The 42,146-nt window shown below is 72.5% G+C and carries 36 protein-coding genes and 2 pseudogenes; 30 read left to right on the forward strand and 8 right to left on the reverse strand.

All coding sequences use genetic code 11. The annotated features are described in order from the left end of the window. Both BU198_RS24725 and BU198_RS24730 read right to left on the reverse strand, forming a co-directional pair. On the reverse strand, positions 1–2,068 hold a 2,068-nt coding region (locus tag BU198_RS24725; protein ID WP_188299064.1), incomplete at its 3' end, for a helix-hairpin-helix domain-containing protein. Positions 2,069–2,126: 58 nt separating this feature from the next. Further along, complete coding sequence (locus tag BU198_RS24730; RefSeq protein WP_188299065.1) at positions 2,127–3,107, reverse strand: aldo/keto reductase; 981 nt, start codon at positions 3,105–3,107, stop codon at positions 2,127–2,129. A gap of 250 nt (positions 3,108–3,357) precedes the next feature. Here BU198_RS24730 and BU198_RS24735 point away from each other — a divergent pair, with 250 nt between their 5' ends. Then, entirely contained in the window at positions 3,358–4,404 is a 1,047-nt protein-coding gene (locus tag BU198_RS24735) for an LLM class F420-dependent oxidoreductase (RefSeq protein WP_188299066.1), read from the forward strand. A 30-nt stretch (positions 4,405–4,434) separates the two neighbouring features. Here the strand turns inward: BU198_RS24735 and BU198_RS24740 are convergent, their stop codons facing one another. After that, entirely contained in the window at positions 4,435–5,415 is a 981-nt protein-coding gene (locus tag BU198_RS24740) for a magnesium and cobalt transport protein CorA (protein WP_188299067.1), read from the reverse strand. Between the two features lie 161 nt (positions 5,416–5,576). On the opposite strand from BU198_RS24740, the gene BU198_RS24745 reads away from it, so the two are divergent. The 6 genes from BU198_RS24745 (at position 5,577) to mshC (ending at position 11,321) form a co-directional block, all read left to right on the forward strand. Then, positions 5,577–6,269: an MSMEG_4193 family putative phosphomutase gene (locus tag BU198_RS24745; RefSeq protein ID WP_188299068.1), complete on the forward strand. Its 693-nt coding sequence runs from the start codon at positions 5,577–5,579 to the stop codon at positions 6,267–6,269. 197 nt (positions 6,270–6,466) lie between these two features. Continuing rightward, positions 6,467–7,036 carry a DUF3090 domain-containing protein gene (locus BU198_RS24750; RefSeq protein ID WP_188299069.1) on the forward strand — a complete coding sequence of 190 codons (570 nt, stop codon included), beginning with the start codon at positions 6,467–6,469 and terminating at the stop codon, positions 7,034–7,036. Positions 7,037–7,080: 44 nt separating this feature from the next. Then, complete coding sequence (locus tag BU198_RS24755; RefSeq protein ID WP_223244894.1) at positions 7,081–7,878, forward strand: SCO1664 family protein; 798 nt, start codon at positions 7,081–7,083, stop codon at positions 7,876–7,878. Between the two features lie 119 nt (positions 7,879–7,997). Next, entirely contained in the window at positions 7,998–8,927 is a 930-nt protein-coding gene (locus BU198_RS24760) for a helix-turn-helix transcriptional regulator (RefSeq protein WP_188299071.1), read from the forward strand. A 123-nt stretch (positions 8,928–9,050) separates the two neighbouring features. Next, positions 9,051–9,896, forward strand: coding sequence for a carbohydrate-binding protein (locus BU198_RS24765; protein ID WP_188299072.1), 846 nt, complete (start codon positions 9,051–9,053; stop codon positions 9,894–9,896). A 195-nt stretch (positions 9,897–10,091) separates the two neighbouring features. Next, positions 10,092–11,321 (forward strand): cysteine--1-D-myo-inosityl 2-amino-2-deoxy-alpha-D-glucopyranoside ligase, encoded by a 1,230-nt coding sequence (gene mshC, locus BU198_RS24770; protein ID WP_188299073.1) that lies wholly within the window; start codon positions 10,092–10,094, stop codon positions 11,319–11,321. Positions 11,322–11,408: 87 nt separating this feature from the next. On the opposite strand, the gene BU198_RS24775 is transcribed toward mshC, so the two are convergent. Both BU198_RS24775 and BU198_RS24780 read right to left on the reverse strand, forming a co-directional pair. Further along, the gene (locus BU198_RS24775; protein WP_188299074.1) at positions 11,409–12,362 is read right to left on the reverse strand and encodes a PAC2 family protein; all 954 of its coding nucleotides are present in this window, start codon (positions 12,360–12,362) and stop codon (positions 11,409–11,411) included. A gap of 333 nt (positions 12,363–12,695) precedes the next feature. Further along, the gene (locus tag BU198_RS24780) at positions 12,696–13,790 is read right to left on the reverse strand and encodes a hypothetical protein (protein ID WP_317620309.1); all 1,095 of its coding nucleotides are present in this window, start codon (positions 13,788–13,790) and stop codon (positions 12,696–12,698) included. 142 nt (positions 13,791–13,932) lie between these two features. Between BU198_RS24780 and metH the strand changes: the two genes are divergently transcribed. From metH to BU198_RS24795, 3 genes are all read left to right on the forward strand, one after another. After that, positions 13,933–17,445 (forward strand): methionine synthase, encoded by a 3,513-nt coding sequence (metH, locus tag BU198_RS24785; RefSeq protein ID WP_188299075.1) that lies wholly within the window; start codon positions 13,933–13,935, stop codon positions 17,443–17,445. A gap of 139 nt (positions 17,446–17,584) precedes the next feature. Next, complete coding sequence (locus tag BU198_RS24790) at positions 17,585–18,289, forward strand: HAD family hydrolase (protein ID WP_188299076.1); 705 nt, start codon at positions 17,585–17,587, stop codon at positions 18,287–18,289. 221 nt (positions 18,290–18,510) lie between these two features. Continuing rightward, positions 18,511–20,115, forward strand: coding sequence for an ABC transporter substrate-binding protein (locus tag BU198_RS24795; protein WP_188299077.1), 1,605 nt, complete (start codon positions 18,511–18,513; stop codon positions 20,113–20,115). 97 nt (positions 20,116–20,212) lie between these two features. Here the strand turns inward: BU198_RS24795 and BU198_RS24800 are convergent, their stop codons facing one another. Both BU198_RS24800 and BU198_RS24805 read right to left on the reverse strand, forming a co-directional pair. Next, positions 20,213–20,884, reverse strand: a complete 672-nt coding sequence (locus BU198_RS24800; protein WP_188299078.1) for a response regulator — start codon at positions 20,882–20,884, stop codon at positions 20,213–20,215. Next, entirely contained in the window at positions 20,885–21,784 is a 900-nt protein-coding gene (locus BU198_RS24805; protein WP_223244892.1) for a RecB family exonuclease, read from the reverse strand. A 161-nt stretch (positions 21,785–21,945) separates the two neighbouring features. Between BU198_RS24805 and BU198_RS24810 the strand changes: the two genes are divergently transcribed. The 3 genes from BU198_RS24810 to BU198_RS24820 all read left to right on the forward strand — a co-directional run bounded on the left by BU198_RS24810 (position 21,946) and on the right by BU198_RS24820 (position 24,912). Further along, complete coding sequence (locus BU198_RS24810; RefSeq protein ID WP_411293229.1) at positions 21,946–23,163, forward strand: site-2 protease family protein; 1,218 nt, start codon at positions 21,946–21,948, stop codon at positions 23,161–23,163. A gap of 46 nt (positions 23,164–23,209) precedes the next feature. Next, on the forward strand, positions 23,210–24,169 hold the full coding sequence (locus BU198_RS24815) for a tRNA (adenine-N1)-methyltransferase (RefSeq protein WP_188299080.1): 960 nt from the start codon (positions 23,210–23,212) through the stop codon (positions 24,167–24,169). An 80-nt stretch (positions 24,170–24,249) separates the two neighbouring features. Continuing rightward, the gene (locus BU198_RS24820; RefSeq protein WP_188299081.1) at positions 24,250–24,912 is read left to right on the forward strand and encodes a hypothetical protein; all 663 of its coding nucleotides are present in this window, start codon (positions 24,250–24,252) and stop codon (positions 24,910–24,912) included. A 25-nt stretch (positions 24,913–24,937) separates the two neighbouring features. Here BU198_RS24820 and BU198_RS24825 read toward each other — a convergent pair whose 3' ends face one another. Continuing rightward, positions 24,938–25,243 carry a ferredoxin gene (locus tag BU198_RS24825; RefSeq protein WP_188299082.1) on the reverse strand — a complete coding sequence of 102 codons (306 nt, stop codon included), beginning with the start codon at positions 25,241–25,243 and terminating at the stop codon, positions 24,938–24,940. Positions 25,244–25,528: 285 nt separating this feature from the next. Between BU198_RS24825 and arc the strand changes: the two genes are divergently transcribed. From arc to BU198_RS24905, 17 genes and pseudogenes are all read left to right on the forward strand, one after another. After that, positions 25,529–27,295, forward strand: coding sequence for a proteasome ATPase (gene arc, locus BU198_RS24830; RefSeq protein ID WP_188299083.1), 1,767 nt, complete (start codon positions 25,529–25,531; stop codon positions 27,293–27,295). A 229-nt stretch (positions 27,296–27,524) separates the two neighbouring features. Continuing rightward, on the forward strand, positions 27,525–29,036 hold the full coding sequence (gene dop / locus BU198_RS24835) for a depupylase/deamidase Dop (protein WP_188299084.1): 1,512 nt from the start codon (positions 27,525–27,527) through the stop codon (positions 29,034–29,036). Positions 29,037–29,209: 173 nt separating this feature from the next. Continuing rightward, entirely contained in the window at positions 29,210–29,428 is a 219-nt protein-coding gene (locus BU198_RS24840; RefSeq protein WP_188299085.1) for a ubiquitin-like protein Pup, read from the forward strand. A gap of 133 nt (positions 29,429–29,561) precedes the next feature. Further along, a pseudogene (locus BU198_RS44305) lies at positions 29,562–29,639 on the forward strand (recombination endonuclease VII); the annotation flags it as partial. Continuing rightward, a complete protein-coding gene (prcB, locus tag BU198_RS24845) occupies positions 29,636–30,436 on the forward strand; it encodes a proteasome subunit beta (RefSeq protein WP_223244900.1) in 801 nt (266 codons plus the stop codon). The pseudogene BU198_RS44305 and the gene prcB, both read left to right, overlap by 4 nt. Positions 30,437–30,467: 31 nt before the next feature. After that, a complete protein-coding gene (gene prcA / locus BU198_RS24850; RefSeq protein ID WP_188299087.1) occupies positions 30,468–31,223 on the forward strand; it encodes a proteasome subunit alpha in 756 nt (251 codons plus the stop codon). A 122-nt stretch (positions 31,224–31,345) separates the two neighbouring features. Further along, entirely contained in the window at positions 31,346–32,707 is a 1,362-nt protein-coding gene (pafA, locus tag BU198_RS24855; protein ID WP_188299088.1) for a Pup--protein ligase, read from the forward strand. Positions 32,708–32,885: 178 nt separating this feature from the next. After that, the gene (locus BU198_RS24860) at positions 32,886–33,875 is read left to right on the forward strand and encodes an FKBP-type peptidyl-prolyl cis-trans isomerase (RefSeq protein WP_188299089.1); all 990 of its coding nucleotides are present in this window, start codon (positions 32,886–32,888) and stop codon (positions 33,873–33,875) included. Positions 33,876–34,078: 203 nt separating this feature from the next. Then, positions 34,079–35,389, forward strand: a complete 1,311-nt coding sequence (locus BU198_RS24865; protein WP_188299090.1) for an FKBP-type peptidyl-prolyl cis-trans isomerase — start codon at positions 34,079–34,081, stop codon at positions 35,387–35,389. A 179-nt stretch (positions 35,390–35,568) separates the two neighbouring features. After that, a complete protein-coding gene (locus tag BU198_RS24870) occupies positions 35,569–35,940 on the forward strand; it encodes an FKBP-type peptidyl-prolyl cis-trans isomerase (protein WP_411293230.1) in 372 nt (123 codons plus the stop codon). 199 nt (positions 35,941–36,139) lie between these two features. Then, positions 36,140–37,114 carry a helix-turn-helix transcriptional regulator gene (locus BU198_RS24875; protein WP_188299092.1) on the forward strand — a complete coding sequence of 325 codons (975 nt, stop codon included), beginning with the start codon at positions 36,140–36,142 and terminating at the stop codon, positions 37,112–37,114. Between the two features lie 26 nt (positions 37,115–37,140). Beyond that, complete coding sequence (locus BU198_RS24880) at positions 37,141–38,067, forward strand: helix-turn-helix transcriptional regulator (protein ID WP_188299097.1); 927 nt, start codon at positions 37,141–37,143, stop codon at positions 38,065–38,067. Positions 38,068–38,070: 3 nt separating this feature from the next. After that, a complete protein-coding gene (locus BU198_RS24885; RefSeq protein WP_030055598.1) occupies positions 38,071–38,301 on the forward strand; it encodes a hypothetical protein in 231 nt (76 codons plus the stop codon). Between the two features lie 66 nt (positions 38,302–38,367). Further along, positions 38,368–38,580 carry a hypothetical protein gene (locus tag BU198_RS43425; protein ID WP_262987063.1) on the forward strand — a complete coding sequence of 71 codons (213 nt, stop codon included), beginning with the start codon at positions 38,368–38,370 and terminating at the stop codon, positions 38,578–38,580. 191 nt (positions 38,581–38,771) lie between these two features. Then, positions 38,772–39,071 (forward strand): Sec-independent protein translocase subunit TatA, encoded by a 300-nt coding sequence (gene tatA / locus BU198_RS24895; RefSeq protein WP_188299094.1) that lies wholly within the window; start codon positions 38,772–38,774, stop codon positions 39,069–39,071. Positions 39,072–39,183: 112 nt separating this feature from the next. Continuing rightward, complete coding sequence (tatC, locus tag BU198_RS24900) at positions 39,184–40,128, forward strand: twin-arginine translocase subunit TatC (protein WP_223244893.1); 945 nt, start codon at positions 39,184–39,186, stop codon at positions 40,126–40,128. Between the two features lie 201 nt (positions 40,129–40,329). Beyond that, positions 40,330–40,756, forward strand: a pseudogene (locus BU198_RS24905) (FAD-dependent oxidoreductase); the annotation flags it as partial. Positions 40,757–42,146: the final 1,390 nt, after the last annotated feature.

Raw genomic sequence — 42,146 nt, forward strand, 5'->3', positions numbered from 1 at the left:
CCACGGACAGGTGCCGCTCGCCGCGGCCGAAGGCGGTGTAGACCCACTGCCGGGTGAGCACCGGGGCGGCGTCCTCGGGGAGCACCACCACCGCGCCCGGCCAGCGCCGGCCGAGCGCCTGGTGGACGGTCAGCGCCCAGCCGTGCCGCAGCCTGGCGGCCTCGGCGGGCGGGACGGTCCGGCGCGAGCCGTCCGCGTACTCCAGGTGCAGTCCGGTGGCGTCGCCGTCCAGCACCCGCGCCGGGCGGGTGGTGCCGGGGGCGGGGGAGTCGACCACCCGGTCGCCCGGGTCGAAGCCGCCGAACCGGCCGGGGCCGGGGTTGAGCCTGGCCTTGGCGGCGGCGTTCAGCGCCCGGGTACCGGCCGGGCCGCCGTGGCCAGGGGTGAGCAGCACCACCTGCTCGACCGGGATGCCGAGCGCGCGCGGGATGGAGTCGGTGAGCAGCTGGACGGCGCGGTGGACGGCCTCGCCGCCGTCCTTGGCGGTCAGGATGACCACCTCCTTGTCCGGCGCCTCGACCGGCTGGAGCTCGCCGATGCCGATGCCGGAGACCAGTTCACCGATCGGGCCGAAGTCCGGGGTGCGGGAGGCGACCGCCGGGCAGACCTTGGCGGCGAGCAGGTCGGCGAAGAACCGGCCGGGGCCGGCCGACCAGAGCTGGCCGGGATCGCCGCTGAGCACCAGCCGGGTGCCGTCGGCGAGCGACTCCAGGACGATGGCGGCCAGGTCGACGTCCAGCAGCGGCGCGTCCAGGACGACCAGCAGGTCCAGGGCGAGGGTGCCGTCCGGGGCGCGGCCGGGGCCGGCGGCGCCGGAGAGCAGCTCGGCGAGGGTGACCACGGGGGTCTCGGTGCCGTTCGCGGCGCCGGCGAGCGCGGCGAGGGAGTCCCGGCCCTGGTCGGTCCAGGTGGCGGCCCAGGCCCGTAGCCCGAGGCCCCGGGCGGTGGCGACCAGGGTGGCCGGTTCGGCGCGGGACGCCTCGCCGCCGGTGTGGAGCACCAGGGCGCTGTCGGCGACGGCGCGGATCAGGGCGGTCGCGGAGGAGGACGGGGCGGCCTCGGCGGCGGCCGCCCAGGCGCTCGGACCGGGGGCGGCGGGGGACCGCTCCGCGGGGTCCCCGGCCTCCTCGGCCTCCTCGGCGCCCACGGTGTCCTCGGAGCCGTCGGTGTCCTCGGAGTCCGCGGTGTCCGGCGCGCCCTCGGTGTCCCCGCCCGGGACGAAGGTGGCCATCAGCTGGACCAGCTTCTCGGCGAGGCTCTCCTCCGCCATCGCCAGCCCCGCCAGCCCGAGCAGCGTCTGGGTCGGTGCCTCGTCCTCCTCGTCGCCCCCCGTCGCCTGCGCCTCGGGGCCGGTCAGTTCCTCCTGGAAGGACAGCACCCGCCCGTCCTCGACGGCGGCCCGGATCGCGTCGGCCGGTTCCGGCATCCGGAGCCGCTCCAGGCCGGCCGCCACCTCGGAGAGCTCCAGGGCGGAGTGCCCGCGCAGAGCCGCCTGCTCCAGCAGCCACGGCACCAGCGCCCGGGCGCGGCGCTGGTCGTCCGGGCCGGCGCCGGCGCCGAGCAGTTCCCGGGCGAAGCCGTCCGCGTGCTCGGGCCGGACGCCGGGCAGGCTCAGCACCGCCCACGGGTCCTCGCGCAACCGCGCGGGGGCCTCCTCGCCGAACGCGGCCACGGCGGCCGCCGCCAGCTCGGCCGGGGCGCCGCCGGCGGTCAGCACCTCGGCGGTGGCGCGGAGCGCCTCATCGCGCTGCTCGTCGGAGACCACCGGTGCCGGAGCAGCGGGAGCGACCGGAGCGGCCGGGGCGGGTGGGGCAACCGGGGCAGCCGGCTCCGAAGCCCCGGGCGGCGGCGCGTCGGGCTCCGGAGCCTCGGCCGCCGAGGGCTCCGGGGGCTCCGCCATCGAGGCCTCCGCGCGGGCGGCACCCGCCCGCGCGGCGTTCGACCCGGCGTCCTCGGGCTGCATGCCGCGGATCCGCTGGGCCAGCTCCGCGAACGCCGCGGCCTTCGCCTCCGGGGTCAGCCGGGCCCCGGAGGTCACCTCCGGAGCGCCGTTCCCGGTGTCAGTCATCGTCGTCCGCTCCAAGGGTCACTCCACTGCACGTTCTGTTCGACGACCCGGGCCGGGGTCACAACTCGGTCCAGCCCTGGTCCGGGTAGCGGTGCACCGGCGACGAGATGTCGTCCAGCGCACCACGGATCTCATCCGGAAGCGTAAGCGCCTCCACCGACAGCGCCGCCTGGAGCTGGGTCACCGTCCGCGCTCCGACCAGCGCGCTCGCCACCCCCGGCCGGTCCCGGACCCAGGCCAGCGCGACGGCCAGCGGGCTGCTGGCGAGCCCGTCGGCGGCGGTGGCGAGGGCGTCCACGATCCGCCGCGAGCGGTCCCCGAGGTACGGCTGGACGAACCCGGTCAGGTACGGCGAGGCCCCGCGCGAGTCCTGCGGGATGCCGTGCCGGTACTTGCCGGTGAGCACCCCGCGCCCGAGCGGCGAGCCGGCCAGCACCCCGACCCCGGTGTCCAGCGCGGCGGGCAGGGCCTCGCGCTCGATGCCGCGCTGGAGCAGCGAGTACTCCAGCTGCGCACCGGCCAGCGGCACCCGCCCGTGGTGGGCGTGCTGCCAGGTGGCGGCCCGGGCGAGCTGCCAGCCGCTGAAGTCGCAGACCCCGACGTAGCGGGCGCGCCCGGAGGAGACGGCGATGTCGAGGGCGCTGAGCGTCTCCTCGACCGGCGTCGCGGAGTCGAAGGAGTGCAGCTGCCACAGGTCGACGTAGTCGGTGCCGAGCCGGTGCAGCGAGGCGTCCAGGGCGGCGAGCAGGTGGCCGCGCGAGCCGTCGAAGCGGCGGGCGGACTCGGGGACGCTGCCGGCCTTGGTGGCGATGACGAGCTCGGAGCGGGGGACCAGGTTGTCGGTGAGCCGGGAGATCAGGTACTCGGCGCCGCCGTCGGCGTACACGTCCGCGGTGTCGACCAGGTTGCCGCCGGCGTCGACGAACTCCTTGAGCTGCGCGGCGGCCTCGTGCTCGTCGCTGTCGCGGCCCCAGGTCATGGTGCCGAGGCCGAGCCGGGAGACCTGGAGACCGGTGCGGCCGAGGTGACGCTTTTCCATCGGACGGGTCCTCCACTGGCCGGTGGCCCCGGCAGCCCCGGCAGCCCTGTAAACGCGCAGGTGGAGAGAGTGCTCCCCACCCCGGCCGAGCGTAGCGGCCGGTGCCCGGACAGGGGTGAAGACCCGCAGACGACCATGCGCGGCGGAAACCGGGCGAATGTGACCCAGCCCACCACTACCCGTCAGTAGCATGACGGGTCGGGCGCGGCTACCCTCGCCACCAACCCCAACCCACTGGAAGGTGCGGCAGATGCGACTCGGGATCAACCTCGGATACTGGGGACTCGGCATGGACGCCGACAACGTCGCCGTGGCCCAGGAGGCGGACCGGCTCGGCTACTCGGTCTGCTGGGCGGCGGAGGCGTACGGCTCGGACGCCGCGACCGTGCTCAGCTTCGTCGCCGCGAGGACCGAGCGGATCGACGTGGGCTCGGCCATCTTCCAGATCCCGGCCCGCACCCCGGCCATGACCGCGATGACCGCCGCGACCCTGGACACCCTGTCCGGCGGCCGGTTCCGGCTCGGCCTCGGCGTCTCCGGGCCGCAGGTGTCCGAGGGCTGGTACGGCGTCAAGTTCGACAAGCCGCTCGCCCGCACCCGCGAGTACGTGGAGATCATCCGCAAGGCGATGTCCCGCGAGCGCCTGGTGCACGAGGGCGCCCACTGGACGCTGCCGCTGCCCGGCGGCCCCGGCAAGCCGATCAAGCTCACCGTGCACCCGGTGCGTGAGCACATCCCGGTGTACATCGCCGCGATCGGCCCGAAGAACCTGGAGCTGACCGGTGAGATCGCCGACGGCTGGCTCGGCATCTTCTTCTCGCCCGAGCACGCCGCGATGTCCCTCGACCCGCTGACGGCAGGCCGCGCCAGGGCCGGGAAGACGCTGGAGGGCTTCGACCTCTGCCCGACCGTCAACCTCGCGGTCGGCGAGGACGTCAAGGCCGGGGTGGACGCCCTGCGCTCGTACGCCGCGCTCTACATCGGCGGCATGGGCAGCAAGGAGAAGAACTTCTACAACCAGCTGACCCGGCGGATGGGCTACGAGCAGGCCGCCGACGAGATCCAGGAGAAGTACCTGGCCAGGGACTACGCGGGCGCCGCGGCCGCCGTCCCGCACGAGCTGATCGACGCCACCTCGCTGATCGGCGACACCGCGCGGATCGCCGACCGGATGCAGGCCTACGCCGACGCGGGCGTCAGCACGCTCACCCTGGCCCCGTCCGGGTTCACCCTGGACGAGCGGATCCACGCGCTGCGCACCGGCGTCGAGGCGCTGGAGCGCGCCGGGCTGGCCTGACCGGACGGCCGGCGGGCGGCACGGCGGGCGCTACAGCCAGTCGTGCCGCTTGAACACCCGGTGCAGCACCAGGCAGACCACCACCATCAGCACCAGCACCGCCGGGTACCCCCAGATCTGGTGCAGTTCGGGCATGTGCTCGAAGTTCATCCCGTAGACGCCCGCGATCATCGTCGGCACGGCGGCCAGCGCCGCCCAGGCCGAGATCTTCCGCATGTCGTTGTTCTGCTCCACGCTGACCTGCGCCAGGTTGGCGTTCAGGATGTCGGACAGCAGCCGGTCCATGCCGTCCACCTGGTCGCTCACCCGGGCCACGTGGTCGGCGACGTCCCGCAGGTAGGGCGCGGTCTCGGGGCGGACGAAGCGGGCGCCGCGCTCCAGGGCCAGCATCGGCTCCAGCAGCGGGCCGGTGGCCCGGCGCACCGACATCACCTGGCGCTTGTAGCCGTAGATCCGCCCGGCGGTGTCCCGGCCGACCCGGCCGGGGGAGAAGATGTCCGCCTCCAGTTCGTCCAGGTCGGTCTGGAGCCCGGCGGCCACCTCCATGTAGCCGTCCACGATGGTGTCGCAGACCGAGTGCAGCACCGAACTGGGCCCGTAGCGCAGCAGCTCGGGCTCCTGCTCCAGGGCGGTCCGCAGGCCGCTGAGCGGGCTGTCCTCGCCGTGCCGGACGGTCATCACGAAGTCGGGGCCGAGGAAGACCATCACCTCGCCGACCGTGACGACGTGTCCGCCGGGGTGGTAGCCGAGGGTCTTCAGGGCGACGAACAGCGAGCCCTGGTAGGCCTCGACCTTGGGGCGCTGGTGGGCGCTGACGGCGTCCTCGACGGCCAGCGGGTGCAGCGCGAACTCGGTGCCGACGTGGTCGAGTTCCTCGGTGGTGGGCTCGAACAGGCCTATCCAGACGAAACCGTCGGGACCGGCCGCGCGGGCGGCGGCGAGCGCGCCGGCCAGGTCCTCGGGGGCCTCGATCCGGCGGCCGTCGTGGTAGGCGGCGCAGTGGACGATCATGCGGGCCATTGTCACCCGGAAGGGGCCGGCGGGCACGGATACGGGTCCTACCGGTTCCGCCGACCCACCCCGCCCGGTCCCGCCGGCCGACCCCGCCCGGTCCCGGCACCGGGCGGGAGACCGGGGCCCACGGCCGGGCCCCGAGGCCGTAGGGTGGCCCCATGCCGACCCTGCTGCTCGTCCGTCACGGCCGCTCCACCGCGAACACCGCCGGGATCCTGGCCGGTTGGACCCCCGGCGTGGACCTCGACGACACCGGGCGCGCCCAGGCCGCCGCCCTGGCCGGCCGGCTGGCCGGCGTCCCGCTGGTGCAGGCGGTCAGCAGCCCGCTGGAGCGCTGCCGGCAGACGCTGGAGCCGCTGCTGGCGGCCAGGCCCGAGCTGGGCCCGCCGGCCGAGGACGAGCGGCTGGGGGAGTGCCACTACGGCGAGTGGACCGGTCGCCCGCTGGCCGAGCTGGCCAAGGAGCCGCTCTGGCGCACCGTGCAGGACCACGCCGCCGCGGCGGCCTTCCCCGGCGGGGAGTCGCTGCGCGAGCTGAGCCACCGCACGGTGGACGCGGTGCGCGAGTGGAACCGGAAGATCGCCGCCGAGCACGGCGAGGACGCGGTCTGGATCGCCTGCTCGCACGGGGACGTGATCAAGGCCGTGGTGGCCGACGCGCTCGGGCTGCACCTGGACCACTTCCAGCGGATCAGCGTCGAGCCCTGCTCGGTCACCGCGATCCGCTACACCCCGCAGCGCCCGTTCGTGCTGAGGATGGGCGACACCGGCGACCTCGCCCCGCTCGCGCCGCGGCCGGGACCGGCCGCGGCCACCCCGACCGGTGACGCGGTGGTCGGCGGCACCGCCTGAGCCGTTCCGCCGACGGGCCGTCCGGGGAGGCGCCGTCCTGGGCGGCACCGTCCGATTCCCCGGGTGCCACCCCGCCCGCGGCCGTCGGCTCGGCTCCCCGGCCGGAGCCCGAAGGTCGTAGGGTGACTGATGAGTCCATCCGGTCGCGATCCGCCCCCGGCGGAACCGCGCCGACCGACACGATCCGGAGCGAGAGCGTGCCCCGTCAGGTCTACTTCTACGACCAGCCCGAACGGTTCGTGGCCGGCACCGTCGGCCAGCCCGGCGCCCGGGCGTTCTACCTTCAGGCCAGTGCCCGGGGCCGGATCACCAGCGTGCTGCTGGAGAAGACCCAGGTCGCGGCGCTCGCCGAGCGCATCGAGGAGGTCCTGGACGAGGCGCTGCGGCGCAGCGGCGGCGACTCCGTCATCCCGGCCGCCGCCCCGAAGGACCTGCTCGACACGGCCCCGCTGGACCTCCCGCTGGAGCAGGAGTTCCGGGTCGGCACCATGGCGCTGGCCTGGGACAGCGCGGACGGCTGCCTGGTGGTCGAGGCGCAGGCGCTGATCGAGGACGAAGAGGAGGAGGAGGCCGCCGAGGCGGTCTTCACCGACGACGAGAACGGCCCGGACATGCTGCGGGTGCGGCTGTCCGGCGCGATGGCCCGGGTCTTCGCCAAGCGCGCGCTGGACCTGGTCGCGGCCGGCCGCAAGCCCTGCCCGTTCTGCAACCTGCCGCTCGACCCGGAGGGCCACCTGTGCCCGCGCGCGAACGGCTACCGGCGCTGAACACCGACACCCCGCCGCAGGCCGACCCGGCGGCGGCCGCCGCGCTGGCCGCCGACGTGCCCACCGCCCTCGCGCTGCTGCGCCAGGGCGAGCTGACCGCGCACGGCCGCCTCACCGAGGCCTCCAACGCCGCGCTGTACTGCACGGTGGCGCACGGTTCGCTGAGCGCCCAGGCCGTCTACAAGCCGGTGGCCGGCGAGCGCCCGCTGTGGGACTTCCCGGACGGCACGCTGGCCGGCCGGGAGGTCGCCGCGTACGAGCTGTCGGCCGCGACCGGCTGGGGGCTGATCCCGCCCACGGTGCTGCGCGAGGGCCCGCACGGGCCCGGCATGGTGCAGCTGTGGGTGGAGCCGGACCCGGGGGCCGAGCCGCTGCTCGCGCTCCAGGACCCGCGCGGCCCCGAGGAGGGCTGGCTGCCGATCGTCCGGGCCGAGGTCGAGGGCGGGCGGACGGCCCTGCTGGTGCACCACGACGACCGGCGGCTGCGCAGGCTCGCCGTCCTGGACGCGGTGCTCAACAACGCCGACCGCAAGGGCGGCCACCTGATCCCGTCCGCCGACGGCCGGGTGTACGGGATCGACCACGGCGTCACCTTCAACACCGAGGACAAGCTGCGCACCCTGCTCTGGGGCTGGGCCGGCGATCCGCTGCCCGACGAGGCGCTGGAGGTGCTGGCCCGGCTGGCCGGGCAGCTGGACGGCGAGCTGGCCGAGCGGCTCGCCCCGCACCTGACGGCGGCGGAACTGGACGCGACCCGGGCCAGGGTGGCCGGGCTGCGCGGGTCCGGCCGGCACCCGCTGCCCCCCGAGGACTGGCCCGCGATTCCCTGGCCCCCGGTGTAGCCCCGGGGCGCCGCCGGGGGCGGGACGCCGCCCCCGGAGCGCGGGCGGTCCCGACCGGTCCTCGAAATCGGCGGCAGATGGTCTGGACCTGTCCCCGGAATAGGTCGCACACTGCTCCGATGGATGTGCGACGGACCACCCCCACCCCCCGAGTCACGCCGGACCTGCCGTTGCACCGGTTACAGGTCCCGCTGCCCCATCTGCTGCCCTTCGCCGTCGGAAGTTTCGACGCGATCGGCCCGCTCTCGCGGGCCGGCTTCCCCCACCGCCACTCGTTCTACGAGATCGTCCACGTCACCGGCGGCCACGGCGCCCACGTCCTGGACCTCGTCCACCGGCCTTTGGCGCCACCGCAGTTGTGCGTGATCAACCCCGGCCAGGTGCACTACTGGGCGGATACCGAGGAACTGACGGGCCGGGTCGTCCTGTTCAACGAGGACTTCCTGCTCGGTCACCCCCAGGACCTCGCCGCCCTGCGGGCCCTGTCCACCCGTCCTGCCCTCGCGCTCGGTGAACAGGCCGACGCGGTCGGCGCGTTGCTCGACGACATGGAACACGAGTACCGGACCAGGGCGCCCGGCTACCAGGGTGTGCTGCGGGCCAGCCTGCACATCCTGATCGTCCGGGCGCTGCGCGCCTGCGCACCCGCCGACCGCCCGGCGGTGCCCAGCCGCCCGGCCGAAGTGGCCGCCGCCTTCACCCGGTTGATCGCCCGGCCGGGCGGGGTGCGGCACTCGGTGGCCTCCACCGCGCAGGAACTCGGCGTCTCGCCGGGGCACTTGCAGACCCTGGTGAAGCAGGCCACCGGCCGGACCCCGGGCGGACTGATCCGCCGTCAGCAGACCCTGGAGGCCAAACGGCTGCTCGCCTGCACTGATCTGACGATTCGTCAGGTGTCCAAGGAGGCCGGCTTCGTCGACCCCGCGTACTTCTGTCGCTTCTTCCGCCGGGAGACCGGGATGACGCCGGGGGAGTTCCGCTCCCGGGTCGACGGAAATCACCACGATCCCCGGATCATGTCCATCGCGGTAGCGCCGGACGGCCCGTAACTTTACTGCTGGCCACCGGTGGCCGGTCCGGCGCGCGTGGACGGGCGACCGGTCCGGCCCTTGTCATGCCCCCACCATGGCAAGGGCCGCCCCCACCCCCGCCTCACGAAAAGGAGACGGCGCATGCCCACGCCCGACGGCATGATCAGCCGCAAGTCCGTCCTGAAGGCCGCCGCCGCGCTAGGGGCTGCCCCGCTGCTGGTCGGCGGCGGAGTCGCACTGGCCCGGGACCAGATCGGCACCGGCGAACCGCTCAGCCTCACCCCCGAGTGCCACGACGGGGACGCCCCCACCATCGAGCAGACGGAGGGCCCGTACTTCAAGCCCAACTCCCCGCTGCGCAGCTCGATGGTCAACGACGGCCCCGGCACCCACCTGATCGTCAGCGGCTTCGTCTTCGGCCGCGCCTGCCGGCCCATCTCCGGCGTGCTGCTGGACTTCTGGCAGGCGGACAACAACGGCGACTACGACAACGTCACCTACACCTTCCGCGGCCACCAGTTCACCGACGCCAACGGCGCGTACAAGCTGGACACCATCGTGCCCGGCCTCTACCCGGGCCGCACCCGGCACATCCACGTCAAGCTCCAGGCCCCCGGCCGCCCGATCGTCACCACCCAGCTGTACTTCCCGGGTGAGCCGCGCAACAGCACGGACACCATCTACGACGCCCGGCTGCTGATGAACGTCCGGCAGAACGGCAACACCCGTGAAGGCAGCTTCGACTTCGTGCTGAACGTCGCGCAGACGCCCGGCACGCCGAGCCCGACGCCCACCACGCCCACGCCCACCGCCACCAACACGGGTGGTCCGACCACGCCGCCCGGCGGCACCTGGACCCCGGGCACCCTGTACAACGCGGGCGACCGCGTGACCTACTCCGGCGTCTCCTACACCTGCCTCCAGGGCCACACCGCCATGGCCGGCTGGGAGCCGCCGAACGTGCCGGCCCTCTGGAAGCGGTCGTAGCGGCTCCGGCCGCATCCCCAGGGGTGCCGGGCGCCCGGTCGGCGGCAGGGCCGACCGGGCGCTCACCCGCGCCCGGAGCCGGGCGGTTCCGTTCATTACCAGTCGGGAAACCGCCGGGCAACGCCAGGAAGCGAATCCAGTCGATCTTCCGCACTGGTTGGGCTTTCAAATGTTCGCAAGGTTAAAGTTGTTTCCATGCATGCCTGGCCCGCCTCCGAGGTTCCCGCCCTGCCTGGTCAGGGGCTCCCCCTCCGTATCCACGACACCGCAGCGGGAACGGTCCGCGAGGTGGTGCCGCAGGACGGCACCGCCCGGATCTACGTCTGCGGCATCACCCCCTACGACGCGACCCACATGGGCCACGCCGCCACCTACAACGCGTTCGACCTGGTGCAGCGCGTCTGGAAGGACGCCGGCCACGACGTCCTGTACATCCAGAACGTGACCGACGTCGACGACCCGCTGCTCGCCCGCGCGGTCGAGACCGGTCAGGACTGGACCGCCCTCGCCGAGCGCGAGACGGCCCTGTTCCGCGAGGACATGACCGCGCTGCGGATGCTCCCGCCGGCCCACTACATCGGCGCCGTCGAGTCGATCCCGTGGATCGTCCCGATCGTCCAGAAGCTCCTGGCCGCGGGCGCCGCCTACCAGGTGGACGGCGACATCTACTTCTCGGTCGACGCCGACCCGCACTTCGGCGAGGTCTCCGGCCTCACCGCCGAGGCCATGCGCCCGGTCTTCGCCGAGCGCGGCGGCGACCCGGACCGCCCGGGCAAGCGCAACCCGCTGGACGCCCTGCTCTGGCTGGCCGCCCGCCCGGGCGAGCCCGCCTGGGACACCGAGCTCGGCCACGGCCGGCCCGGCTGGCACATCGAGTGCGTCGCCATCGCCCTCCAGTACCTCGGGATGTCCTTCGACATCCAGGGCGGCGGCAGCGACCTCTCCTTCCCGCACCACGAGATGGGCGCCGCGCACGCCCAGGTCGCCACCGGCACCCACCCGTACGCCAAGGCGTACGTGCACGCCGGCATGGTCGGCCTGGACGGCCACAAGATGTCCAAGTCCCGCGGCAACCTGGTCTTCGTCTCGGCGCTGCGCCGCGAGGGCGTCGACCCGGCGGCGATCCGCCTGGCGCTGCTCGCGCACCACTACCGCGCGGACTGGGAGTGGACCAAGAGCACCCTGGACGATGCCGTCGAGCGCCTCGCCCGCTGGCGCGCCGCGGTCTCCCGGCCGGACGGCCCGGCCGGTGAGCAGCTGCTCACCGAGGTCAGGGCGGCGCTCGCGAACGACCTGGACGCGCCCGCCGCGCTGGCCGCGGTCGACCGCTGGGCGGCCCGGCAGGAGGCCGAGGGCGGCACCGACATCGGCGCGCCCGGTCTGGTGACCCGCACCGTGGACGCCCTGCTCGGCGTCGCGCTGTAGGCCAGGGCCCCGCACCACACGCCGAAGGGGCGTCAGGACACCTGGTCCTGACGCCCCTTCGGCGGTTCCGGCGCCCGTGGGCGGGGGCTACTCGTCCTCGGCGCCGTCCTGGCTCTCCCTGGCGGTGCCCGGCGTCTCCGGATCGGCCGGCCGCTCCGCGGTGGCGTGCCCGGCCACCGGCTTCTCGCCGGTCGGCCCGACGTTCTCCCGGCGGCGCAGGTAGCGCTCGAACTCGCGGGCGATGGCGTCCCCGGAGGCCTCCGGCAGCTCCGCGGTGTCCTGCGCCTCCTCCAGCTGCTGGACGTACTCGGCGACCTCGCTGTCCTCGGCGGCCAGCTGGTCCACGCCGAGCTGCCAGGCCCTGGCGTCCTCGCCCAGCTCGCCCGGCGGGATGCGCAGGTCGAGCAGGTCCTCCAGCTTGTTGACCAGGGCCAGCGTGGCCTTGGGGTTCGGCGGCTGGGAGACGTAGTGCGGCACGGCCGCCCAGAGCGTCACGGCCGGCACCCCGGCGTGGGTGCAGGCCTCCTGGAGCACCCCGACGATGCCGGTGGGCCCCTCGTAGCGGCTCTCCTCCAGGTCCAGCCGGCGGGCCAGCTCGGGATCGGAGGTGACCCCGCTGACCGGCACCGGGCGGCTGTGCGGGGTGTCCCCGAGCAGCGCGCCCAGGATCACCACCAGCTCGACGCCCAGCTCGTGCGCGAAGCCCAGCAGCTCGTTGCAGAACGAGCGCCAGCGCATGCTCGGCTCGATGCCGCGGACCAGCACGATGTCCCTGGTCGTCGGCTCCGTGACCCGGACCACCGAGAGCCGGGTGGTGGGCCAGGTGATCCGGCGGACGCCGCCGTCCAGCCAGATCGTGGGCCGGTTGACCTGGAAGTCGTAGTAGTCCTCCGCGTCCAGGGCGGCGAACACCTTGCCGCTCCAGGTCTCGTCCAGATGTGCCAGAGCCGCGGAGGCGGCGTCGCCCGCGTCGTTCCAGCCCTCGAACGCGCAGACCATCACCGGGTCGATCAACTCGGGAACATCTTCCAGCTCGATCACCCAGCGTCTCCCTCCGGTCGGCGGTCGGACCTGCGCCGCCCCGGCTGGCCTGCCGGGGCGCCGACGGGCCGGCTGCCGACTGTCGAACCTCTCGTCTCCCATGGAACGCCTCGCTCCATGGTCCCTACCTGCCCAGCCTACGGGCTTTGATGCGCACCGCGGCCGGGCACCGGGACAGTCTGGGGGAGCGGGCCGCCCCGATCCAGCGGATATCGGGGGCCCGGGGCTGACGGCCCGTCAGGTGATCGGCGAAGGCGGAGAGTGTCCGGGCCGTGCCACGGCGTGACGGTCGCCCCGTCGTGGCAGGGTCCCGCCGGTCCGCCGGCGGCGCCGCTACTCCGCGGCCACCCAGCCGCTGCGGTACGCGGCCCAGTGCTCGGGCCGCGAGGCGAAGTCCACGTACAGCGCGACGCCGAAGTTCGCCCGCCGCCGGTCCTCCCGGCCCAGGCCCAGCCGGACGCCCCGGACGGCCGCCCGGACGGTCTCGGCGTCACCCCAGTGGCCCCACTTGTCGTCCCAGAAGAACGGCAGGCCCATCAGCAGGTCCACGTCGGCCGGGGTGGCCCGCAGCGCCAGCTCGGTCTGCCGGGCGACGTAGCCGCCGTACAGCGGCTCGGTGGGCATCGAGGTGTCGTAGCTCATCACCGCGATCTGGTCGACCCGGCGGGCGGTCTCGGTGAAGTACGCCGCGTCCCACCACTTGCCGTGGCCGGTGAGCAGGATGCCGGCCGTGTGCAGGCCGGGGACCGGGTCGATCTGCGGGGCCGCCACCGACAGCTCGGCGCCGCGCGCCGCGGTGACCGGACGGACCTGGTCGAGCAGGGCCAGCCAGCCGGCCGAACCGGGGCGGATCGGCTCCATGTCGAAGTGCACGCCGTCGAAGCCGAGGTCCAGCACCTGGCGGGCGGAGGCGGTGACCCGGTCCCGGGTGGGGCCGTCCTCCAGGTCCAGGCCGTCCTTCTCCGGCCTGACCTCGTCCCCCAGCCAGCTCTGCAGGCGCACCCCGGGCAGGGCCCGGTGCACGGTGTCGGTGAACCAGCGGCCCCTGGGGTGCACGGCGGGCGGCAGCGAGCCGTCGTGCTCCAGCGGTCCGGTGTGCACGTACAGGTCCCTGATGCCGGTTCCGGCCAGTTGCCGGACCAGCGCGGCCACGTCCGCCTCGGTCCTGCGGCCGTCCACCCAGGCGTGGCCGAGCCAGAGCGCGTCCCGGCCCCTGGTGCGGGCCTCGGCGGCGGGCTCGCCGGTGTAGTGCAGCCGGAACACCACGAACACCGAGCCCAGCGCGGTGGCCGGTACGGCCGCCACCAGGGCCAGGACCAGCAGGGCCCGGCGCCACCGGGACCAGGTCCGCCAGCGGTCGCGCAGCGCGCGGAACGGGGCCCCCAGGGCCCGACCGGCACGCCGCGCGGAGGTCCGGAATCCGGCCACGCGCTTGCTCCCCCCTTGCGGTCGAGCGCTCAGGATACGGAATGGAACGGCGGGCGGAGCCGTGGGCCGGATACTCTGGCCACGTGCGTGCCCGAGCAAGCGGGTCGCAAAGCCGACAGCCGTCGCACCAGGGAGAAGCCCCATGGCCATTGCCGCCACCCCGTCCATCACTCAGCAGAGCCGCGCGAACGCGCTGCGCGAAGCGCTGGCCACCCGGGTGGTGGTCGCCGACGGTGCCATGGGCACCATGCTCCAGGCGCAGGATCCGACGCTGGAGGACTTCCAGAACCTCGAAGGCTGCAACGAGGTCCTCAACGTCACCCGCCCCGACATCGTCCGGTCCGTCCACGAGGCCTACTTCGGCGTGGGCGTGGACTGCGTGGAGACCAACACCTTCGGCGCCAACTTCAGCGCGCTGGGTGAGTACGAGATCGCGGGCCGGATCTTCGAGCTGTCCGAGTCCGGCGCCAGGATCGCCCGCGAGGTGGCCGACGCCCACACCGCCGCCGACGGCCGCACCCGCTGGGTACTCGGCTCGATCGGCCCCGGCACCAAGCTGCCGACGCTCGGCCACGCCCCGTACGAGACGCTGCGCGACGGGTTCAAGGAGAACGCGGCCGGTCTGATCGCCGGCGGCGCCGACGCGCTGCTGGTCGAGACCAGCCAGGACCTGCTCCAGACCAAGGCGGCCATCCTGGGCTCCAAGCGGGCGCTGGCCGAGGCGGGCCTCGACCTGCCGGTGCTGGTGCAGGTGACGGTGGAGACCACCGGCACCATGCTGCTCGGCTCCGAGATCGGCGCCGCGCTCACCGCGCTGGAGCCGCTGGGCGTGGACTACATCGGCCTCAACTGCGCCACCGGCCCGGCCGAGATGAGCGAGCACCTGCGCTACCTGGCGAAGAACGCCAGGATCGGCCTGTCCTGCATGCCGAACGCGGGCCTGCCGGTGCTCGGCAAGGACGGCGCCCACTACCCGCTCTCCCCGGTCGAACTGGCCGACGCCCACGACGTGTTCACCCGCGAGTACGGCCTCTCGCTGGTCGGCGGCTGCTGCGGCACCACCCCCGAGCACCTGCGCCAGGTGGTCGAGCGGGTCCAGGGCCGCCCGGTCACCCCGCGCGATCCGCAGCCCGAGTCCTCGGCGGCCTCGCTGTACCAGGCGGTGCCGTTCCGCCAGGACACCTCGTACCTGGCGATCGGCGAGCGCACCAACGCCAACGGCTCGAAGAAGTTCCGCGAGTCGATGCTGGCCGGCGACTGGCAGGCCTGCGTGGAGATCGCCCGCGACCAGATCAGGGACGGCTCCCACCTGCTGGACCTCTGCGTGGACTACGTCGGCCGCGACGGCGTCGCCGACATGAAGGAGATCGCGGGCCGGCTGGCCACCGCCTCCACCCTGCCGATCGTGCTGGACTCCACCGAGCCGGACGTGCTGCGGGCCGGCCTGGAGGCGCTCGGCGGCCGCGCGGTGCTCAACTCGGTCAACTACGAGGACGGCAACGCCCCGGACTCGCGCTTCGGGAGGATCGCCTCGCTGGCGCGTGAGCACGGCGCCGGCCTGATCGCGCTGACCATCGACGAGGAGGGCCAGGCCCGCACCGCCGGGCACAAGGTCGAGATCGCCGAGCGGCTGATCGCCGAACTCACCGCCGACTACGGCGTCGACGAGGGCTCGATCCTGGTCGACTGCCTCACCTTCACCCTGGCCACCGGCCAGGAGGAGTCCCGCAAGGACGGCGTCGAGACCATCGAGGCGATCCGCGAGCTCAAGCGCCGCCACCCGAAGGTGCAGACCACCCTGGGCCTGTCCAACATCTCCTTCGGCCTCAACCCGGCCGCCCGGGTGGTGCTCAACTCGGTCTTCCTGCACGAGTGCGTGGAGGCCGGCCTGGACTCGGCGATCGTGCACGCCTCCAAGATCCTGCCGATCTCCCGCATCCCCGAGGAGCAGCGCGAGACGGCGCTCGACCTGGTCTACGACCGCCGCCGGGACGGCTACGACCCGCTGCAGCGCCTGCTGGAGCTGTTCGCCAACGTCTCCGCCGCCTCGGTCAGGGCCTCCAAGGCCGAGGAGCTGGCCGCGCTCCCGCTGGACGAGCGGCTCCAGCGCCGGATCATCGACGGCGAGCGCAAGGGCCTGGAGGCCGACCTGGACGAGGCGCTGACCGTGCGCCCGGCGCTGGAGATCATCAACGAGACCCTGCTGGCCGGCATGAAGGTGGTCGGCGAGCTCTTCGGCTCCGGTCAGATGCAGCTGCCGTTCGTGCTCCAGTCCGCCGAGGTGATGAAGACCGCGGTGGCCCACCTGGAGCCGTACATGGAGAAGTCCGACAGCGAGGGCAAGGGCACCATCGTGCTGGCCACCGTCAAGGGCGACGTCCACGACATCGGCAAGAACCTGGTCGACATCATCCTGTCCAACAACGGCTACAACGTGGTCAACCTGGGCATCAAGCAGCCGGTCGCGGCGATCCTGGACGCGGCGCAGGAGCACAACGCGGACGTGATCGGGATGTCGGGACTGCTGGTCAAGTCCACGGTGATCATGAAGGAGAACCTGCAGGAGCTGAACCAGCGCAAGCTGGCCGCGAGCTACCCGGTGATCCTCGGCGGTGCCGCGCTCACCCGGGCCTACGTCGAGCAGGACCTGCACGAGATCTACGAGGGCGAGGTCCGCTACGCCAGGGACGCCTTCGAGGGCCTGCGGCTGATGGACGCGCTGATCGCGGTCAAGCGCGGCGTGCCCGGCGCGGCCCTGCCGGAGCTCAAGCAGCGCCGGCACGCCAGGGTCGAGGTGGAGGAGCCGGAGCCCGAGGTGAACCTCGGCCAGATCCGCTCCGACGTCACCGTCGAGAACACCGTGCCCACCCCGCCGTTCTGGGGCGACCGGATCGTCAAGGGCATCCCGTTCGCGGACTACGCCTCCTGGCTGGACGAGGACGCGCTGTTCAAGGGGCAGTGGGGGCTGAAGGCCTCCAGGGCCGGTGACGGCCCCTCGTACGAGGAGCTGGTGGAGACCGAGGGCCGGCCGCGGCTGCGCGCCTGGCTGGACCGGCTCCAGACCGAGGGCTGGCTGGAGGCGGCCGTGGTCTACGGCTACTACCCGGCCAACTCCAAGGGCGACGACCTGATCGTCTTCCACGAGGACGGCACCGAGCGGACCCGCTTCACCTTCCCGCGCCAGCGGCGCGGGCGGCGGCTCTGCCTGGCCGACTTCTTCCGCCCGGAGGAGTCCGGGGTGCGGGACGTCGTGGGCCTCCAGGTGGTCACCATGGGCAACCGGATCTCGGAGGCGGCCAACGAGCTGTTCGCCGGGAACTCCTACCGCGACTACCTGGAGCTGCACGGCCTCTCGGTGCAGCTGGCCGAGGCGCTGGCCGAGTTCTGGCACGCGCGGGTCCGCTTCGAGCTCGGCTTCTCCGGCGAGGACCCGCAGGACGTCAGGGACATGTTCGCGCTCAAGTACCGCGGCGCCCGCTTCTCGCTCGGCTACGGGGCCTGCCCCGAGCTGGAGGACCGGGCCAAGATCGCCGAGCTGCTGAAGCCGGAGCGGATCGGCGTGGTGCTCTCCGAGGAGTTCCAGCTCCACCCGGAGCAGTCGACGGACGCGATCGTGATCCACCACCCGGAGGCGAAGTACTTCAACGCCCGGTAACCCCCGGTTCGCCCCGCGTCCGCTCCTTCCGGACGGAGCGGGCGTATCCTGGATGATCCTGAACGGGCCGGTCCGCTCACCAGCGGGCCGGCCCGCGCCCTTCCCCGGAACGCCCCGGGCCTGCCGGAAGGACCCCACCATGACGACCAGTTCCACCGCCACGCGCCTCCTCGACCACGGGGACGACCGCGGGCTCCAGGCGGTGCTGCTGGACATGGACGGGACCCTGGTGGACACGGAGGACTTCTGGTGGCAGGCCGAGGCCTCGCTCTTCGCCGAGCTGGGCCACGAGCTGGACGAGGCGGACCGCGCCCACGTGGTCGGCGGCCCGATGACCAGGGTGATGGACTACCTGGTCGCGAGGACGGGCGTGGACATCGCGCCGGCCGAGCTCGGCGTGCTGGTCAACCAGCGCTTCGTCGACCTGCTGGCCGGCGGCGTGCCGCTCATGCCGGGTGCCGAACGGCTGCTCAACACCCTTGCCGCGCACGGCGTCCCGGCCGCCCTGGTGTCCGCCTCGCACCGGCACGTGATCGACATCGTGCTGCGCTCGCTGGGCGCCCACCACTTCGCCTTCACCATCGGCGGGGACGAGGTGCCGCGCACCAAGCCGTTCCCCGACCCGTACCTGGAGGCGGCCCGGCGACTGGGCGCGGAGCCGTCCCGCTGCGTGGTGGTCGAGGACACCCCGACCGGGGTGCAGGCGGGCGAGGCGGCCGGCTGCCCGGTCGTCGCGGTGCCCTCGGTGGCGGCGATCGAGCCGGCTCCCGGGCGGCTGGTGCTGCCCTCGCTGGAGCGGGTCGACCTCGACCTGTTGCGTTCGCTGGTCGCTTCCCGAGTGTGATAGTCATCTCATTGCGACCCGGACCTACTCGCCGGTACGCGACCTGACGGGGCTCCGGACCGGAGCTGCCGGGGGAGAAAACGGGCATTGGCTGACAACTCGTCGGGTGCGTCGTGATGCCCCGAACCACCGTGTCCCAAACGTCATCTGCACGGGTACCGGTCGTGCGTGTTCGATATGGCACGCTACTCCAGTTCGTGCCACCCAGAAGGACGCGCCTCGTGAAGACTTCAGCTGAACGCCTGGCAGCACTCGGATGCGCCGGCCTGGTCGCCGTTACGGTGGCGGGCTGCGGATCGGTGACCGACGTGGTCAAGGGGGACGGCGGCAAGTCGATCACCATGGGCACCAGTCAGCTGACCGGTGTCCTGGACCCGGCCGCCGCCTACGACTCCGGTTCCTGGCTGCTGCTGCGCAACACCTTCCAGTCGCTGCTCACCTTCCAGGCGGCCGCCAGCGCGCCGTCCCCGGATGCCGCGCAGTCCTGTGAGTTCACCGGTGGCGAGGCCACCGAGTACCACTGCGTCCTGAAGCCCGGTCTGAAGTTCTCCAACGGGCACCCGATGACCGCCCAGGACGTGGTCTTCTCGATCGAGCGCACCAAGAAGATCAACGACCCGAACGGTCCGGCCGAGCTGCTCGACTCGATCAAGTCCGTCGAGGCCAAGGGCGACAACGAGGTGCTGTTCCACCTCTCCACGCCCGACGCCACCCTGCCGGCCAAGCTGGCGAGCCCGGCCGGCGCCATCGTGGACCACCAGGCCTACCCCGCCGACAAGGTCGTCCCCAACGACAAGCTGATCGGCTCCGGCCCGTACCGCATCGACTCGGTCGAGAACATGAGCGGCGGCAAGCAGCTGGGCAAGGTCGTGCTGGCGGCCAACGACAAGTACGGCGGCGAGGCCAAGCGGCGCAACGGCAAGTTCACCGTGCGGTACTTCGACAAGCCGGACGACCTGAAGACGGCGCTGGACAAGGGCGAGGTCGACCTCACCGACAACAGCCTGGAGCCGAACACCGCCGCGCAGGTCCGCTCCGACCAGCAGGGCGGCAAGACCGACCTCCAGGTGACCGAGGGCGACAGCAACGACACCCGTTCGCTGGTCTTCAACACCAAGGACCAGCTGATGAGCAACGTCGCGGTCCGGCAGGCCGCGGCCCAGCTGATGGACCGCAAGGCGCTCGCCCGCGACGTCTTCGCCCGCACCGTCCAGGCGCTCTACTCGCTGGTCCCGGCCGGCCTCCCCGGCCACACCACGGCCTTCTTCGACCGCTACGGCGACCAGGACGTGGCCAAGGCCAAGAAGATACTCACCGACGCCAAGGTCCAGACCCCGGTCAAGTTCACCCTCACCTGGTCCCGTTCGCGGGCCGGCAGCAACGAGGCCGAGACCCTGAAGAAGCAGCTGGAGACCGGCGGCCTCTTCCAGGTGACGCTGGCCCAGGAGCCGGACTGGGACTCGTACCGCAAGGGCTGGACCGAGAGCAAGTACCAGGCGTACATCATCGGCTGGTTCGCCGACTACCCGGACCCGGACAACTACCTCGCCCCGCTGCTGGTCAACGGCGGTGCCTACCACCACGGTTGGGACGACCAGCGGATCAGCGGGAAGCTGGTGCCGGACGGCCTCAAGCAGACCGACCGCAGCGCCGCGGCCGGCACCTACGCGCAGATCCAGCAGATCGAGGCCGAGTCCGTGCCGCTGATCCCGCTGTACCAGAACAAGTCCTTCTTCGCGTCCCGCTCGTACGTCACCGGTGTCGAGTCCACCGTCGACACCACCGGCTACTTCCGCTTCTGGGAGATCGGCCGGACCAACAAGTAGCGCCCGCAGGACGGCGGCCCGCCCGCTTCCCCACCGGTACGGGGGAGCGGGCGGGCCGCCGTGACGTTTCCGCGCGCCCCGGGGGCCGCGGCGGGCCTCAGAGGGCGCCCGGGCGCACCAGCCCGCTCTCGTAGGCGTACACCGCCGCCTGCACCCGGTCGCGCAGCTGGAGCTTGGTCAGTACGTGGCCCACGTGGGTCTTCACGGTGGTCTCGCTGACGAACAGCTCGGCCGCGATCTCCGCGTTCGACAGCCCGCGCGCCACCAGCTTCAGCACCTCCAGCTCACGCTCGGTCAGCGCGCTCAGCGCCTGCGGCGGCGCCTCGTCGCCCGAGGGCAGCTTGGTGGCGTACATGTCCAGCAGCCGGCGGGTGATGCTCGGCGCCAGCATCGCCGCGCCGTCCGCGACCACCCGGATCGCCTGCACCAGCTCCTCGGCCGGGACGTCCTTCAGCAGGAAGCCGCTGGCGCCCGCGCGCAGCGCCTCCACCACGTACTCGTCCAGGTCGAAGGTGGTCAGCACCAGCACCTTGGCCGGGCCGTCCCGGCCGGGGCCGGCGATCCGGCGGGTCGCCTCGACGCCGTCCATCCTGGGCATCCGGATGTCCATCAGCACCACGTCGGGCTGGAGCGCCCGCACCTGGTCCAGCGCCTGCTGGCCGTCGCCGGCCTCGCCGACCACCACGAGGTCGGACTCGGCCTCCAGAATCATCCGGAAACCGGTGCGAAGCAGCGGCTGGTCGTCGACCAGCAGCACTCGGATCGTCACCTAGGACTCCTTGCTCATCGGATCCCCCGTGGGATCGCTTTCATCCGACGTACGAGCCACCGGCAGCGGGTACGGCGGCGGGGTGCCGCCGAACTCCGGGCAGCTGGCCTGGTGGTCACACCAGTCGCAGAGGCGGTTGCGGGTGGCCGGGAAGTCCCCGGTGGCCACCGCCTGGCCGATCCGCTCCCACAGTGCCTGGAGCTTGCGCTCCACCGCGAGCAGGTCCGCCTGGTCCGGGTCGTACGAGACCACGTCCCCGCCACCGCCGAGGTAGACCAGCTGGAGGCGCCTGGGGATCACGCCCTTCCAGCGCCACACCACCAGGGCGTAGAACTTCATCTGGAACATCGCCTTGCCCTCGAAGTCCCGCGAGGGCGCCCGGCCGGTCTTGTAGTCCACCAGCCGGACCTCACCGGTCGGGGCGACGTCCACCCGGTCGATGTAGCCGCGCAGCAGCAGCCCGGACTCCAGGGCCGTCTCCACGTAGAGCTCCCGCTCCGCCGGGTGCAGCCGGGTCGGGTCCTCCAGCCGGAACCACTGGCCGACCAGCTTCTCGGCGTCCGCCAGCCAGCGGGTGAGCGCGGCGCCGTCCGGGTCCTCGGGGAACAGCCCGCCCAGCTCGGGGCGCTCGCCCAGCAGCCGCTCCCACTGCGGGCGCAGCAGGCCCAGCGCCCGCTCCGGCGTCCGGTCGGCCGCCGGGCTGTCGAACAGCCGCTCCAGCACCGCGTGCACCAGGGTGCCCCTGGTCGCCGCCGCGCTCGGCGGCTCCGGCAGCCGGTCGATCACCCGCAGCCGGTACAGCAGGGGACAGGTGAGGAAGTCCCCCGCGCGGGACGGGGAGAGCCCGGTCGGAGGTGCCGCCGGACGCCCGGCGGCACTGCTGGTCTCGGTGTGCTGCATGGCCACGAGCCTATTGCCCTTTGCTGTCATCCCGCTGCCACGGTGCTGCCGCAGCGGCGGAGGAGTGGGTATGAAGCCAGAAGGAGGGGCCCGCAGCGCCCGCGGCCCGCGATCACGTAGCGTGGGCGCACCGGGGCACGACGGGGGAGACGACCGAAGGGATCACGGTGAGCGACAGCAGGGGGCAGCGACCCTCCGAACGGCCACCGCACGACGACGGCCGGCGCCCGGCCGGGCCGCCGCCCGAGCGCGGCGGCGGCATCCTGATGGGCCGGCCCTTCGGCGTGCCCGTCTACGTGACCCCCTCCTGGTTCCTCATCGCCGCGCTGATCACCTGGGTGTTCGGGGGGCAGCTGGGCGACGTGCTGCCCGACCTCGGCGGCGCCCGCTACCTGGTCGCGTTCTTCTTCGCGGTCGCCTTCTACGCCTCCGTCCTGGTGCACGAGCTGGCCCACACCCTGGTCGCCCTGCGCTACGACCTCGGGGTGCGGCGGATCCAGCTCCAGTTCTTCGGCGGCGTCTCGGAGATCGAGAACGAGGCCCAGAGCCCCTGGCGGGAGTTCTGGCTGGCCTTCGTCGGCCCGCTGCTCTCGCTGCTGCTCGGCGGCGTGTTCTACCTCGCGGTGCGGGCGGTGGAGCTGGCCACCGTGCCCGGGGTGCTGCTCACCGGCCTGATGGTCTCCAACCTGGTGGTCGCCGCCTTCAACCTGCTGCCCGGTCTGCCGCTGGACGGCGGCCGGATGCTGCGCGCGGTCGTCTGGGCGATCAGCGGCAAGCCGATGACCGGCACGGTGGCCGCCGCCTGGGTCGGCCGCGGGCTGGCCGTCGCGGTGCTGTTCGGCCTGCCGCTGGCGAGCGCCGCCCGCGGGGTCGAGCGGACCACCACCGACACCCTGGTGGACGTGGTGCTGGCCGCGGTGCTCGCCGCGATCATCTGGAACGGCGCCACCGGCAGCCTGCGCAACGCCCGGCTCAAGGAGGTGCTGCCCGGCCTGCGGGTGCGCGAGCTGGCCCGGCGGGCCGTCGAGGTCACCGCCGACACCCCGCTCGGCGAGGCGCTGCGCCGTGCCCGTGAGGCCGAGGCCGGCGCGGTGATCGTGGTGGACGGCCGGGGCGAGCCGATCGCCCTGGTGCGAGAGTCCGCGGTCCGGGCGGTGCCCGAGCACCGCCGCCCCTGGGTGGCCGTGGGCCCGCTCGCCCGCGACCTCGAACCCGGGATGCGGCTGGACGCCGACCTCGGCGGCGAGGACCTGCTGAGGGCCGTCCAGGCCACTCCGGCGGGGGAGTACCTGGTCGTGGAGCCGGACGGTCGGGTGTTCGGCGTCGCCACGCTCAGCGACATCGAACAGCGGCTGACCGCCGCCGTCACCGGCCGCTGATCACCCGCGTCCCGCGAGCCGGTCCGCTTCCCTTAGGATTGGGCACATGTCCGAACCGACCGGTGCCGCCCGCCGACGCGGGCCCTTCCAGGTCGGGGACCAGGTCCAGCTGACCGACCCCAAGGGTCGCCACTACACGTTCACGCTCCAGGCCGGGAACCAGTTCCACACCCACAAGGGTGCGTTCCCGCATGACGAGCTGATCGGCGCTCCCGAGGGCACGGTCGTGCGTACGACGGGGAACGTCCCGTACCTCGCGCTGCGTCCCCTGCTCCCCGACTACGTCCTGTCCATGCCGCGCGGCGCCGCCGTGATCTACCCCAAGGACGCGGGGCAGATCCTGGCGATGGCCGACATCTTCGCCGGTGCCCGCGTCGTCGAGGCCGGTGTCGGCTCGGGCGCGCTCAGCACGTACCTGCTGCGCGCCGTCGGAGAGCAGGGCTCGCTGGCCTCCTACGAGCGCCGGCAGGACTTCGCCGACATCGCCAAGGGGAACGTCGAGCGCTACTTCGGCGGTCCGCACCCGGCGTGGAAGCTCACCGTCGGCGACCTCCAGGACAACCTGGTCGAGACCGACGTCGACCGCGTCATCCTCGACATGCTCGCCCCCTGGGAGTGCCTGGACGTCGCCTCCAAGGCGCTCGTCCCCGGCGGCCTCATCTGCTGCTACGTGGCCACCACCACGCAGATGTCGAAGACCGTCGAGGCGCTGCGCGACCACGGCACCTTCACCGAGCCGCAGGCCTGGGAGACCATGGTCCGCACCTGGCACCTGGAGGGCCTGGCGGTCCGCCCGGACCACCGGATGATCGGCCACACCGGCTTCCTGCTCACCGCCCGCCGCCTGGCGGACGGCGTCGAGCCGCCGCTGCGCCGCCGCCGCCCGGCCAAGGGCGCGTACGGCGAGGACTACGACAGCGGGTCGACCGAGTCCACCCTCCGGGAGCGCGCCGCCGCCCGCAAGGCCGCCCTCGGCGCGGAGACGGAGCAGCCCGACCTGGGCTGATCCCGCAGACAGTCAAGGGGTGGTACGGGCTCTGCGCCCGTACCACCCCTTTCGCATTCCGCCGGCCACGGTGTGGGACGATGCTCGCTCACGCAGACCAGCTCCTGGAGCTCTGGAGGGGACGCCTGGTGGAGACCGCGGTCGGGACGACGGCGACGGCTGGACAGCAGACACCGCGGGGCCGCACCGGGCCCGGGCACGCGCGAACCGCCCCCTGGCACTGGGCCGTCGCCCTGGCCGGCTGCGGCGCGGTGGTGGGCGCCGCGCTCGCGGCCTCGCCGGCGACCGGCAGCCCGGTGCCCGTGCACGGCAGCACCGCCGGGCCCCTCGCCGCGAGCGCGGCCCCCGACCCGGCCCTGGCCCAACTTCCGCTGGACTGCGGCCCGTTCCCGGTCAAGACGGCGCTCAGAGTGCCCGCGAAGCTCGGCGACGGGCGCCCCGGCACGGTGGTCGCCGCGCACTGTGCCGCCGAGACCGGCACCCCGCCGGACGCGGTCTTCCTGCTCGGCTTCGGCAAGGGCGGGAGCCCCGAGGTGGTCGCCACCCTGCTGCCCGAGCGCGAGAACCTCACCGTGAGCCGCATCACGGTGCGCTCGGACGGCGCCATCACCGGCCACGCGCAGGGATATTCGAGCGAGGACGTGCCGCGCTTCAAGCCCGACATCTCACTCGACCTCACCTGGACGCACAGGGGCGGCGGCTGGGAACGCTCCCAGACCGCCGCCCCGGTCTCCGCCGTGTGACGACCGCCACCCGCCCGGACGCGGACTACTCCGCGTCCGGGCCGTAGACCTCGACCCGGTCGGCGACCCGGCGCACGTGGATGCAGTCGCCGGGGCACTCCTTCGCCGAGTCCACCACGTCCTGAAGGATCGTCAGCGGCACCGGGGCGCTGTCCCCGGGCTGCTGGCGCAGCTCGTCGTCCGGGCCCTTCACGTAGGCCAGCCCGTCGATGTCGAGCTCGAAGACCTCGGGTGCGTACTGCACGCAGATGCCGTCGCCGGTGCACAGATCCTGGTCGATCCACACCTCCAGCCCCTCGGCCGCTGCCGCTGTCTGCTCGGTCACCGACATGGTCCCCTGCCGTTTCTGTCCCGGGTCGCCCCTATTCCTGGAGCAATCCCGCCATTCGTACAACGATCGGACCTCTACTTGTGGTCGCGATCGGATATCACTTCGCTCGACGATACATCTGGCCCGCTTTGGGTGGTGCGCGGTGGGTATCCCCTTAGCAGAGGGGAAGCACGCTGGGGCGAAGATCGGACACGCCCGTTCCATCTTTCTTGATCTAGGGGTTTACGGACCCCTGGTCCCAGGTAGGGTCTGGAAGCGTCCAGCTCCCCGGAGGAGGTGAGGACCGTGGCAGCCCACGATGACGACTACACCCGCAGCACCGGCAGGCCCGCTCGTGGTTCCGACGAGGCCGCTCAGGTCTCGTACCTTGAGCAGGAAATCGCAGTGCTGCGCCGCAAGCTCGCCGACTCGCCGCGCAATTCGAGGATCCTCGAAGAGCGGATCGTCGAGCTCCAGACCAACCTGGCGGGCGTGACCGCCCAGAACGACCGGCTCGCCTCCACCCTGCGTGAGGCCCGCGACCAGATCGTGGCCCTCAAGGAGGAAGTGGACCGGCTGGCACAGCCCCCGGCCGGTTTCGGCACCTTCCTCGACGCGAACGAGGACGGCACCGCCGACATCTTCACCGGCGGGCGCAAGCTCCGCGTGAACGTCAGCCCCGACGTCGCCCTCGACGAGGTGCGGCGCGGCCAGGAAGTGATGCTCAACGAGGCCCTCAACATCGTGGACGCGATGGCCTTCGAGAACATCGGTGAGATCGTCACCCTCAAGGAGCTCCTGGAGGACGGCGAACGCGCCCTCGTCCTGGGGCACACCGACGAGGAGCGCGTGGTGCGGCTCGCCGAGCCGCTGCGCGGGCTGACCATCAGGCCCGGGGACGCCCTGCTGCTGGAGCCCCGCTCCGGCTACGTGTTCGAGGTCGTGCCGAAGTCCGAGGTCGAGGAACTGGTCCTCGAAGAGGTCCCGGACATCGACTACCGCCAGATCGGCGGCCTGAGCAACCAGATCGAGCTGATCCGCGACGCGGTCGAGCTGCCGTACCTGCACGCCGACCTCTTCAAGGAGTACGAGCTGCGCCCGCCCAAGGGCGTGCTGCTCTACGGCCCGCCCGGCTGCGGCAAGACGCTGATCGCCAAGGCGGTCGCCAACTCGCTGGCCAAGAAGGTCGCCGAGGTCACCGGCCGCCCCCAGGGCAAGAGCTACTTCCTCAACATCAAGGGCCCCGAGCTGCTCAACAAGTACGTGGGCGAGACCGAGCGGCAGATCCGCCTGGTCTTCCAGCGGGCCCGGGAGAAGGCGAGCGAGGGCACGCCCGTCATCGTCTTCTTCGACGAGATGGAGTCGCTGTTCCGCACCCGCGGTTCCGGCGTCAGCTCGGACGTGGAGAACACCATCGTCCCGCAGCTGCTCGCCGAGATCGACGGCGTGGAGGGCCTGGAGAACGTCATCGTCATCGGCGCCTCGAACCGCGAGGACATGATCGACCCGGCGATCCTGCGGCCCGGCCGGCTGGACGTCAAGATCAAGATCGAGCGCCCGGACGCCGAGGCCGCGAAGGACATCTTCTCCAAGTACCTCAAGGACTCGCTGCCGTTCCACCCGGACGACCTCAAGGAGCACGACGGCTCCGTCGACACCACGGTGGCCGCGATGATCCAGTCGGTGGTGGAGCGGATGTACTCCGAGACCGAGGAGAACCGCTTCCTGGAGGTCACCTACGCCAACGGTGACAAGGAGGTCCTGTACTTCAAGGACTTCAACTCCGGCGCGATGATCCAGAACATCGTCGACCGTGCGAAGAAGATGGCCATCAAGGACTTCCTCGACCACGGTCAGCGCGGTCTGCGCGTCTCCCACCTGCTCGCCGCCTGCGTGGACGAGTTCAAGGAGAACGAGGACCTCCCGAACACCACCAACCCGGACGACTGGGCCCGCATCTCCGGCAAGAAGGGCGAGCGGATCGTCTTCATCCGCACGCTGGTCACCGGCAAGCAGGGCGCCGAGTCCGGCCGCTCGATCGACACTGTCGCCAACACGGGGCAGTACCTGTAAGCACGCGGTCGACCGGGCCGGCAGCGGCCCCGGAGCCGTACGCACACCGTCCGGCTGTGGCGCCTCGCGGCCCCGCAGCCGGACGGCGCGTCTCCGGGCCCGCCGGTCGGCGCCCGGTCCTAGGCTCGACCCACCGTCCGCGGGCAGAGGAGTCCGGCGTCGGTGTTGTTCGGCGGTACGTCAGAGTGCTCCGCCCGTCGGGGGCGGCGCACCGGGCAAGGAGGGCCGCATGACCGTACGGCGCGTGATGGGCATCGAGACCGAGTACGGGATCTCCGTGCCCGGGCACCCCAACGCCAACGCCATGCTCACCTCGTCCCAGATCGTCAACGCGTACGCGGCGGCGATGCACCGGGCGCGGCGGGCCCGCTGGGACTTCGAGGAGGAGAACCCGCTGCGCGACGCACGGGGGTTCGACCTGGCCCGCGAGGTCGCGGACGCCAGCCAGCTGACCGACGAGGACATCGGCCTCGCCAACGTCATCCTCACCAACGGGGCCCGGTTCTACGTGGACCACGCGCACCCCGAGTACAGCTCGCCCGAGGTGACCAACCCGCGCGACGCCGTGCTCTGGGACAAGGCCGGCGAGCGGATCATGGCGGCGGCCGCGCAGCGCGCGCTGGAACTGCCCAACGGGCAGAACATCCACCTGTACAAGAACAACACCGACAACAAGGGCGCCTCCTACGGCACCCACGAGAACTACCTGATGAAGCGGGCGACACCGTTCGCCGACATCGTCCGCCATCTGACCCCGTTCTTCGTCTCCCGCCAGGTGGTCACCGGCGCCGGCCGGGTCGGCATCGGCCAGGACGGCTCGGTGCACGGCTTCCAGATCAGCCAGCGGGCGGACTACTTCGAGGTCGAGGTCGGCCTGGAGACCACCCTCAAGCGCCCGATCATCAACACCAGGGACGAGCCGCACGCCGACGCCGAGAAGTACCGCCGGCTGCACGTGATCATCGGGGACGCCAACCTCTCCGAGATCTCCACCTACCTCAAGCTGGGCACCACCTCCCTGGTCCTGGCGATGATCGAGGACTCCTTCATCGCCGCGGACCTGGCCGTCGACCAGCCGGTGCGCACCCTGCACCGGGTCTCCCACGACCCGACGCTCAAGCACCTGATCACCCTGCGCAACGGGCGCAGGCTCACCGCCGTCCAGCTCCAGCTGGAGTACTTCGAACTGGCCCGCAAGTACGTCGAGGACCGCTTCGGCACCGACGCGGACGAGCAGACGGTGGACGTGCTGGCGCGCTGGGAGGACGTCCTGGGCCGGCTGGAGCGCGACCCGATGTCCCTGTCCAAAGAGCTGGACTGGGTCGCCAAGCGGGAGATCCTGGAGGGCTACCGCAGCCGGGACGCCCTGGAGTGGGCCAATCCGCGGCTGCACCTGGTCGACCTCCAGTACAGCGACGTACGGCCCGAGAAGGGCCTCTACAACCGCCTGGTGGCCCGCGGGCGGTTCGAGCGGCTGCTCACCGAGGACGAGGTCGAGCGGGCCGTCTCCAAGCCCCCTGAGGACACCAGGGCGTACTTCCGCGGGCGCTGCCTGGAGCAGTACGCGGAACACGTCGCGGCGGCCTCCTGGGACTCGGTGATCTTCGACCTGCCCGGCCGGGACTCGTTGCAGCGGGTGCCCACGCTGGAACCGCTGCGCGGCACCCGCAACCACGTCAAGGAGCTGCTGGACCGCTGCCGCACGGCGGAGGACCTGCTCCGGGTGCTGTCCGGCGGGTAACTTTTCGATCACCATGGGTGAACGTCCGCCGAATGGGAATCATCCGGGGTGGCAGCGGGCGTTGGACAGTAAGCGCCACCGGCAAACCGGGAGCGGCAGTCGCACCCTGTGTATAGGGTCGGTGCAGCAGCAGCGACCGAACCGTGCCAGACGAATCGAGCGGGGTGAGGGAAATGGCGAGCAAGGACACCGGCGGCGGCCAGCAGCGGGCAAACCGTTCCTCCGAGGAGGTCGAGGAGCAGGCCGCGGAAAGCCAGAATTCCGACGACCTCAAGGAGCGCCAGGAAAAGCTGAGCGACGACGTCGACGCGGTACTGGACGAAATCGACGAGGTCCTCGAATCCAATGCCGAGGATTTCGTCCGTGGATTCGTCCAGAAGGGCGGGCAATAGCCCGGCCCGGCCATTCGGGAAATCACGGTCGCGACCGTCGGAGGCGGCCGGACGGGGAACACCGTCCGGCCGTCCGGCACCGGCCCCTCCACCCGTGGACGGTGATCGTCGGGCGGGTAGGGTGCGGGCAGCGCGCGCTTCAAGCTACCTGGAAGGAATCGTGTGGAAGCCAACACTCGTGGCACCGGGCGTCTACCGGCTGCCTTCCTGACCCCGGGGTCCTCCTCGTTCCTCGACTTCCTCGCCGAGCACCGGCCGGAGCTGGTCCCCGGCGGCCGGCGGGGACTCCCCGAGGGCGCCGTGGTCGAGGCCCCGCACGGGACCACGATCGTGGCCGCGGTCTTCGACGGCGGCGTGGTGATCGCGGGTGACCGCCGGGCGACGATGGGCAACGTGATCGCCCAGCGCGACATGGAGAAGGTCTTCCCGGCCGACGAGTACAGCGCGGTCGGCATCGCCGGCACCGCCGGCCTCGCGATCGAGATGGTCCGGCTGTTCCAGCTGGAGCTGGAGCACTACGAGAAGATCGAGGGCACCACGCTCTCGCTGGAGGGCAAGGCCAACCGGCTCACCACCATGATCCGGGGCAACCTGGGCATGGCGATGCAGGGCCTCGCGGTGGTGCCGCTCTTCGCCGGCTACGACGTGGAGCTCGGCCGTGGCCGGATCTTCAACTACGACGTCACCGGCGGGCGTTCCGAGGAGCGAGGCTTCACCGCGACCGGCTCGGGCTCGGTCTTCGCCCGCGGTTCGATGAAGAAGCTCTACCGCGAGGAGCTGACGGCCGACCAGGCCGCCACCATGGTCGTCCAGGCGCTCTACGACGCGGCGGACGACGACTCCGCCACCGGTGGCCCCGACCTCGCCCGCAAGATCTTCCCGATCGTCTCGCTGATCACCGAGGACGGCTTCCGCCGGCTCACCGAGGCGGAGGTCACGGAGATCGTCGTCGCCATCACCGACGAGCGCCTGACCCGGCCCAACGGCCCGCAGGCCCCGCTGATCTAGCCATCACCTCACAGGAAAGGGACGACCGCCGGTGTCGACACCGTTCTACGTCTCGCCCCAGCAGGCCATGGCGGACCGCGCGGAGTACGCCCGCAAGGGCATCGCCCGCGGCCGCAGCGTGGTCGTGCTCACCTACGCCGACGGCATCGTCTTCGTCGCGGAGAACACCTCCAGGGCGCTCCACAAGGTCTCCGAGATCTACGACAAGATCGCCTTCGCGGCGGTCGGTCGCTACAACGAGTTCGAGAACCTGCGCATCGGCGGCGTCCGCTACGCCGACCTGCGCGGCTACTCCTACGACCGGGCCGACGTCACGGCCCGGGGCCTCGCCAACGTGTACGCCCAGACCCTGGGCACCATCTTCTCCTCGGTCGGCGAGAAGCCGTACGAGGTCGAGCTGATCGTGGCCGAGGTCGGCCGCACCAGCGACCAGGACCAGATCTACCGGCTCACGCCGGACGGCTCGGTCGTCGACGAGAAGAACTACGTGGTGGTCGGCGGCAACGCCGACTCGATCGGCAACTACCTGGGCCAGAGCCACCGCGCCGGCCTGAGCCTCACCGAGGCGGTGAAGGTCGCGGTGGACTCGCTCGCCCGCGACCCCAACGGCGGCAGCCCGCGCAGCCTCACCCCGGAACAGCTGGAGGTAGCGGTCCTCGACCGCCAGCGGTTCCAGCAGCGCAAGTTCAAGCGGATCCTGGGCAACCAGCTGGGCCGGCTGCTCGACGGTGACCAGTCCGCCGAGGCGGACGACGAGGAGAACCCGGCGGACGGCACGCCGGTGTAGCAAGTGCCTGCGGAGTCCCGTGCGGCGGCCCTGCCGCCGCCGTGCGGGACTCCGGTGCCCCTGCGGCGGCCCAGTCGTCGTGGAGGCGGTTTCGGACAGCTCCGACAGAGAATGGAGTGCTCATGGACCGCCGGATTTTCGGGCTGGAGAACGAGTACGGCGTGACCTGTACGTTCCGAGGGCAGCGACGGCTGTCACCGGACGAGGTGGCGCGGTACCTGTTCCGCCGGGTCGTCTCCTGGGGCCGCAGCAGCAACGTCTTCCTGCGCAACGGCGCCCGCCTGTACCTCGACGTCGGCTCCCACCCCGAGTACGCAACCCCCGAGTGCGACGACGTCGTCGAGCTGGTGACGCACGACAAGGCGGGCGAGCGCATCCTCGAAGGACTCCTGGTGGACGCCGAGCGGCGGCTGCACGAGGAGGGCATCGCGGGGGACGTCTACCTCTTCAAGAACAACACCGACTCGGCCGGGAACTCCTACGGCTGCCACGAGAACTACTGCGTGGCCCGGCACGGCGAGTTCTCCCGGCTGGCCGACGTGCTGATCCCGTTCCTGGTCACCCGGCAGCTGATCTGCGGGGCGGGCAAGGTGCTCCAGACCCCGCGCGGCGCGGTGTTCTGCGTCAGCCAGCGGGCCGAGCACATCTGGGAGGGCGTCAGCTCGGCCACCACCCGCTCGCGCCCGATCATCAACACCAGGGACGAGCCGCACGCGGACGCCGAGCGCTACCGCCGGCTGCACGTGATCGTCGGCGACTCCAACATGTCGGAGACCACCACGCTGCTCAAGGTCGGCTCCACCGACCTGGTGCTGCGGCTGATCGAGGCCGGCGTGGTGATGCGCGACCTCACCCTGGAGAACCCGATCCGGGCGATCCGCGAGGTCAGCCACGACCTCACCGGCACCCACCAGGTGCGGCTGGCCAACGGCCGGGAGGCCAGCGCGCTGGACATCCAGGAGGAGTACTACACCAAGGCCCTGGAGTTCGCGGACCGCAAGGGCATCAACACCGGCACCGTCGCCCGGGTGCTCGACCTCTGGGGCCGCACCCTGGAGGCCGTGCGGTCGGAGCGGCTGGACGGGGTGGCCACCGAGATCGACTGGATCATGAAGTACAAGCTCATCGAGCGCTACCGCGAGAAGCACCAGATGAGCATGTCCAACCCGCGGGTGGCCCAGATCGACCTCGCGTACCACGACATCCACCGCCGCCGCGGCCTGTTCTACCTGCTCCAGGGCAAGAACCAGGCGCAGCGGGTGACCACCGACCTCAAGACCTTCGAGGCCAAGTCGATCCCGCCGCAGACCACCAGGGCGCGGCTGCGCGGGGACTTCATCCGCCGGGCGCAGGAGCAGCGCCGGGACTTCACGGTGGACTGGGTGCACCTGAAGCTGAACGACCAGGCGCAGCGCACGGTGCTGTGCAAGGACCCGTTCCGTTCGGTGGACGAGCGGGTGGAGAAGCTGATCGCGGGGATGTGACCGCGCGGCGGCGCGAGCGAGCCGTGTGAACGCGTGGTGTGACCGAGTCCGTGATCAAGATGCCATGATCAAGACCCTGGAGCCGGCCCCGGTGGTGTCTACCGGGGCCGGACGCGTGCCGGGCATACGCTGTCCGTCGAGTCAGGAGAGACGACTTCGACCGACAGTTAGGACCACCGTGCGCCGCACCGCCGGTTTGCTTCTCACCCTGCCGCTGCTGCTCGCGGTCGCCTGCAGCAGCTCGCCCAAGGCAGCCGGCCCGGCGACACCGTCCTCGGCGAGTGCCGCCCCGACGGTGCCGGCGCCGGTCGCCGAGGCGTCGCCGATGCCCACTCTTTCGGGTGGCGGGTTCGGCAGCAAGGCCACCATCACCATCCCCGAGGGCCAGCAGCCCAGCGGCCAGTTCGTGGTGAACACGGTCAGCGAGGGCGAGCGCGCGACCGTCGGCAAGGGCGACTGGGTGACGGTCAACTACACCGCCAAGAACTGGACCACCGGCAAGGACCTGCCCAGCTCGTACGACGCCAACGGCAAGCCGCAGCTGTACCAGGCCGGCAGCGGGCAGCTGGTGCCGGCGCTGGACCAGAGCGTGATCGGCAAGAAGGTGGGCACCCGGCTGCTGGTGGTGGCCCCGCCGGCGGCGGCCTTCGGCGAGCAGGGCTCCGGCCAGCTGGGCGTCAACAAGGGCGACACCGTGGTGTTCGTGCTGGACATCATGGAGAGCCTGCCGCCGGACTCCACGCTGACCGGGAACATGACCGAGCCGGCCGCGACGATGCCGCAGGTCAAGGACAACGGCAAGGCGGCCGCGACGATCACGATCCCGGCCGGGCAGGCCGCGCCCACCGACCTCCAGCAGGCGGTGCTGATCAAGGGCGAGGGCAAGCAGGTCAAGAGCGGGCAGACCCTGGTGGTGCAGTACACCGGGGTGCTGTGGGCCGACGGCCAGCAGTTCGACGCCTCCTGGACGCACGGAGGCGCGCAGGCGGTGCAGATCGGCACCGGCAGCGTGATCGAGGGCTGGGACAAGGGGCTGGTCGGGCAGAACGTCGGCAGCCGGGTCCTGCTGGTGGTGCCGCCCGCACTCGGTTACCAGGACAAGGCCCAGGGCTCGGTGCCGGCGAACTCGACCCTGGTCTTCGTGATCGACATCCTGGAAGCGGTCTAGGAAGATCCCAGGGGGATTCCGTACGCTTGGGCGGACGCTCGTACAACGAAGCGTCCGCCCTCATCCTGAGCTGTCATACTGCCCACGCACTGTGGCAGGCGCCGCCCGGTGCCGAAGGTCCTGGGCGGGCGGTGCGACCGCAGCCGGCGTGCCCACGCCGGGCGCAGACCTGGAAGACCTCGTGGCGAGATGGATGGGGAGTCATGACTGAGAAGACGCCGAGCCCGGGCGGGGCCGGTACCGCGGCGAACGACAGCTCTGCGGGTGACCCGGCCGCCTCCCGTCCCGGCGGTCAGGTCGGCGGGGACCGCGAGTCGATCGTCGTTCCGCCGGCGATCCTGGCGCAGCAGGCCGGCTGGGCGCAGCCCGGCGAGGCGCCGCGCCCCGCGGGCGGGACCAAGACGGACGACGCCCCGCAGATCTTCGCCTCCAACGTGCGCAAGGCCGACACCTCGGAGGCCGGGTACGACGAGAACCCGCCCGGCGTCGGCAAGCTGGGCGTGGTCCTCGGCACGGTGCTGGCCCTGCTGCTGGTCGGCAGCGGCATCACGCTCTACGTGGTGAACAAGGACGACGGCAAGGACACCGCGGCGGCCAAGCCGGACTCCACCACCGCGCCGCCCACGCCGACCGCCGATCCGGTGCCGCCGATCAAGGACAGCGCCAAGGTGCTGCCGACGGTCACCGGCGACTTCGGCGCGAAGGCCGAGATCCAGGTGCCGGGCGAGCCCTCCGACGGCTCCTTCGTGGTGAAGGTGCTGTCCGAGGGCAACGGCCCCAAGGTGGAGAAGAACTCCTGGGCCTCGGTGGACTACACCGCCAAGGACTGGAACACCGGCAAGGACATCCCGAGCTCGTACGACTCCGGGAACAAGCGGCAGATCTTCCAGGCCGGCACCGACGCGCTGATCCCGGCGCTGGACCAGGCCGTGGTCGGGAAGAAGGCCGGCAGCCGGCTGCTGGTGGTGGCCCCGCCGGCCGCCGCCTTCGGTTCCCAGGGCAAGCCCGACATGTCGATCGGGGCCAAGGACGACCTGATCTTCGTGATCGACGTCCGCAACAGCACCGCGCCCGACGCCGTGGTGAGCGGTACCGTCACCCCGCCGCCGGCGGACTTCCCGCAGGTCAAGGACAACGGCAAGAAGCCGGCCGAGATCACCCCGGTCGCCGGGGCGAAGGACCCGACCGAGCTGAAGTCGCACGTCCTGATCAAGGGCACCGGCCCGAAGGTGGAGAAGGGCGAGAAGGTCGTCGTCCAGTACACCGGCGCGCTGTTCTCCAGCGGCAAGGTGTTCGACTCCTCGCTCAGCAAGGGCCAGGCGTTCACCTTCCCGGTCGGCGGCAGCCAGGTCATCGCGGGCTGGGACCAGGGCCTGGAGGGCCAGACGGTCGGCAGCCGGGTCGAGCTGGTGATCCCGGCCGCGCTGGGCTACGGCGACAAGGGCCAGGGCGACATCCCGCCGGGCGCTGCGCTCGTCTTCGTGGTGGACATCCTGGACGCCGGTCAGGGCTGATCCACTTTCGGGTGACAATGGTGGACGTGTGACCTTCGGGTCCGGCCGCGTGGCCGGACCCGGACGGGCGGCGGGTGCCCGTACGGTGGTCTGCCCGGACGGTCGTCCGGGCGGACCGGGTGCGGGCGCCCGCCGCTTGGTCGTGAATGCAAGCGAACGTGAGAAGAGGGACCGTGAACCTGAACGAGAAGCCCGAGATCGACTTCCCGATCGGTGACGCTCCGAAGGAGCTGCAGATCCGCGACATCGTCGTCGGTGACGGCGCGGAGGCCAAGCCGGGCCAGAACGTCAAGGTCCGCTACGTGGGCGTGACCTTCGAGACCGGTGAGGAGTTCGACGCGAGCTGGAACCGGAGCCCCAACGAGTTCAAGTTCCCGCTCGGCGGCGGCCGTGTCATCAAGGGCTGGGACCAGGGCGTCGTCGGCATGAAGGTGGGCGGCCGTCGCGAGCTGACCATCCCGTCGAACCTGGCGTACGGCGCCCAGTCGCCGACCTCGGCGATCCCGCCGCACTCGACCCTGATCTTCGTGGTCGACCTGCTGGGCGTCTGAGCCTGCCGGGGCCGTGGGCCGGACCCCTCCGGGGGCCCGGCCCACGGGCCTGTCCGGGCCGGAACGGCCCGGCGCGGGCAGGAGGTGCGGGAGGCCGCTTTTGCCGTGCGTACCGCTACCGGTACGGTCGGTCCCGCCGGGTGGTGATCGCCCGGTTGGCGCACCCCGCGCGCGGCGCGGCACACCGGAAGGGTCAGCGATGGCGATCGCCAAGGCAGAGCGGCTGATGAATCTCGCCCTGTGCCTGATGAACACCAGACGTCCGCTCTCCAAGAAGGAGCTGCGGGAATCCGTCGAGGCGTACCGCGAGGCCTGGCAGAACGGCAGCGAGGACGCCTTCAACCGGATGTTCGAGCGGGACAAGGACGATCTGCGCGAGCTCGGTCTGGTGATCGACGTCGACGAGAGCACCCTGGACGGCGAACTCGGCTACCTGGCCCGCGCCGACCGCAACCGGCTGCCCGAGATCGCCCTGGACGCCGAGGAGGCGGCCGCGCTGACCCTGGCCGCCAGGGTCTGGCAGCAGGCCAAGATGTCCGGCGCGGCCAGCGGCGCCCTGCAGAAGCTGCGCGCGGCCGGGGTGCCGTTCACCGAGGCCGAGGGCCGGACCGCCCTGGAGCCGCGCATTCCCGCCCGGGAGGCCGCGTTCGAGCCGCTGCTCACCGCCGCCCGGGACCGCCGTCCGGTCACCTTCGAGTACCGCAAGGCCGGTGCCGCCGCCGCCGAGCAGCGCGGCGTGGAGCCGTGGGCGCTGGAGTGCTGGCGCGGGCACTGGTACCTGGCCGGGTACGACCGCGACCGGGGCGACGCCAGGGTGTTCCGGCTCAGCCGGATCACCGGCCGGGTGAAGACGAAGCCCGGGGCCTTCGTCGGCACCGTTCCCGAGCACGTGGACGTCCGGGCCACCGTGGCGAAGTTCGCCGGCGAGGGGGCCACCGCCAGCGCGACCGTCCGGGTCCGCCGCGGCGCCGGCTTCCCGCTGCGCACCAAGGCGCTGAGCAGCTCCCGGGTGGACGAGGTCTGGGACGAGCTGGAGATCCCGTACGGGAACGGGCTGGGCGCCGACCTGGCGGAGTTCGGGCCCGACGTGCTGGTGCTCGGGCCGGAGGAGCTGCGGGCGGATGTGATCGACCGGCTGCGGGCGGTCGCGGGTATCGAGGGAGAACGCGCGTGAGCAACGCCATCGACCAGACGCGACGGATGCTGTCGCTGGTCACCTACCTGCGCGAGCGGCCCGGGGCCGAGGTCGCCGAGGTGGCCAGGGCGTTCGGGATCAGCGAGCGCGAGCTGATCGGGGACCTCAACGTGCTGCCGATGTGCGGCACCAGCTTCCGCGGCGGCGACCTGCTCGACATCGACACCGACGGCGAGCGGATCTGGTGGCACAACGTCGACGACGTGGCCCAGCCGCTGCGGCTGGCCGCCGACGAGGCGACCGCGCTGCTGGTGGCCGCCCGCGCGGTGGCCGGGCTGCCCGGCCTGCGGGCCGGGGACCGGGAGGCGCTCACCCGGGCCGTCGCCAAGATCGAGAACGCGGCGGGGGAGAGCGCCGAGGGCAGCGCCAGGGTCGGGGTGACCTTCGAGGCGGAAAGCCACGTCTTCGCCGACATCGACCGGGCGCTCAGCGAGGGCCGCCGGCTCTGGCTGCGCTACTACTCGCACGGGCGCGGCGGGATGACCGAGCGCGAGGTCGACCCGATCCGGCTGCTCACCGAGGGCCACACCTACCTCGAGGCGTGGTGCCGCACCTCCGAGGACCACCGGATGTTCCGCCTCGACCGGGTCGCCGAGATCCGCGTCCTGGACGTCCCGGCCGACCCGCCCCGGCGCGAGCCGCGCGACCTGAGCGGCGGGCTGGTCAACCCGGCGGCGGACGACCCCGAGGTGGTGGTCGAGGTCTCCTCCGGCGGGCGCTGGGTGGCCGAGTACTACACCCACGACCGGGCCGAGGAGCTGCCGGACGGCGGCCTGCGGATCACCATGCGCAGCGCCGACCCCTCCCAGCTGCGCCCGCTGGCGCTGCGGCTGGGCCGGGACGGCCGGATCGTCTCGCCGCCCGAGCCGGCCGAGCAGGCGCGCTCGGCCGCGCGGGAGGCGCTGGCCGCCTACGGGGAGGGGCGGGCCTGAGCGGTGGAACCCGGGACCAGATTCAAGGTGTACTGCTCCGAGTGCCGGGAGAAGGTCGAGCTCCCGGCGGAGGAGTTCCGGCTGACCCTCGGTCGCACCCCGGCCCAGGCGCACTACAGCTTCGGTTGCCCGCGGTGCGGGGCGGCGGTGCGCAAGCCGGCCGGGGAGAAGATCGTCGAGGCGCTCACCGGGGCCGGGGTGCGCACCATGCGGCTCGTGCCGGCGGAGGGCTGACGCCCGTCCCGGTGGGGGCCGGCGCTCGTCCCGGCGGGGGACCGGCCCCCGTATAGGGTGGGGCGCATGTCCTGGATGCTCGTCGCCGCCGTCCTGCTCGCCACCGCGGGCCTGCTGGTCCTCGGGGTCCTCGCGATCCGGCTCTGGCTGGACGTACGGGCGCTCGCCAAGGGCGTGGACCGGGCCGCGCGGGCGCTGGCCGTGGCGGCCGAGGACCTGGCGGACGCGGTGCCCGGCGGAGGCGACCGGGCCGCGGAGCACAGCGCCCCGGCCGCATAGCACGGCCGGAACCGCAGGGGTACGGGGGCTGCTGCGAGCGGGTGGGGGCGGGTTACGCTCTCAAGTGGCTCCTGAACTGCGTACCGGGGGCCGCTGTCCCGTTCGGGCGGCCGTCGTCGTGGCGTCATCCGCAGCGGTTACCATCCGCAGCGGACGGCCCGTCGGGCCGCCATGACTGAAGGTGGTCGCGCATGCGCATCTCGATGACTGCGATCGTGGTGATCGTGGTTCTCGCCATCGTGCTGTTCGGAGCCAAGCGGCTGCCGGACCTGGCGCGCTCGCTGGGCAAGTCGATGCGGATCCTGAAGAGCGAGGCCCAGGCGATGCGTTCGGACGGCGAGTCCGAGCCGCAGGCCGCACCGGCTCCGGCGCCGGTGGCCGGCACCGCGGGCAGGGCCGTCCAGACCGCTCCGGGCGCGTCGGCCACGGCCCGTCCGGTGACCGAGCCCGCCGCCGGGGCCTCCGCACCCGACGGCGACCGCCCGCACTGAGCGCGGGGCACGTGACGCGCCTGACGCGCGTCGCACGTCCGGCGTGCGCGACGCACGCGACCACGGAGGCCCGCCGACCGGCGGGCCCCGACGCACGAGTTGAGGACCGGGGTTGAGCAAGCTCTCCAAGGCGTCGAAGACGTCAAAGGATCCTGAGGGGCGGATGGCCCTCGCCGACCACCTGCGGGAACTGCGCAACCGCGTGGTCAAGTCGGTCCTGGCGATCGTGCTGATCACCATCGTGGCGGCGATCTACCACAAGCAGCTGGAGGACTTCCTCCTGAAGCCGCTGCCGCGGTGTGACACCCCGGAGCTGGCCGAGCACTACCACGGCAAGTGCGCCCAGGTCTCCAACATCGGTCTGACCGCCGGTTTCACCTGGATGCTCAAGGTGGCCCTGACGGCCGGCGTGGTGGCCACCGTGCCGATCTGGCTGTACCAGGTCTGGGCCTTCGTGGCGCCCGGTCTGCACCGGCACGAGAAGAAGTACACGGTCGTCTTCCTGCTCTGCGGGACGCCGCTGTTCCTGGCCGGTGTGGCCGTGGCCATCCTGGTGCTGCCGACCACGGTCGACGTGCTGATCTCGTTCACCCCGAACAACACCACGCCGATCCTGCCGCCCGAGGACTACTTCGACATCGCCACCCGGATGGTGCTGGTCTTCGGCCTCGCCTTCGAGTTCCCGCTGCTGCTGGTGATGCTGAACGTCATCGGCATGGTCACCGGCAAGCGGCTGCTGGGCTGGTGGCGCGGCATGGTCATGGGCATCACGGTGTTCGCGGCCTTCGCCACGCCGAGCGCCGACCCGCTGAGCATGCTCGCGCTGGCCGCGCCGATCTGGGCGCTGTACTTCATCGCGGTGGCGATCGCGATCTTCAACGACAAGCGCAAGGCCCGCCGCAACCCGGACGCAGGGCTGGACGACGAGGAGGCCTCGCAGGTGGACCTCTCGGTGCAGCCGGTGTCGGGCGCGGAGAACGTCCAGGCCTCGGCGGCCCCGGCGGCCGGTGCGGCGGTGCCGGCGTCCCGCCGTGAGGAGATGGACGACATCACCTGAGCCGGCCGGTCCTGAGGGAGCCCCGGTCCGCCGCCGCCGAGCGGTGGGCCGGGGCTCTTCGCTGTCCGGGCCCCGGTACTGCCCTGCCCCGGTACGGCCCGGCCCCGGCTGTCGATCCGGACTTTCCGCTGGTCGGGGGGTTCGCGGGTTTCGGCGGGTGGTCTTGGCAGCTTGCATGGCATGTGACATATTACTGATGTGCTGAAGACCGAGAGACCTCCCCTGGACGTCGTCGTGGTCGGCGCCGGTGTGGTCGGCGCCGCCTGCGCCTACTACGCCGCCCGCGCCGGGCTCGCCGTCGCCGTCGTGGACCGCGGGCCGGTGGCCGGCGGCACCACCGGCGCGGGCGAGGGCAACCTGCTGGTCTCCGACAAGGAGCCGGGCCCGGAACTCGACCTCGCCCTGCTCAGCACCCGGCTCTGGCACGAACTCGCCGAGCGGATCGGCCCGGCGATCGAGTACGAGCCCAAGGGCGGTGTGGTCGTCGCCTCGACCGCCGCCGGGCAGGACGCGCTGCGCGCCTTCGCCGCCGGGCAGCGGAAGGTCGGGGTCGAGGCCGAGGAGGTGCCGGGCGAGCGGCTGCGCGAGCTGGAACCGCACCTCGCCGAGGGCCTGGCCGGAGGCCGCCGACCGGGCCGTCGGGCAGCTCGCCGAGCCGGCCGCCTTCGAACCGCACCGGCAGCGGGCCGGCGAACTGGCCGAGCGCTGCGCCGGCATCGCCACCGCCGCCGAGGCCGAGCCGCTGGGCCTCGAACTCGGCGCCCAGAGCGAGGCGTTGCAGACCGTCTCGGAGCTGGTCGGCACCCTCGACCTGGCCGACGCCACCACCCGCACCGCGATCCTCGACCGGCTCGCCGACGTGCTCGGACTGCTCAACCGGGCCAGGACCGCCCTGACCGTGCGCCGCCGGGAGCTGCGCACCCGCGAGGCCGCCGCCGAGTTCGCCGCCGAGACCGCCCTGCTCGGCCAGGCCACCACCGCCGCGCTCGCCGCCGCCGACACCCCCGAGGCCTGCGACGAGCAGCTCGGCCGGCTGCTGCTGCGGATCGAGCAGCTGGAGACCCGCTTCGCCGACGCCGACCCGGCCCTCGGCGAACAGCTCACCGCCCGGCGCACCGAGATCCACGACGCGCTCACCGCCCGCCGCCAGCACCTGCTGGAGGAGCGGGCCCGGCGCGCCGACCGGCTGGCCGCCTCCGCCGACCGCATCCTCGACACCCTGCACCGGCGGCTGGCCGCGCTGGACACCGCCGCCGAGATCGACGCCGCCCTGGCCGCCGATCCGACCGCCGTCAAACTCCGCGAGCTGGCCGGGCAGTTGACCGGGCTCGGCGACCGGGTCAGGGCCGAGGAGCTGACCGGCCGGCTGCGCGCCGCCCGCTCCCGCGCCCACCGGGCCCTGCGCGACCGCGCCGAACTCGCCGGGGACGGCCCCGGCACCCTGCGGCTGGGCCGGCACCTGTTCGCCGTCACCACCCAGCGGCCCGAACTCGCCCTGGTCCCCTGGCGCGGGCGCCCCGCCTTCACCCTCACCGGCACCGACTACCGCTCCCCCGTCACCGACCCGGCCTTCGCCGCGACCGAGCGCTACTGGGACCGCCCGCTGCCCTCGGAGACCCCCCGGCTGTACCGCGCCGAGTACCTCGCCGCGAGCCTGCTGCCGGCCGCCGAACCGGGGGCGCTGTCCGGTTCGCTCTCCGGCGAAGCCGAGCTGCTGGAGTACGTCCGGCGGGCGGCCGAGCAGCGGCCGGACGAGGGCTACCAGCGCGGCGTGCACGACCACGACGCGGCGCTGCTGCTCCGCGCCCTGCTCGAACTCGGCGCCGGGGCCGGCCTGTTGCGCCACCCGGCGGGCGCCAGGGCGGCCGCGCAGCTGTACTGGGCGCACGGCGCCGACGGGCGCCGGCGGCTGCTCTGGCACACCAGGGCCCGCTCGCTCGGCCTCGCCAGGGACGCCTTCGGCGGCGCCCCCGCGCAGGGCGCGCTGGACGCCCTGGCCGCCGAACTCTCGGCCGCCG

It is taken from the genome of Streptomyces sp. CBMA156 (assembly GCF_014596515.1).
Lineage (GTDB): Bacteria > Actinomycetota > Actinomycetes > Streptomycetales > Streptomycetaceae > Kitasatospora.

What these genes read in the sequence shown, in the direction of transcription:
- BU198_RS24730 (WP_188299065.1), bottom strand. Translation starts at nt 3,107, where the DNA reads ATGGAAAAGCGTCACCTCGGCCGCACCGGTCTCCAGGTCTCCCGGCTC.
- BU198_RS24735 (WP_188299066.1), top strand. Translation starts at nt 3,358, where the DNA reads ATGCGACTCGGGATCAACCTCGGATACTGGGGACTCGGCATGGACGCC.
- BU198_RS24740 (WP_188299067.1), bottom strand. Translation starts at nt 5,415, where the DNA reads ATGATCGTCCACTGCGCCGCCTACCACGACGGCCGCCGGATCGAGGCC.
- BU198_RS24745 (WP_188299068.1), top strand. Translation starts at nt 5,577, where the DNA reads ATGCCGACCCTGCTGCTCGTCCGTCACGGCCGCTCCACCGCGAACACC.
- BU198_RS24760 (WP_188299071.1), top strand. Translation starts at nt 7,998, where the DNA reads ATGGATGTGCGACGGACCACCCCCACCCCCCGAGTCACGCCGGACCTG.
- BU198_RS24765 (WP_188299072.1), top strand. Translation starts at nt 9,051, where the DNA reads ATGCCCACGCCCGACGGCATGATCAGCCGCAAGTCCGTCCTGAAGGCC.
- mshC (WP_188299073.1), top strand. Translation starts at nt 10,092, where the DNA reads ATGCATGCCTGGCCCGCCTCCGAGGTTCCCGCCCTGCCTGGTCAGGGG.
- metH (WP_188299075.1), top strand. Translation starts at nt 13,933, where the DNA reads ATGGCCATTGCCGCCACCCCGTCCATCACTCAGCAGAGCCGCGCGAAC.
- BU198_RS24790 (WP_188299076.1), top strand. Translation starts at nt 17,585, where the DNA reads ATGACGACCAGTTCCACCGCCACGCGCCTCCTCGACCACGGGGACGAC.
- BU198_RS24805 (WP_223244892.1), bottom strand. Translation starts at nt 21,784, where the DNA reads ATGCAGCACACCGAGACCAGCAGTGCCGCCGGGCGTCCGGCGGCACCT.
- BU198_RS24815 (WP_188299080.1), top strand. Translation starts at nt 23,210, where the DNA reads ATGTCCGAACCGACCGGTGCCGCCCGCCGACGCGGGCCCTTCCAGGTC.
- BU198_RS24820 (WP_188299081.1), top strand. Translation starts at nt 24,250, where the DNA reads ATGCTCGCTCACGCAGACCAGCTCCTGGAGCTCTGGAGGGGACGCCTG.
- BU198_RS24825 (WP_188299082.1), bottom strand. Translation starts at nt 25,243, where the DNA reads ATGTCGGTGACCGAGCAGACAGCGGCAGCGGCCGAGGGGCTGGAGGTG.
- dop (WP_188299084.1), top strand. Translation starts at nt 27,525, where the DNA reads ATGACCGTACGGCGCGTGATGGGCATCGAGACCGAGTACGGGATCTCC.
- BU198_RS24840 (WP_188299085.1), top strand. Translation starts at nt 29,210, where the DNA reads ATGGCGAGCAAGGACACCGGCGGCGGCCAGCAGCGGGCAAACCGTTCC.
- pafA (WP_188299088.1), top strand. Translation starts at nt 31,346, where the DNA reads ATGGACCGCCGGATTTTCGGGCTGGAGAACGAGTACGGCGTGACCTGT.
- BU198_RS24865 (WP_188299090.1), top strand. Translation starts at nt 34,079, where the DNA reads ATGACTGAGAAGACGCCGAGCCCGGGCGGGGCCGGTACCGCGGCGAAC.
- BU198_RS24875 (WP_188299092.1), top strand. Translation starts at nt 36,140, where the DNA reads ATGGCGATCGCCAAGGCAGAGCGGCTGATGAATCTCGCCCTGTGCCTG.
- BU198_RS24880 (WP_188299097.1), top strand. Translation starts at nt 37,141, where the DNA reads ATGCTGTCGCTGGTCACCTACCTGCGCGAGCGGCCCGGGGCCGAGGTC.
- BU198_RS43425 (WP_262987063.1), top strand. Translation starts at nt 38,368, where the DNA reads ATGTCCTGGATGCTCGTCGCCGCCGTCCTGCTCGCCACCGCGGGCCTG.
- tatA (WP_188299094.1), top strand. Translation starts at nt 38,772, where the DNA reads ATGCGCATCTCGATGACTGCGATCGTGGTGATCGTGGTTCTCGCCATC.